This is a genomic window from Microbacterium sp. (assembly GCF_052102115.1).
In the GTDB taxonomy this organism is placed as follows: Bacteria; Actinomycetota; Actinomycetes; order Actinomycetales; family Microbacteriaceae; genus Microbacterium.
The window spans coordinates 1-42,169 of record NZ_JBQDVP010000026.1; the positions used below are offsets into that span (position 1 = coordinate 1).

The 42,169-nt window shown below is 68.8% G+C and carries 40 protein-coding genes and 1 pseudogene; 19 read left to right on the plus strand and 22 right to left on the minus strand.

Features of this window, described 5'->3' with window-relative positions; translation table 11 throughout:
- On the minus strand, window positions 1-1,141 hold a 1,141-nt coding region (locus tag ACTICP_RS09520), incomplete at its 3' end, for a glycosyltransferase (RefSeq protein WP_441891750.1).
- Window positions 1,142-1,304: 163 nt separating this feature from the next.
- Between ACTICP_RS09520 and ACTICP_RS09525 the strand changes: the two genes are divergently transcribed.
- From ACTICP_RS09525 to ACTICP_RS09550, 6 genes are all read left to right on the plus strand, one after another.
- Window positions 1,305-2,255 (plus strand): alpha/beta fold hydrolase, encoded by a 951-nt coding sequence (locus ACTICP_RS09525; RefSeq protein WP_441891752.1) that lies wholly within the window; start codon window positions 1,305-1,307, stop codon window positions 2,253-2,255.
- A gap of 100 nt (window positions 2,256-2,355) precedes the next feature.
- Window positions 2,356-3,870: an ABC transporter substrate-binding protein gene (locus ACTICP_RS09530; RefSeq protein WP_441891754.1), complete on the plus strand. Its 1,515-nt coding sequence runs from the start codon at window positions 2,356-2,358 to the stop codon at window positions 3,868-3,870.
- Between the two features lie 6 nt (window positions 3,871-3,876).
- The gene (locus tag ACTICP_RS09535) at window positions 3,877-4,824 is read left to right on the plus strand and encodes an ABC transporter permease (RefSeq protein ID WP_441891756.1); all 948 of its coding nucleotides are present in this window, start codon (window positions 3,877-3,879) and stop codon (window positions 4,822-4,824) included.
- The gene (locus ACTICP_RS09540) at window positions 4,824-5,690 is read left to right on the plus strand and encodes an ABC transporter permease (protein ID WP_441891758.1); all 867 of its coding nucleotides are present in this window, start codon (window positions 4,824-4,826) and stop codon (window positions 5,688-5,690) included. The genes ACTICP_RS09535 and ACTICP_RS09540 overlap by 1 nt, the downstream gene beginning before the upstream one ends.
- Window positions 5,687-6,478: an ATP-binding cassette domain-containing protein gene (locus ACTICP_RS09545; protein WP_441891760.1), complete on the plus strand. Its 792-nt coding sequence runs from the start codon at window positions 5,687-5,689 to the stop codon at window positions 6,476-6,478. The genes ACTICP_RS09540 and ACTICP_RS09545 overlap by 4 nt, the downstream gene beginning before the upstream one ends.
- Complete coding sequence (locus ACTICP_RS09550; RefSeq protein WP_441891762.1) at window positions 6,475-7,278, plus strand: ABC transporter ATP-binding protein; 804 nt, start codon at window positions 6,475-6,477, stop codon at window positions 7,276-7,278. The genes ACTICP_RS09545 and ACTICP_RS09550 overlap by 4 nt, the downstream gene beginning before the upstream one ends.
- On the opposite strand, the gene ACTICP_RS09555 is transcribed toward ACTICP_RS09550, so the two are convergent.
- From ACTICP_RS09555 to ACTICP_RS09565, 3 genes are read right to left on the minus strand one after another with little or no spacing between them, the layout of a single operon-like run.
- Window positions 7,247-7,849 carry a GNAT family N-acetyltransferase gene (locus ACTICP_RS09555; protein WP_441891764.1) on the minus strand — a complete coding sequence of 201 codons (603 nt, stop codon included), beginning with the start codon at window positions 7,847-7,849 and terminating at the stop codon, window positions 7,247-7,249. The genes ACTICP_RS09550 and ACTICP_RS09555 overlap by 32 nt on opposite strands.
- Before the next feature lie 47 nt (window positions 7,850-7,896).
- Window positions 7,897-8,556: a uracil-DNA glycosylase gene (locus tag ACTICP_RS09560; protein ID WP_441891825.1), complete on the minus strand. Its 660-nt coding sequence runs from the start codon at window positions 8,554-8,556 to the stop codon at window positions 7,897-7,899.
- Between the two features lie 47 nt (window positions 8,557-8,603).
- A complete protein-coding gene (locus ACTICP_RS09565; protein ID WP_441891766.1) occupies window positions 8,604-9,389 on the minus strand; it encodes an SDR family oxidoreductase in 786 nt (261 codons plus the stop codon).
- A gap of 146 nt (window positions 9,390-9,535) precedes the next feature.
- Between ACTICP_RS09565 and ACTICP_RS09570 the strand changes: the two genes are divergently transcribed.
- Window positions 9,536-10,858: a bifunctional o-acetylhomoserine/o-acetylserine sulfhydrylase gene (locus ACTICP_RS09570; protein ID WP_441891768.1), complete on the plus strand. Its 1,323-nt coding sequence runs from the start codon at window positions 9,536-9,538 to the stop codon at window positions 10,856-10,858.
- Window positions 10,859-10,951: 93 nt separating this feature from the next.
- Here the strand turns inward: ACTICP_RS09570 and ACTICP_RS09575 are convergent, their stop codons facing one another.
- On the minus strand, window positions 10,952-11,614 hold the full coding sequence (locus tag ACTICP_RS09575) for an endonuclease domain-containing protein (RefSeq protein WP_441891770.1): 663 nt from the start codon (window positions 11,612-11,614) through the stop codon (window positions 10,952-10,954).
- A 581-nt stretch (window positions 11,615-12,195) separates the two neighbouring features.
- Here ACTICP_RS09575 and metX point away from each other — a divergent pair.
- Window positions 12,196-13,404, plus strand: coding sequence for a homoserine O-acetyltransferase MetX (gene metX / locus ACTICP_RS09580; RefSeq protein ID WP_441891772.1), 1,209 nt, complete (start codon window positions 12,196-12,198; stop codon window positions 13,402-13,404).
- Window positions 13,405-13,426: 22 nt separating this feature from the next.
- Here the strand turns inward: metX and ACTICP_RS09585 are convergent, their stop codons facing one another.
- Window positions 13,427-14,053 (minus strand): NUDIX hydrolase, encoded by a 627-nt coding sequence (locus tag ACTICP_RS09585; protein ID WP_441891774.1) that lies wholly within the window; start codon window positions 14,051-14,053, stop codon window positions 13,427-13,429.
- A gap of 9 nt (window positions 14,054-14,062) precedes the next feature.
- Window positions 14,063-15,238: an MFS transporter gene (locus ACTICP_RS09590; protein ID WP_441891827.1), complete on the minus strand. Its 1,176-nt coding sequence runs from the start codon at window positions 15,236-15,238 to the stop codon at window positions 14,063-14,065.
- 81 nt (window positions 15,239-15,319) lie between these two features.
- Here ACTICP_RS09590 and ACTICP_RS09595 point away from each other — a divergent pair.
- Both ACTICP_RS09595 and ACTICP_RS09600 read left to right on the plus strand, forming a co-directional pair.
- A pseudogene (locus ACTICP_RS09595) lies at window positions 15,320-15,712 on the plus strand (MFS transporter); the annotation flags it as partial.
- Window positions 15,713-15,735: 23 nt separating this feature from the next.
- Window positions 15,736-16,605, plus strand: a complete 870-nt coding sequence (locus ACTICP_RS09600; RefSeq protein ID WP_441891776.1) for an MFS transporter — start codon at window positions 15,736-15,738, stop codon at window positions 16,603-16,605.
- Here ACTICP_RS09600 and ACTICP_RS09605 read toward each other — a convergent pair.
- Genes ACTICP_RS09605 through ACTICP_RS09615 form a run of 3 tightly spaced genes read right to left on the minus strand, consistent with a single transcriptional unit; the run spans window position 16,591 to window position 18,974 of the window.
- Entirely contained in the window at window positions 16,591-16,914 is a 324-nt protein-coding gene (locus ACTICP_RS09605; RefSeq protein WP_441891778.1) for a thiamine-binding protein, read from the minus strand. The genes ACTICP_RS09600 and ACTICP_RS09605 overlap by 15 nt on opposite strands.
- Before the next feature lie 21 nt (window positions 16,915-16,935).
- Entirely contained in the window at window positions 16,936-18,132 is a 1,197-nt protein-coding gene (locus ACTICP_RS09610; RefSeq protein WP_441891780.1) for a hypothetical protein, read from the minus strand.
- An 11-nt stretch (window positions 18,133-18,143) separates the two neighbouring features.
- Window positions 18,144-18,974 (minus strand): ADP-dependent NAD(P)H-hydrate dehydratase, encoded by an 831-nt coding sequence (locus tag ACTICP_RS09615; protein WP_441891782.1) that lies wholly within the window; start codon window positions 18,972-18,974, stop codon window positions 18,144-18,146.
- A gap of 51 nt (window positions 18,975-19,025) precedes the next feature.
- Between ACTICP_RS09615 and ACTICP_RS09620 the strand changes: the two genes are divergently transcribed.
- Window positions 19,026-20,093 (plus strand): NADH:flavin oxidoreductase/NADH oxidase, encoded by a 1,068-nt coding sequence (locus ACTICP_RS09620; protein WP_441891784.1) that lies wholly within the window; start codon window positions 19,026-19,028, stop codon window positions 20,091-20,093.
- A gap of 28 nt (window positions 20,094-20,121) precedes the next feature.
- On the opposite strand, the gene ACTICP_RS09625 is transcribed toward ACTICP_RS09620, so the two are convergent.
- The 3 genes from ACTICP_RS09625 to ACTICP_RS09635 all read right to left on the minus strand — a co-directional run bounded on the left by ACTICP_RS09625 (window position 20,122) and on the right by ACTICP_RS09635 (window position 24,104).
- Window positions 20,122-21,183, minus strand: coding sequence for a hemolysin family protein (locus ACTICP_RS09625; protein WP_441891786.1), 1,062 nt, complete (start codon window positions 21,181-21,183; stop codon window positions 20,122-20,124).
- Window positions 21,180-22,499, minus strand: a complete 1,320-nt coding sequence (locus ACTICP_RS09630; protein WP_441891788.1) for a hemolysin family protein — start codon at window positions 22,497-22,499, stop codon at window positions 21,180-21,182. The genes ACTICP_RS09625 and ACTICP_RS09630 overlap by 4 nt, the downstream gene beginning before the upstream one ends.
- 132 nt (window positions 22,500-22,631) lie before the next feature.
- Window positions 22,632-24,104 carry a GuaB1 family IMP dehydrogenase-related protein gene (locus tag ACTICP_RS09635; protein WP_441891790.1) on the minus strand — a complete coding sequence of 491 codons (1,473 nt, stop codon included), beginning with the start codon at window positions 24,102-24,104 and terminating at the stop codon, window positions 22,632-22,634.
- Window positions 24,105-24,259: 155 nt separating this feature from the next.
- Between ACTICP_RS09635 and ACTICP_RS09640 the strand changes: the two genes are divergently transcribed.
- Window positions 24,260-27,937, plus strand: coding sequence for a multifunctional oxoglutarate decarboxylase/oxoglutarate dehydrogenase thiamine pyrophosphate-binding subunit/dihydrolipoyllysine-residue succinyltransferase subunit (locus tag ACTICP_RS09640; protein WP_441891792.1), 3,678 nt, complete (start codon window positions 24,260-24,262; stop codon window positions 27,935-27,937).
- A gap of 27 nt (window positions 27,938-27,964) precedes the next feature.
- On the opposite strand, the gene ACTICP_RS09645 is transcribed toward ACTICP_RS09640, so the two are convergent.
- Genes ACTICP_RS09645 through ACTICP_RS09655 form a run of 3 tightly spaced genes read right to left on the minus strand, consistent with a single transcriptional unit; the run spans window position 27,965 to window position 30,200 of the window.
- Window positions 27,965-29,257 (minus strand): GNAT family N-acetyltransferase, encoded by a 1,293-nt coding sequence (locus tag ACTICP_RS09645; protein WP_441891794.1) that lies wholly within the window; start codon window positions 29,255-29,257, stop codon window positions 27,965-27,967.
- Between the two features lie 38 nt (window positions 29,258-29,295).
- Window positions 29,296-29,541 (minus strand): zf-HC2 domain-containing protein, encoded by a 246-nt coding sequence (locus ACTICP_RS09650; protein WP_441891795.1) that lies wholly within the window; start codon window positions 29,539-29,541, stop codon window positions 29,296-29,298.
- Window positions 29,538-30,200, minus strand: coding sequence for a sigma-70 family RNA polymerase sigma factor (locus ACTICP_RS09655; protein ID WP_441891797.1), 663 nt, complete (start codon window positions 30,198-30,200; stop codon window positions 29,538-29,540). The genes ACTICP_RS09650 and ACTICP_RS09655 overlap by 4 nt, the downstream gene beginning before the upstream one ends.
- Before the next feature lie 80 nt (window positions 30,201-30,280).
- On the opposite strand from ACTICP_RS09655, the gene aroA reads away from it, so the two are divergent.
- The 3 genes from aroA to bcp are packed head-to-tail and all read left to right on the plus strand — an operon-like array spanning window position 30,281 to window position 33,171.
- Window positions 30,281-31,618 (plus strand): 3-phosphoshikimate 1-carboxyvinyltransferase, encoded by a 1,338-nt coding sequence (aroA, locus tag ACTICP_RS09660; RefSeq protein WP_441891799.1) that lies wholly within the window; start codon window positions 30,281-30,283, stop codon window positions 31,616-31,618.
- Complete coding sequence (gene rsgA / locus ACTICP_RS09665; RefSeq protein ID WP_441891801.1) at window positions 31,615-32,685, plus strand: ribosome small subunit-dependent GTPase A; 1,071 nt, start codon at window positions 31,615-31,617, stop codon at window positions 32,683-32,685. Before aroA ends, rsgA begins: the two co-directional genes overlap by 4 nt.
- A 9-nt stretch (window positions 32,686-32,694) precedes the next feature.
- Entirely contained in the window at window positions 32,695-33,171 is a 477-nt protein-coding gene (bcp, locus tag ACTICP_RS09670) for a thioredoxin-dependent thiol peroxidase (RefSeq protein ID WP_441891803.1), read from the plus strand.
- Here bcp and ACTICP_RS09675 read toward each other — a convergent pair whose 3' ends face one another.
- Entirely contained in the window at window positions 33,172-33,576 is a 405-nt protein-coding gene (locus tag ACTICP_RS09675; protein WP_441891805.1) for a hypothetical protein, read from the minus strand.
- Between the two features lie 208 nt (window positions 33,577-33,784).
- Here ACTICP_RS09675 and ACTICP_RS09680 point away from each other — a divergent pair, with 208 nt between their 5' ends.
- The gene (locus tag ACTICP_RS09680) at window positions 33,785-34,033 is read left to right on the plus strand and encodes a WhiB family transcriptional regulator (RefSeq protein ID WP_441891807.1); all 249 of its coding nucleotides are present in this window, start codon (window positions 33,785-33,787) and stop codon (window positions 34,031-34,033) included.
- Window positions 34,034-34,051: 18 nt separating this feature from the next.
- On the opposite strand, the gene ACTICP_RS09685 is transcribed toward ACTICP_RS09680, so the two are convergent.
- Together ACTICP_RS09685 and ACTICP_RS09690 are read right to left on the minus strand one after the other, a co-directional pair.
- On the minus strand, window positions 34,052-35,530 hold the full coding sequence (locus tag ACTICP_RS09685) for a sensor histidine kinase (RefSeq protein WP_441891809.1): 1,479 nt from the start codon (window positions 35,528-35,530) through the stop codon (window positions 34,052-34,054).
- A gap of 29 nt (window positions 35,531-35,559) precedes the next feature.
- Window positions 35,560-35,946, minus strand: a complete 387-nt coding sequence (locus ACTICP_RS09690; RefSeq protein ID WP_441891811.1) for an Rv3235 family protein — start codon at window positions 35,944-35,946, stop codon at window positions 35,560-35,562.
- 126 nt (window positions 35,947-36,072) lie between these two features.
- On the opposite strand from ACTICP_RS09690, the gene ACTICP_RS09695 reads away from it, so the two are divergent.
- Window positions 36,073-36,663 carry a hypothetical protein gene (locus ACTICP_RS09695; RefSeq protein ID WP_441891813.1) on the plus strand — a complete coding sequence of 197 codons (591 nt, stop codon included), beginning with the start codon at window positions 36,073-36,075 and terminating at the stop codon, window positions 36,661-36,663.
- Here the strand turns inward: ACTICP_RS09695 and ACTICP_RS09700 are convergent.
- Complete coding sequence (locus ACTICP_RS09700) at window positions 36,660-36,929, minus strand: helix-turn-helix domain-containing protein (protein WP_441891815.1); 270 nt, start codon at window positions 36,927-36,929, stop codon at window positions 36,660-36,662. The genes ACTICP_RS09695 and ACTICP_RS09700 overlap by 4 nt on opposite strands.
- Window positions 36,930-37,028: 99 nt before the next feature.
- Here ACTICP_RS09700 and ACTICP_RS09705 point away from each other — a divergent pair, with 99 nt between their 5' ends.
- Window positions 37,029-37,649, plus strand: a complete 621-nt coding sequence (locus ACTICP_RS09705) for an SAF domain-containing protein (protein ID WP_441891817.1) — start codon at window positions 37,029-37,031, stop codon at window positions 37,647-37,649.
- Window positions 37,646-38,929, plus strand: coding sequence for an AAA family ATPase (locus ACTICP_RS09710; protein WP_441891819.1), 1,284 nt, complete (start codon window positions 37,646-37,648; stop codon window positions 38,927-38,929). The genes ACTICP_RS09705 and ACTICP_RS09710 overlap by 4 nt, the downstream gene beginning before the upstream one ends.
- On the opposite strand, the gene ACTICP_RS09715 is transcribed toward ACTICP_RS09710, so the two are convergent.
- Entirely contained in the window at window positions 38,820-40,046 is a 1,227-nt protein-coding gene (locus ACTICP_RS09715; protein ID WP_441891821.1) for a pyridoxal phosphate-dependent aminotransferase, read from the minus strand. The genes ACTICP_RS09710 and ACTICP_RS09715 overlap by 110 nt on opposite strands.
- A 48-nt stretch (window positions 40,047-40,094) precedes the next feature.
- Window positions 40,095-42,169, minus strand: a 2,075-nt coding sequence (secA, locus tag ACTICP_RS09720) for a preprotein translocase subunit SecA (RefSeq protein ID WP_441891823.1), incomplete at its 5' end; no start/stop codon positions are given.

Consider the following 42,169-nt stretch of genomic DNA (forward strand, 5'->3'; position numbering starts at 1 on the left):
CGAGCGGAAGCCCCTCCGCCTTCGACGTCAGCAGCATGAAGTCCGCCGTGGCGAACGCGGCCCGTGCGCCGGTGTCGTGTCCGCGCAGGATGACGCGCTGTTCCATGCCCAGCGAGCGGATCGTCTTCTCCAGGAGCGGGCGGCGCTCCCCCTCACCGAAGACGTCCAGGGTCACGTCCTCCGTCTGACAGGCGCGCGCCACGGCCTTCGCCGCGTGCGAGACCCGCTTGCGCGCGATCAGGGATGCCAGCATGATCCCGCTCCCCCGCACGTGGCCGCCATCGGCATCCTGCGGCACTGGCACCTGGTTGAAGCCATTCGGGATCACGGCGAGGTTGTGCTGCGGCCCGAGATCGTGCACCAGGTCGTCGCGCTGCGCCTCGGTCAGCAGCACCACAGAGTCGAAATCGCCGAGATTGTCCAGCACGCTGCGGCGCGACGAGCTGAGCGCTGACCCGTCCGCCGACCGGTGCGAACCGTGCAGCACGTGCATCGTGACCACGTTCCGCCGGCGATACGTCCGGGCGAATCGCGCCGCCGTCTTCGAATCGACGATCAGGAAACTCTCCCTGCCGCCGATCATCGCATCGAGCCAGTGCCGGTAGATGCCCCACACGCTCCCCCAGCTGCGCACGGGGGTACCGCTCCGGTCGTACAGGACCACGCTGCGCTCCCCGGTGTCGGGGGCGCGGCGATCGGTCACGACGAGACTGCCATCGACGCGATGGCGATCAACCGCCACCACCTCGTGCCCGTCGTCCGCCCGCTGCTCGCGAAGGAGCACCACGCCGTCGCGACTGTGCTCGCGGACATCCGGGCCCGGCGCGATCGGCGTGTGCGCATGAGTCGGCCGCACATCAGCCGGCGCTTCGTGGTCGTGCGCCCGCAGCCAGTCCCAGATGTTCACGATCCGGATGCCGTCGATGATCTCCCCGGCGGCGCGCAGCCTCTCCTCGAGCTCCTCGCCGTCGAGTCGATCGTCGAGGGTGAGAACGTCGACCGGGCGCCCAGCCATCCGGACGAACGCTCTCGAGCGATGCAGAAGCGCACCGGTCATGCCTCCGAAGGAATCCGGGATACCCCAGCTCAGCGCGTACTGCGCTCCGGGGCGGAAGCGGGGAGAGAGAATAGATGACCGCATGGAGCATGACGGTAACAACATCTGCTGTGAGCGGGCTCGGCGCAACGAAATGCAGTCAGACAAGCCTTTTTAGCGTTTACTCAGCAAAACACTGAATCGCTGCCACGTTTTGCTTGTCGCTCTGCTTTCGAGTTTCACGCCCACCTCGGTTTGAGAGCAGAATATGGGCGTGACGACTGAAACCGGCGAGTTCAGCTACCTTCCCCACCAGGCCGAGACGCTCGGCGTGCCAGCGCCCTCCGTGAAGCGGCTGACCCTGACACTGCCCGATGGGCGCGAACTCAGTGCACTCCGATACGGCGACGGCGACCCGGCGGTCACGCTGCTGCACGGTGCCGGGCTGAACGCGCACACCTGGGACACGACGGTCCTGCTGCTGCAGCAGCCGGCGCTCGCGATCGACCTGGCCGGGCACGGAGATTCCAGCTGGCGGACGGATGCCGATTACTCCGGCCGCACGCTCGCACCAGATGTCGCCCTTGCGCTCCAGGAGTGGACGAACAGTCCCCAGATCCTCGTCGGGCAGTCGCTGGGAGGCCTGACGGCAGCAGCCCTGGCATCCACCCATCCCGACCTCGTCCGCGACGTCGTCGTGGTCGACATCACTCCGGGCATCGACGCCTCCGGCGGCCCCGCTGCGCTGCGCGCGTTCTACGAGGGCCCCACCGATTTCGCCACCCGAGACGAACTCGTCGACCGGGCGATGTCGCTGGGCTTCGGCGGCACCCGGCCGGAGACCGAGCGCGGCGTCTTCCTCAACACGCGCGTCCGCGCGGACGGACGCATCGAGTGGAAGCACCACTTCGCCCACCTCGCCGCAGCGGCCCTCGCGCAGCCCGCTCCGGACGCTGCCACGGATGCCGCAGCACCCGAGGCCTCAGCGAATCGCGCGATTCTCAGCGCGAGCGGCTGGGAGGACCTCACCGCCGCCTCGGTCCCAATAACGCTCGTCCGTGCAACGCGCGGCTTCGTCAGCGCGGCGGACGCGGACCAGTGGCAGCAGCACCTCCCCACCGGTCGCGTCGTCGCCCTCGACGCCACGCACAACGTGCAGGAGACTGCCCCGGGCGAACTCGCCCGGCTCGTGCGCGACGCACTCGACTCCCCCGCCTGACTCCCCATTGATTCTGACGCCCCGTCCCCAGACTGCGCACCGAACCACACCGCACCGACCGGCACACAGCACCTGCCGCCCGAGAGGATCCAGCACCGACATGTCCCGCATCAGACGCCTCGCCGTCATCTCCGCGCTCGCTGTGACCGCCGTCATCCTGAGTGCCTGCACCAGCTCAGCCCCTGGCCCGGCAGAGACCTCCAACGGTGAGCCCGACCCCGACGCCACGCTCACCGTCGGGCTCGTGCTCGAGCCGACGAACCTCGACATCCGCCGCACCAGCGGTGCTGCGCTCGAGCAGATCCTCGTCGACAACATCTACGAGGGCCTCGTCAGCCGCGCCCAGGACAATACGATCGAGCCGCGGCTGGCCTCGGAGTTCGAGATGTCCGATGACGGCCTCACGTACACGTTCGCCCTGAATGAGGGCGTCACGTTCCACGACGGCACGGAGATGACCTCCGCCGACGTGGTGGCGTCCTATGAGGCGGTGCGGACCGACGAGGCGCTGCAGGGCCACGCCTCCTTCGCCGGCGTCGAATCGATCACCGCCCCCGATGCCTCCTCGGTCGTCATCACGCTGACCGAACCGGATCAGAACTTCCTGTTCGCGCTCACCGGCCCCGCCGGCCTCGTCTTCCAGAGCGAGGATGACACGGACCTGCAGACGGCCGAGAACGGCACCGGACCCTTCGTGCTGCAGAACTGGAGCAAGGGCAGCACGATCACCTTCGATCGCTACGACGAGTACTGGGGCGACCCCGCCGGCGTCGCCGAAGTCGTCTTCGAGTACATCCCCGACTTCACCGCCGGAGTCAACGCGGCACTCGACGGCAGCCTCGACGTGCTCACCGCTGTCGATCCGAACCTCGCTCCTCAGCTCGAGGAATCCGGTGACTTCGTCCTGACGGAGGGGCGCACCACCGACAAGGCCACCCTCGCATTCAACAATGCCAAGGCTCCGCTCGATGACCCGCGTGTCCGCGAGGCGCTGCGCCTCGGCATCGACCACGAGGGCCTGATCGAAGCGGTCGGCGCCGGTGAACCGCTCTACGGCCCCATCCCGGAGCTCGACCCCGGCTACGAGGATCTCTCCGATGTCGCCCCCTACGACCCCGAGCGCGCCAAGGAGCTGCTCGCTGAGGCGGGCGAGGAGAACCTGGAGTTGACTCTCACGATCCCGGCGTTCTACGGAACCACCGTGCCGCAGGTGCTGGTGTCGGACTTCTCGAAGATCGGCGTCACCCTCTCGGTCGACGCCGTCGAATTCCCGACCTGGCTCGAAGACGCCTACACCAACAAGGACTACGAACTCAGCTACGTGCTGCACGTCGAGCCCCGCGACTTCGGGAACTTCGCAGACCCGGACTACTACTTCGGCTACGACAACCCCGACGTGCAGCGCCTGTACTCCGAGGCGCTGACCGAGATCGACCCCGACGCCTCTGCCGAGCTGCTCGCCGAAGCCGCACGGATCGTGTCAGAGGACCACGCCGCCGACTGGCTCTACACGGGACAGACGATCACCGCGGTCCGCCCGATCGTCTCCGGCTTCCCGCAGGACTCGATCAACTCGCGCATCGACCTCGCTGGCGTCACCGTCGCCGCCGACTGATCACCGGTGATCCGCTACACGCTCACACGAGGAGTCCTGCTGATCGCAGGGCTCCTCGTGTCGAGCGTGCTGATCTTCCTGACCCTGCGCGTCTTCCCCGGCGACGTCGCACAGCTCATCGCCGGCACTCAAGCCTCGCCCGCGACCGTCGCGGCGCTGCGTGAGGCGCTCGGCCTCGATCGCCCCCTGTACGTGCAGTACGGCGACTGGATCGGCGGGGTGCTCACCGGCGATCTGGGCACCTCGCAGCTCAGTGGGGCGTCGGTCGGCGCCGAGATCGCTGAGAAAGCCCAGGTCACGGTGCCGCTGGGCATCATGTCGCTGGTCATCGCACTCCTGATCGCGGTGCCCTTCGGCATCCTCTCCGCCCTGCTGCGCGGTCGCGCTGGCGGTACGGCGCTGAGCGTGACCGCGCAGGCGCTGGCCGCCGTACCGGTGATCTGGGCCGGCATGATGCTGATCGTGGTCTTCGCCGTATGGCTCGGGTGGCTCCCCGCCCAGGGCTTCCCCCGCGGCGGCTGGGATCAGCCGTGGCAGGCCTTCCGCGCCCTGCTGCTGCCAGCGCTGACCATCGGGGTCGTCGAGGGTGCCATGCTGCTGCGCTTCGTGCGCAGCGCCACGCTGCAGGCTCGCGGGCAGGACTTCGTCCGCACCGCCGCGGCGAAGGGGCTCACCCGCAACCGGGCGCTGATCCAGCACGGCATCCCGGCCGTGGGCCTCTCGATCGTCACCGTGCTGGGCCTGCAGGTCGCGGGCATCGTCGTCGGCGCCGTGATCATCGAGCAGCTGTTCACCCTGCCGGGGATCGGACGGATGCTGGTCGCCGATGTCGGCACGCGTGATCTGGTCAAGGTGCAGAGCGAACTGCTCGTCCTCACCGGTCTGGTGCTCGTGATCGGCTTCATCGTCGATCTCGTGCACCATTTCGTCGACCCCCGGCAGCGGGAGGCCTGATGCCTCGTTGGCTGCGCCGCCTCTGGGCGAGCTCCACCGGACGCTTCGGACTCATCGCCGTCGCCGTGATCGCCGCCGTCGCGCTCGTCGCCCTGTTCTGGACGCCGTTCAACCCCCTCGACGCCGACGTGCGCAATCGTTGGGCGCCCCCCAGTTGGCCGCATCTGCTGGGCACCGACGGCACCGGACGCGACATCCTCAGCCTCATCATGGCGGGCGCCCGCACCACGGTCTTCGTCAGCGTCGGCGCCGGCGTCGTCGCCACGATCGTCGGCATCGCACTCGCGGCACTCGGCGCGCTCACGTTCCGCTGGATGCGTGAGGTCGTGGCCGTGCTCGTCGACATCTTCATCGCGTTCCCGGTGCTCATCATCGCCATGATGATCTCCTCCGTCTGGGGCGGGTCGCTGTGGGTGGTCATCTGGGCGGTCGGCATCGGGTTCGGCGTGAACATCGCCCGCGTCACCCGACCGGAGCTGCGCCGCGTGCAGCAGAGCGATTTCGTGCTGGCCGGTCGCGCCGCCGGCCTCACCCCCGCGCAGAACCTGGTGCGCCATCTGCTCCCGAACGTGGCACCGGTGTTCATCGTGCAGCTGTCGTGGTCGATGGCCGTGGCCGTGCTCTCCGAGGCCGGCCTGTCGTACCTGGGCTTCGGCGCCTCGGTCACGGAGCCGTCCTGGGGCATCCTGCTCGCCGACCTGCAGCGCTACATCGGCATCCACCCGCTCTCGGTCATCTGGCCAGGGCTGGCGATCACCATCACCGTCCTGTCGCTAAACCTGCTCGGCGACGCACTGCGTGAGGCGACCGATCCGACGCTGCAGCACCGGTCGGCCGAGATGCCCACCCCGGCGGTGGTCGCATGAGTCTCATCGTGAACGACCTCGTCGTCGAGATCGACGGGCGCCGCGTCGTCGACGGCATCTCGTTCGAGGTGCCCGACGGCGCGCGGCTGGGCCTCATCGGCGAATCGGGTTCGGGCAAATCAATCACCGCGCTCGCGCTGCTCGGGCTCCTCCCCGACGGCGCGACGGCGCACGGCAGCATCCGCTGGAACGGCACCGAACTGATCGGAATGCCGGATCGCGAGCTCGCGCGGTTCCGCGGCGATGACATCGGCATCGTGTTCCAGGAGCCGCGCACCGCACTCAACCCCATCCGCACGGTCGGACGGCAGATCGCGGAGTCCGTGCGGATCCACACGGGTGTGAGCAGACGCGAGGCACGGGTTCGTGCGATCGAAGAGGCGGCGCAGGTGCACCTGCCCGACCCTGAGACGATCGTGGACAAGTACCCGCACCAGCTCTCCGGCGGGCAGCGTCAGCGCGTCGCGATCGCGATGGCACTCGCCTGCCGGCCGCAGCTGCTGATCGCCGACGAGCCGACAACCGCGCTCGACGTCACGATCCAGGCCGAGATTCTGAAGCTGCTGCTCTCGCTGACCTCGGAGCACGGCATGTCGCTGATGTTCATCACGCACGACCTCGCCGTGCTCGCGCAGGTCGCCACCCACGGCGTCGTACTCGAGGAGGGCAGGGTCGTGGAGGCAGCGCCCGTGCCGACGCTGCTCAGCGCGCCGGCCTCGCCGATCACCCAGGGCCTGCTGCGCGACGCCACCGCGACGCTGTGGCGGCCGGACGGGGGCGAGGAATGAGTCTCATCGAGGCACGAGGGCTGAGCCGCGAGTTCCCGCTCCCGAAGGGGACCATGTTCGAGCGCGCCCGTACGCATACCGCGCTGGCACCGATCGACATCGACATCGAGGCCGGCGAATCGATCGGCATCATCGGCGAGTCGGGCTCGGGCAAGTCAACACTCGTGCGCCTTCTGCTGGGTCTCGACCGTCCGACCTCGGGCACCGTGCGCATCGACGGGCAGAACGTGGATGCGGCGGCTTCGGCCCGTTCACTGCACTGGCTGCGGCGTACCACCGGGCTCGTATTCCAGGATCCGTATGCGTCGCTCGACCCCCGAATGAGCGCCGGGCAGATCATCGCCGAACCGCTGCGGGCGCTCGGAATCGCCGGCGACCGTCGCGCGCGCGTTCAGGAGGTGCTCGAGCAGGTCGGGCTCGATCCTGCGATGGCGGAGCGCTACCCCCACGAGTTCTCGGGAGGGCAGCGTCAGCGCGTCGCGATCGCGCGGGCGATCGTGCACCGCCCGCGCATCCTCGTCGGCGACGAGCCGCTGTCGGCCCTCGACGTGACCGTCCGCGCGCAGATCCTCGAGGTTCTCCAACAGCTGCTGGAGACCGAGGACCTCACCCTCCTGCTCGTCTCGCACGACATCGGCGTCGTGCAGAACCTGTGCGACACAGTCGCGGTCATGAAGGACGGGGCGATCGTCGAGCGGGGTACGACCCGCGACGTCCTGCTGCACCCGCAGCAGGACTACACCCGGCGACTGCTCGCGGCGATCCCCGTCATCCCCGACGGCGGCGCGGCTTCGGCTTGAGCGATCGCTGCAGATAGATCGTGCCGAGCGACCGGCCGAATTTGAAGCCGACGCGGCCCATCCGTCCGACCTCGACGAATCCATACCGCTGATGGAGCCGGATCGACGCTTCAGCGCCGCTGTCGCTGATCACCGCCACGATCTCGCGCAGGCCGATCTGTTCGCACGCCGCGATCAGCGTCTGCAGCAAGGTCGTGCCGAGTCCCTTGCCGCCGGCCCCGGGGCCGAGATAGATCGAGCTCTCGACCGTGTAGCGGAATGCCGACTTGCTCGCCCACGGCTGCACCAGCGCGTACCCGATCACCTGATTCGCGGGCGTCACCGCGACGAGGAACGGCAGTTTCAGCTTCGTGAGCATCGCGAACTTCTCACGCCAGTAGCGGTGCGTCGACGGCTTCTCGTCGAACGTCACGACGGAGTTGGCGACGTAGTGGTTGTAGATGCCGCGGACATCGGGCAGATCCCCGGGCCGAGCCGGTCGGATGTCGAACGAGAAGGTATCCGGCTCCGCAGCCGGGGCCTGCAGGTGGCGCGGCAACCGACGACGCTGGTCGCCGGGTTCGAACTGCACGGTCTCATCTTAACGACACGGTGTCAGCTTGACGGCACGGCACCAACCTAGAGTTCGCCGGGCACGCGCCAATCGACGGGAGCGGAGCCCTGCTGCTCGAGCAGCGCGTTCGCGCGGGAGAACGGGCGCGAGCCGAAGAAGCCGCGGTGCGCCGACAGGGGTGACGGGTGCGGCGAGGTGATCACCGGCGTATCGCCGAGGAGCGGCTGCAGGTTCGCGGCATCCCGCCCCCAGAGGATCGCGACGAGCGGTTGGCCCCGTGCGACGAGCGTGCGGATGGCGAGCTCGGTCACCTGCTCCCACCCCCACCCGCGGTGTGAGGCCGGGACACCGGGCCGCACGGTGAGGACGCGGTTCAGCAGCAGCACGCCCTGGTCGCTCCATGCCGTCAGGTCGCCGTGCGGTGCTGGTGGGATGCCGAGATCGTTCTGCAGTTCGGCATAGATGTTGTTCAGGCTCCGCGGCAACGGGCGCACCTGACGCTCGACCGCGAACGACAGTCCGATCGGATGCCCCGGGGTCGGATACGGGTCCTGACCGGTGATGAGCACCCGCACCTCGTCGAGCGGACGCTGGAAAGCCCGCAGCACATGTGCGCCGTCCGGCAGGTATCCCACGCCCTGCGCCTGTTCGGCGCGCAGACGATCGCCGAGTCCGCTGATGACGTCGGCGACGGGGGCGAGCGCATCCGCCCAGCCGCGGTCCATCAGCCCGTCATCGACCAACTGGGCGAGGGAGCGACCTGGCACCGAGTTCAGCCCTCGCGCTCGGGACGGACGCGCAGCCGCCCCCGGGCGAGAATGTGCTGCGCGGCCTGTGCGACCGGGCGCATCGTGATGAGGTCGAGGTTGACGTGCCCCGGCGCGCTCAGCGCATAGCCGATCACATCGGCGACGTCATGCGCGGTGAGCGGGTCGTCGACGCCCGCGTAGACAGCTTCGGCGGCCACCCGGTCGCCGCCGAGGCGGTTGAGAGTGAACTCCTCGGTGTGGACGAGGCCAGGAGCGACCTCCACGACCCGGATCGGCTCGCCGCTCAGCTCCTGCCGCAGCGCGCGCACCAGCATCGACTCGGCGGCCTTGGCGGCGTTGTACCCGCCGCCGCCCGCGTACGCCGTCTGCGCGGCGGTCGACGTCACGAAGACGAGGTCGGCATGCCCATCGGATGCTGCGGCGCGGCGCAGCAGCGGCAGGATGCCGGCGACGAGGCGCTGGGTGGCCAGCACGTTCACGTCGTACATCCACTGCCAGTCCGCCGTGCTGCCATCCTCGATCCGGTCGGTGCCGCGGGCACCGCCAGCGACCTGCACCAGCGCGTGCACGGGGCCTGCGGCGTCGATCTCCGTGAGGAGAGCGTCGACGGCATCCGGATCGGTGAGATCGCACGCGATCGCCGAGGCGCCGGTCTCCTCGGCGAGCTTCTGCAGACGCTCCGCGCGTCTGGCGACGCCGACGACCTCCCAGCCGCGGGCGCGCAGGTCGCGCACCGCCGCCTCGCCGATCCCGGAACTCGCACCTGTAACCACTGCACGACGTGTCATGCCTCCACCGTACGACGTTTCCGCGCGATATCCGCGCGCGCCATTGTTACGTCACATTTCCCGCGCGTTGTTGACAAGATGGGGATTCCGTAGTGTCGCAACGACGGCATTCGTCCCACGTTTTCGACCCGCCCGAGGAGGCACACATGTCCGCACCCGAGACCTGGCGTTTCGAGACCAAGCAGATCCACTCCGGCGCAGCCCCTGACCCGACGACCAAGTCGCGCGCCACGCCGATTTACCAGACCACGTCGTACGTGTTCGACAACGCGGACCACGCCGCGAGCCTGTTCGCGCTCGCCGAGTTCGGCAACATCTACACCCGCATCCAGAACCCCACGCAGGACGTGCTCGAGCAGCGGCTCGCCGCTCTCGAAGGCGGCACCGGTGCACTCGTTCTCGCCAGCGGCCAGGCCGCATCGACCTTCGCGGTACTGAACATCGCGCAGGCCGGCGACCACTTCGTCTCGTCGAGCTCGATCTACGGCGGCACCTACAACCTCTTCAAGTACACCCTCGCCAAGCTCGGCATCGAGGTCACGTTCATCGAGAACCAGGACGACATCGAGGAGTGGCGCGCCGCCGTCCGCCCGAACACGAAGCTGTTCTTCGCCGAGACCATCGGCAACCCGAAGATCAACGTGCTCGACATCCGCGGCATCGCCGACGCCGCGCACGAGAACGGCATCCCGCTGATCGTCGACAACACGATCGCCACCCCGTACCTGATCCGCCCGTTCGAGCACGGTGCCGACGTCGTCGTGCACTCGGTGACCAAGTTCCTCGGCGGCCACGGCACCACCATCGGCGGCGCGATCATCGACGGCGGCACGTTCGCGTGGTCCCAGAACGTCGAGAAGTTCCCGAGCCTCACCGAGCCCGACCCGTCCTATCACGGTGCGAGCTACACGACCGCGGTCGGAGACCCGCTCGCCTACATCATCAAGGCACGCGTGCAGCTGCTGCGCGACCTCGGCTCGTCCATCGCCCCGCAGAGCGCGTGGAACCTCATCCAGGGCATCGAGACGCTGTCGCTGCGCATCGAGCGCCACGTGCAGAACGCGCAGGAGATCGCGGAGTGGCTCGACGGTCACGCCGATGTGGCGTCCGTGAACTACTCGGGACTGCCGTCATCGCCCTGGTACGCCAAGGCGAACGAGTACGCACCCAAGGGCGTCGGCGCCGTGCTGTCGTTCGAGCTGAAGGGCGGCGTCGAGGCCGGCCGCGAGTTCGTGAACAGCCTGTCGCTGTTCAGCCACCTCGCCAACATCGGTGATGTGCGCTCACTGGTCATCCACCCGGCATCCACGACGCACTCGCAGCTGTCGCCCGAGGCGCAGCTCACCGCCGGCGTCACGCCGGGTCTGGTGCGTCTGTCGGTGGGCCTGGAGAACGTCGACGACCTCAAGGCCGACCTCGAGGGTGCCCTCGCCGCCGCGCGCCGCGTCTCCGAGGCCGCCCGCGCCTGATCGCGCACGCCGAGCGCCTATAGGCCGGCTTGCGAGCCGGTGAAAGGAGGAAAGTGCCGGTCCCGCATCGGGATCACCAGCACTTTCCTCCTTTCATGCATCCGTAGGGGCTCCCGTGCGGGCTGCGACCGCGCGACGGAGGTGTTTGAGGAGCGACGAACCGGCATCCTTGAGGTCCTTTTCGGTGAGGCGGATCACGATCCAGCCGACGCCCTCCAGTTCCCGCTGACGCTGGATGTCGTGGCGCCATTGCGCTTTGTCCGTGCGATGGCCGTCCCCCTCGTATTCGATGGCGATCCGCAGCTCGGGGTACGCGAGATCGACGCGGGCGATGAAGCGTCCGCCGTCCCGCACCTCGAATTGCACGATGGGCTCCGGGAGCCCGGCCGTCACGATCAGAAGCCTCGTCTGCGTCTCCTTCGGTGACTCCACCCGATCTCGCGCGAGGTGCAGCGCTTCGCGGACAGTCGCACAACCGGGAAACCGTGCCCACTGCGCCAGCCGATCGCCGATCTGCTCCCGTGTGCTCAACGGACGGCCGGGCCCCAGATCCGGGTAATCGAATGCCGTCGTGACAAGGGCATCGATCACTGCGACCGCCTGCGCGATTGTGAGCTCGGCCGCACAGGTGAAGAAAGCGCCGACCGGGTCGAGCACCGGAACGCCCCTCAGCGTCCGGGTCTCAGCGCGATCGTCGGCGAGGCGGCGTCCCTTCACGCCGGGTGTCGTGGGCGGGGCCGTGTCCGGCGGAACCATCACCTCCAGTGGTTCATTCGGCTTCCACCGGTTCGGATGCGGAAGCCCCCACAACCGCATTCCTGTCCGCCCGCCATAGCGGTGCCCGGGTTTCATCCGCGGACGATAGCAGGCGACGAAATCCGCGAACGTTCTCGGGCGATCCTTCGCGCGTACCCCGTGGAAAGGACGAGCGAGATCAGGAGCGTTTCGCCGGGAACGCCCTACTCCGGCAGTTTCGGCGTCACCGACAGTGAAGCGCTCACCCAGCCGTCGCGGCAGTCGAGTTCGTGGTCTCATCCGCACATCCTCCAGCGCGCCGCAGATCCCAGCACCACGCGAATCCACGATCGGTGGACAACTCGTGCCGACGATCTGCTTGTGGACGGCGCCCGCTCCGCGCCGGCGTTGCGCTCGATGCATAGTCAAAGGAGGAAAGTGACGATCATCCGCCGGAATCACCGGCACTTTCCTCCTTTCATCCCCGGGGACGGGACGGGGACGGGCGAGGCGGGGCGGGACGGGGGCGGGGACAGGGCGGCACCGCGCCGCGGGGACGTAACGTGGGCCGCGGAGCGCGCCGGGCAGGCGAGAATGGATGCATGGACTGGCAGAGCACCTCGGAGGACACCGTGCCCTCGGCACGCGTGACCGAGGACGACGCTCGCCTGCTGCGTGCCCGACCACCCGTCACGGGCGCCTGGCGCGACGGCGACCCAGCGGGTGACCGCCGCTTCGCGTCGTTCGGTGCCTTCCGCACCGAGAACGGACAGGAGCTGCCGGGCATCCGCATCGCGTACGAGTCGTGGGGCGAGCTCAACGCCGCCCGCGACAATGCGATCCTCGTGCTGCACGCGCTCACGGGCGACAGTCACGTGCGCGGCGACGCGGCCCCGGGGCACCCGACCGCCGGCTGGTGGAACGACGTCGTCGGCCCCGGCGCGGCGCTGGACACCGATCGCTGGTTCGTGATCGCCCCGAATATGCTCGGCGGATGCCAGGGCACCACCGGCCCGGCCAGCATCGCCCCCGACGGCTACGAGTGGTCGGTGCGCTTCCCGTACCTGACGATCCGCGATCAGGTCGCCGCCCAGGTGCGCCTCGCCGACGCACTCGGCATCGACCGCTGGGCGGGAGTCGTGGGCGGTTCCATGGGCGGGATGCACGGCCTGGAGTGGGCGGTGACGCACCCGGAGCGCGTCGAGCGGCTCGCTGTGCTGTCCTCTCCCCCGGTGAACACCGCCGACCAGATCGCCCTGAACTCCGTGCAGCTCGAGGCGATCCGCATCGATCCGCGGTTCCAGGGCGGCGAGTACTACGACCAGAGCGTCGGCGAGGGGCCGCACCGCGGGCTCGCACTGGCTCGGCGCATGGCACTGCTGAACTACCGCAGCCCGATCGAGCTCAACCAGCGCTTCCAGCGCTCCTGGCAGTCAGAGGTCTCCCCCCTCGGCCGCGGGGGACGCTTCGCCGTCGAGTCGTACCTCGACTTCCACGGCAACAAGTTCACCCGCCGTTTCGACGCGAACAGCTATCTCACGCTCGTCGAGGCGATGAACTCGCACGATGTCGGCCGCGGGCGCGGCGGGGTCGAGACGGCGCTGCAGGCGGTCACGGCCAAGACGCTCGTGCTCGGCATCGACACCGACCGGTTGTTCCCCGTCGACGGGCAGCACCGCATCGCGCGCAGCATCCCGGGCACGATCGACGGCAACGAGGCGGTCGTCCTCAACAGCGATTTCGGACACGACGGGTTCCTCATCGAAACGGATGCCGTCGGCATGCACCTGCGGCGGCTCCTCGCGGCTTGAACGCGCTGCCTGAACCGCCGGTTCAGTCGCGCACGTACTCCCAGGGCAGCGTCGACGTGTCGATGCGGTGTCGCCCCATACCGCCCTCCGGGTGCTCGGCATCGCCCTCCCAGGCGAAGATGCCGCCGCCGACCAGATGCGTCGAGAACAGGTCGGGGACGGATGCCGCGGCCACAGCATCCGCGAACGTCTCGTGCTCGGCGAGCGAGCGCAGCGTGACCCAGGTCGGTGGGAACAGCACCATCTCGCCGTCCGCGTGCCGGCGCAGCACGTCGGCCGGTGACATCCAGACGGCGTCGACGACCTCGTCCGGCGCCGCCCGCACCTCGCCCTCCGGCGCCTGCGCGAGGAAGAACCAGGTGCGCACGCGTTTGGGTGCCTCGATCGGTGGAACCCAGCACGACAGCGCGTGCAGATCGGTCGGCCGCAGGCCCACCTCCTCGTCGCACTCGCGGGCGGCGGCCCGGGCCGCGGTCTCATGTTCTGGCGCTCCGGCCACGGCATCCCCATCCTCGACGACCCCACCCGGAAAGACCCAGGCTCCGGCGAACGAACCGCGGTCGGGGCGGCGGATCAGCAGCGTCTCGAGACACGCAGACCCCGCGCGCAGCAGCACGGTGGTGCCGCCGACGAGGAGGGGCTGGTTCATCCGGTCAGCCTACGCGGGTGCGGCGACGCGCTCCGTCCGGAACGCGACCAGGGTGATGGCGAGTCCGATCACCGCGAGCACGGCGCCGGCCCACGCCGGTGCCGTGAACCCCCAGCCCAGCGAGATCACGATGCCGCCCAGGAAGGCCCCGAGGCTGTTGCCGATGTTGAGCGCCGAGTGATTCATGGCTGCGGCGATCGACTGATTGTCGCCGGCGACGTCCATCAGACGAGTTTGGATCGCCGGGCTCAGCACCGACGAGAGCAGCCCCACGCCGAACGCGAGCACCGCGAGCAGGATGATCTGGAACGACAGCAGCGCCAGCAGCACGAGCACGACGGCCAGGCCTGCCATGCCCGCCCACAGCGTGCGGCGCAGGTCGCGGTCTGCGAAGTGTCCGCCGAGCAGATTGCCGATCGTCATTCCGAGCCCGACGATGATGAGCACGATCGGCACCGCCCAGGCCGGGGAGCCGGCGACATCAGTCACCAGAGGAGCGACGTAGCTGTAGACGGCGAAGAACCCGCCGAACCCGATCGCGCCGATGCCGAGGGTCAGCCAGACCTGACCGACACGGAACACGCCGAGTTCAGAGCGCAGGGTGCGGCCCGGCTCTCCGGGGTGCTTCGGCACGAAGACCGCGATGCTCACCGCAGCGAGCGCGAACACGAGCGTCACGACGAGGAAGGCCGCTCGCCACCCCCACTGCTGACCGAGGAACGTGCCCAGCGGCACGCCGACGACGTTCGCGATCGTGAGCCCGGTGAGGATGAACGCGACGCCCTGCGCGCGTCTGCCCGGCCCGAGCACATCGGCGGCGACAAGGGCGCCGATCCCGAAGTACGCCCCGTGCGGCAGCCCCGCCAGGAACCGCGAGGCACCGACCAGTTCGAACGTGGGCATCAGCACCGTCAGCGCGTTGAACACGGTGAGGGCGACGGCGAGCCCGAGCATCACGTGATGCCGTGGGAAGCGCGCGACCATCCCGGCGATCGTCGGCGCACCGATGACCACGCCGAGGGCGTACAGCGAGATGAGGATGCCGGTCTGGCCGATCGCATCTTCGGGAGAAGCGGCCCACTGCGACGGCAGCAGGTCTGCCGCGATGTCGGGCAGCAGCCCCATGACGACGAACTCGGTCATGCCGATGCCGAAGGAGCCGATGGCGAGCGAGAGGAGCGCCATCTTCGCCGCACCCCTCGAAGAATTCGAGGAGTGAATCACCCGTCAATGCTAGCGTGAGAGGCTGAGATCGAGATCGTGAGTATGCAGTCAAGAAGCGTTGTGCCGACCGATCGCAAGCGACCCGATGCACTGCTGGTCGCCGCCACTGTTCTGCTGATCACCCTCACCCTCAGGACCCCCACCGCCGCCGTGGGCCCCGTCGTGCCGCTGATCGGCGAAGACACCGGGTTCGCACCGCCGGTCCTGGCTCTGCTGACCTCCGTGCCGCTGTTGTGCTTCCTCGTGACCGCACCGCTCGTCCCCGCCCTGCAGGCACGACTCGGCCTGCGATCCCTCGTCCTGTGGTCGCTGATCATCGCGTCCGTAGGAACTCTGATCCGCTCCCTTCCCGGCACCATCCCGCTGGCGGCGGGTACGGTCGTGCTCGGCCTCGCCGTCGCGGTCGCGAGCGTGATCGGTCCGGCCGTGATCAAGGGATTGGGCACCCCGCGGCGCGGTTGGGTGGTGTCGCTGTACACCGCCGGGCTGAGTCTCGGCCCCGCGATGGCGCCGGACTCACCATCCCGCTCGGCGAGCTGTTCGGACAGGGGTGGCGCGCCGCGCTCGGGGTATGGGCGATCCTCCCGTTCCTCGCAGCGGTCTGCTGGATCGTCCTCGCGAAGCGCACCTCGCCCGTCCCGCTCGCCGGGGAAGCGCCAACCGCTGAGACGCCCCCGAAGCCGAATACGGTGCGGCTGGGCCAGGTCATGCGCGAACTGTCGGCGTGGGGCGTCACCGCCTACCTCGCGCTCACATCGCTGCTGTTCTACTCGCTGGTCGCTTGGCTGCCGACGATCCTGGAGATCAAAGGTCAGTCACCCACGTCCGCCGGCACCACGGCGGCGCTGACGAGTCTCGTCGCCATCCCCGCCTCGCTGTTGGCGCCGTGGATGGTCCAGCGCCTCCGCGCGCGATGGGTCGCGCCGTTGATGGCCCCGCTCCCTTTCGCCCTCGGCGCGGCGTTGCTGGCTATCCTCCCGGGCGCCACGGCTTCGAACGCCGCCGACACCCCGAGCGCCATCACGATCGTCGCCGTGGTGATGATGGGGATCGGCCAGGGAGCATCGGTGGGCGTCGCCTACAGCCTCGTGCTGTCCACCTCCGATTCGGAGAGCCACGCCACGGCCCTCTCCGCGATGAGCCAAATGGTGGGCGTGACGCTGGCGGCCATCGGTCCGATCGGGCTCGCGGCGGTTCAGGTCGCCGCTGGCAGCTGGGTGCCGGCGCTGTGGCTGCTCGCCGCACTGGCGGCAGCTCAGGCGATCCTCGGAGCCGTCGTGCGCAGATCGCGCCCCGCACGACGACAGCCGACGTCACCCGGCGTCTGACTCCTCGATCGCCGCTTCCAGGCGCTCGAGCTTCGCGTCGAGCTCGCCCGAGTAGCCGGGGCGGATGTCAGCCTTGAGCACGAGCGACACCCGCGACCCGAACGGCGCGACGGCATCGACGGCGCGCTTCACGACCCCCATCACGGTGTCCCAGTCGGGGCCCTCGATCTCGGTGAACATGCTGGTCGTGCGGTGTGAGAGCCCCGATTCGCGGACGACCTTGACGGCGGCGGCGACCGCGTCGTGCACGGATCCGGCGGGGTTCTCGGCGGAGGAGCCGCTCGGGGCGACGGAGAAGGCGATGAGCATGGATGTTTCCTCAGTTTCTCTTCAGGGGCGGGATGCCGGCACGCGCAGGAGGGCGCGGACGGCGATGACGAGCAGAACGACCACCAGCAGGTTGCGGGCGGTGAGCAGGAGAACGGGTACGAGCTCGGCGCGCAGCAGCCCGTCGTAGGTGAGCGGGTAGACGAGACAGGTGAGCGCGCTCAGCCCGAGCACGATCGCGGCCGGGATGCCCGAACGGGTGCGGTCGAAGAGGATCCACAGGATCACGGGAGCGATCAGCCAGGTCTGGAACTGCGGTGAGCCGACCTTGTTCGTCACGATCAGTACGGCGACGATGGCGAGCGCCAGCGGCGGCAGCAGCCGGGGGAAGCTCGCCCCGCGCGCCGCTTTGACGGCGCCGAGGGCGAGGACGGCGATGCCTGCGACGGCCATCAGCGGGGTCAGCAGCACCGAGACCAGGTCAGCGCCGGGCGCGCCGATCTGGAAGGTCAGGATCTCGAAGCTGTAATCGATGGATGCCGCCCCCGCCGCCGCCATCCACAGGAACGGGGTCGCCGCGACCGACTCGATCTGCAGCCCCCGGCCAGTCTGCGCGGAGATGAACCCGAACAGGTGCCGGTCGGCCCCGAGAAGGAGCAGCACCACCACGATCACGGCACTGACCCCGAGGAAGGCGAACAGGATCCGCAGCCGCGCACGGGTCGCGGCGATCGCAGCGACGATGAGCGCGCCCGGCCAGATCTTGATCCATGCGGCGACGGTGAGCACGGCGGCAGCGACCGCGGGCCGCCGCACCAGCCAGCATCCGCCGATCACGGCCATCGGGACGGTCACGGCATCGATGCGGTACATCGCAATGGGGCCCAGCAGCACCAGCGCCACCGTCCAGAACCAGCCGGCCGAGCGGCGGGCAACCGATCCTCTCCTGCCGACGAGTACGCCGAAACCCACAGCATCCAGGGCGGTGACGAGTACCGCCCATCCGATCAGATAGGCGCCCGTCGTGCCGACCAGTGCGTTCAGCGGCCAGGCGATCAGCTGCGTGAGCAGCATCGGCAGCAGCGCCGGCTGCGGATAGACCCACGTTTCGGTGATGCCGACGACCGCACCGCCGCTGAGTGCAGACGCCGACCACGGCTGGTAGACGAGGACGACATCCCCCATCGGCTGCGTCGGATACACCCAGCCCAGCCAGGCGACGAGAATATGCGCGGCGAGGAATGCGACCCACAGGCCCACGACGCGCGCCTTCACGACAGCAGTTCTCCGATGGCGGCGGGGATCGCCTCGGCGACGTCGAGCGCGACGATGGGCTGCCCGGGGCGTCCGTCGCCGGCGCCGGATGCCAGCACGGCCGCGCGTCCGTGCAGCCAGGCCGCGGATGCCGCGATCTCGGCCGGTGGTGCCCCGGGAGTCGCCGCCATCAGGGCGCCCAGCATGCCGGCGAGAACATCGCCCGCACCCGCCGTCGCGAGCCAGGCCGGAGCTTCCTCGACAGACAGCACCGTGCCCTCGGGCGAGGCGACCAGCGTCGTCGCCCCCTTGAGAAGGACGGTGCATGCCAGCGCCCGAGCCGTTTCGACGACATCCGCCGCCCGGTCGCCGCCAGTGTCCAGCCCCAGTTGGTCGCGCAGCCGGGCGAACTCGCCGGCGTGCGGTGTAACGATCAGCGGCGCCGTCGCCGCGCGCACCAGATCCAGTGCGCCGGCGTCGACGATGACGGGCACCGTGCCGGCGAGGATCGCGTGCAGGGCACGTTCTTCGTCCCAGCCGCGGTTCGCGGCAGCGGTCCCGGAGCCGATCACCCAGGCATCCACTCGCGTGCTGCCGATGTCTGGACCGGCGACGGTCTCGGGGCGGCGGGCGATCACGGCATCCGCCGCTCGCCCCTCCCCCACGAACCGGACGAACCCGGCTCCGGCACGCCAGGCGGCCTCGACGCCGAGCACAGCGGCCCCGGGATAGGCGGCCGATCCGGTGCGCACGGCGACGACGCCGCGGGAGTACTTGTCGTCCGCCGCGGTGGGCACGCGCAGGCGCGCGGCGGTGTCCACGCGGGACCAGTTGCGGACGTCGACCATGGTTCCAACGCTAGCGCGCCCGCCTTCCCACGGCGGTAGTACGTTCAAAGGGTGAGTCTTCTCTTCTCCTCGCTCAGCATCCGCTCCGTCACCTTCCCGAACCGCCTCTGGGTGTCGCCGATGTGCATGTACAGCGCCGTCGACGGCGTCGTGCAGGAGTGGCACCACACGCACCTCGCCCAGTTCGCCTCGGGCGGGGCTGGTCTCGTCGTCGCCGAGGCCACCTCCGTCGTACCCGAGGGCCGTATCTCCCCGCGGGACACCGGCATCTGGAACGACGAGCAGCGCGATGCCTGGGCACCGATCGTGCACGCGATCCACGAGCGCGGCGGCATCGCCGGCATCCAGCTCGCGCACGCCGGGCGCAAGGCATCCACCTGGTGGCCGTGGGCGGATGAGCGCGGTTCGGTGCCGGAATCGGACGGCGGCTGGCAGACGGTGGCGCCGTCCGGCATCGCCTTCGAGGGGTTCGACACGCCTGCGGCTCTGGATGCTGACGGCATCGAGCGCGTCGTCGACGGCTTCGCCACGGCAGCCCGTCGCGCCCTGGACGCCGGATTCGACGTTCTCGAGGTGCACGGCGCGCACGGTTACCTGCTGCACCAGTTCCTCTCACCGCTGTCGAACCTGCGCTCCGATGATTACGGCGGCCCGCTGGAGAACCGTGCCCGCCTGCTGCTGCGCGTGGTAGACGCCGTGCGTGAGGTCGCCGGGCCTGCCGTGCCGGTGTTCGTGCGGATCTCCGCCACCGACCACGCCGAGGGCGGTTTCACTGCCGAGGAGGCCGCCGAGGTCGCCTCCTGGGCGATCGAGCACGGCGCCGACTTCATCGATGTCTCCAGCGGCGGTCTCGTCGCGCACCAGCAGATCGACGTGCATCCGGGGTACCAGGTGCCGCTGGCAGGGGTCGTGCGGCAGAACGGGCGCGTTCCGGTCAGCGCCGTCGGCCTCATCACGCGTGCAGCCCAGGCCGAGGAGGTGCTCGCGGCGGGCTCGGCCGATGCCGTCTTCGTGGGCCGGGAATGGCTGCGCGACCCGCACTTCGGGTTGCGGGCGGCCCACGAGCTGGGCGCGCAGACGACCTGGCCGCCGCAGTATCTTCGCGCCCGCTGGCGCTGAGACATCGGCGGCGGCCGTCGCATGAGCGCTAGCGGCCGTACACTCTCCGGGTGGCATCCTGAACCTCGCCGACGAGCTCTTCGAGGATGTCCTCGAGGAACAGCACGGCCGTGGTCTCGCCCCGAGCGTCGCGCACCCTGGCGAGGTGCCGGCCGGCGCGCCGCATGATGGCGAGCGCGTCCTCGAGGTCGGTGTCCTCCTGCACGGGCACCATGTGGTGGATGCGCTTGGCGGGGATCGGCGCGATCGTCCTGGCCGCGGCATCCTGACCCTCCGAGGCCCGCAGGATGTCCTTCAGGTGCACGTACCCGAGCGGGGCGCCCGCGGCATCCACGATCACGTAGCGCGAGAAACCGTAGCGGGCGACGGCACGCTCGATGTCGTCCGGGGTGGTCGACTCCGGCAGGGTCACCAGATCGCCGAGCGCCACCGCGACGTCGCGCGCCTTCTTGTCGGTGAACTCGACGGCCTTGGCGACCGCGCCCGAGGTGTCCATCAGAACGCCCTCGCGGCGCGACTGGTCGACGATCGTCGCGACCTCGTCGATGGTGAAGGTCGAGGCCGCCTCGTTCTTCGGCTCGACGCGGAACAGGCGCAGCACGCCGTTCGCGGCGGCGTTGAGCACCCAGATCACCGGGTGGAACACCTTCGAGACCCACACCAGCGGCGTCGCGAGGATGAGCACGGCGCGATCGGGCACCGAGAACGCGAGGTTCTTCGGAACCATCTCGCCGAACACGACGTGCAGGTACGAGACGAGCAGCAGAGCGATGATGAATCCGGTGACGTCGACGACGGGTGCGGCCCAGCCGAGCGCGTGCATCGGGATGCCGAGCAGGTGGTGGATCGCAGGTTCTGAGACGTTCAGGATCAGCAGCGAGCAGATCGTGATGCCCAGCTGCGAGGTGGCGAGCATGAGCGTCGCGTGCTCCATCGCATACAGGGCGGTCTTCGCCGCACGTGAGCCCTGCTCGGCGCGCGGCTCGATCTGCGAGCGGCGCGCGGAGATCACGGCGAATTCCGCACCGACGAAGAAGGCGTTCACGACCAGCAGGATTACGAGCCAGACGATTCCCATCCAGTCGCTCATCGTGCCACCTCCTCGCTCGCTACATCGACCGGCACCGGCGTATACCGGATGCGGTCGACGCGACGACCGTCCATGCGCACGACCTGCAGCGCACCGGAGTCGAGGGTGATCTCATCACCGGTGGTCGGCACGCGTTCGAGCACGCTCATGATGTATCCGCCCACGGTGTCGTACACGTCTCCTTCGGGCACGCGGACTCCGGTGCGGCCCAGCAGCTCGTCCGGGCGGAGCTCACCCGGGAAGGTGATCGATTCCCTGCCGCGCACGATGCCGGCGCGGCTGCGATCGTGCTCGTCGGAGACTTCGCCGACGATCTCCTCGACCAGGTCCTCGAGTGTGACGATGCCGGCGGTGCCGCCGTACTCGTCCACGACGATCGCAAGTTGGTAACCTCGGGCGCGCAGTTCGGAGATGAGCACGTCCAGGTGCACGGTCTCGGGTACGCGCAGCGGTTCGGTCGCGAGAGCGCCGACCGGGACTTCGTTGCGACGCTCGCGCGGGACGGAGACGGCGGCCTTGAGGTGCACGACACCGGTGATGTCGTCGAGGTCGTCGTCGTAGACCGGGAAGCGGCTGTGCCCCGTGCTGCGGGCGAGCTGGATGACATCCTCCGCCGAGTCCCCGGCGGCGATGGCGTGCATGCTCGGGCGCGGCGTCATGACGTCATCGGCCGAGAGGCGCGAGAACGTCAGGGTGCGGTCCAGCAGCGTCGCAGTGTCGGCCTCGAGCACGCCGGCGCTGGCCGAGCGGCGCACGAGCGAAGAGAGCTCCTCCGCGGTGCGGGCACCCGAGAGCTCTTCCTTGGGCTCGATGCCCACCGACCGCAGGATGCCGTTGGCGCTGCCGTTGAGCACGACGATGGCTGGTCTGAAAACCGTGGTGAATGCGACCTGGAACGGGATGACGAGCTTGGCAGTGGCGCGGGGAAGCGCGAGGGCGAAGTTCTTCGGGACCAGCTCGCCGAGGATCATCGACAGCACGGTCGCGACGAGCATGGCGACGACCGTGGCGATCGGGCGGACCGCGCCCTCGGCGAGGCCCCACCCGGTGAGCACGGGGCTCAGCAGGTTCGACAGCGCCGGTTCCATCGTGTAACCGGTCAGCAGCGTGGTGAGCGTGATGCCCAGCTGTGCAGACGACAGGTGCGTCGAGGTGTGCTTCAGAGCGCTGATCGTCAGCGAGAGCCGCGATTCGCCGCGCTCCCGACGTGCTTCGAGTTCAGCGCGGTCGAGATTGACGAGTGCGAACTCGCTGGCGACGAACAGGCCCGTGCCCACCGTGAGAAGGAGCCCCACGCCCAACATGACGTAATCCATCAGACGCTGACCTCCTCGAGGTGGCAGCGCGGGCAGTGGGGCGTGGTACTACAACTGGGAGGGTCGTCCATGGTTCATCGATTCTACCGAACCGGCCGACCCCGCTTCACGGGATTTGCTGTGAGTTCCGCGCTACCAGCTGACGGGCAGGGCCTTGCCCTCTTCGTAGCCGGCCGCGGACTGGCGCCCGACCAGCGCGCGGTCATGGAACTCCGGCACCGAAGCCGCACCGGCGTAGGTGAACGACGAGCGCACGCCCGAGGTGATCATGTCGAGCAGGTCCTCCACGCCGGGGCGCAGCGGGTCGAGATAGATCTTCGACGACGAAATGCCCTCGGCGAACAGCTCCTTGCGCGCCCGGTCGTAGGCATCGAGTCGCCCGAATCGCGCCTGGACGGCCTTGGTCGAGGCCATGCCCCACGACTCCTTGAAGATGCGTCCGTCGGCGTCGGCCTGCAGCTGACCGGGCGCCTCGATCGTGCCGGCGAACCACGAGCCGATCATGACGGATGCCGCCCCTGCCGCGAGCGCGAGCGCGACGTCGCGGGGGTACCGCACGCCGCCGTCGGCCCAGACGTGGGCGCCGAGAGACCGAGCGGCTTCGGCGGCCTCGAGCACCGCGGAGAACTGCGGGCGCCCCACGGCGGTCATCATGCGTGTCGTGCACATCGCCCCGGGGCCGACGCCGACCTTGAGGATCGAGGCACCGGCATCCACCAGGTCGTGCACGCCGTCGGCGGTGACGATGTTGCCGGCGACGAGCGGGATGCCGAGGTCGAGAGCCGACACGGTCGCCAGCGCGCGGAGCATGCCCTCCTGGTGCCCGTGTGCGGTGTCGAGGACGAGCACGTCGACGCCCGCGGCAGCCAGCGCCTGCGCCTTCGCGGCGACGTCGCCGTTGATGCCCACGGCTGCGCCGACCGCGAGCCGGCCGTCGGCGTCCAGCGCGGGGGCATACAACGTCGAGCGCAGTGCGCTTCTGGCGCTGAGCGTGCCCACGAGGTGCCCGTGATCGACGACGGTGACCAGGTCTGACCCAGTCTCGGTGATGACGTCGAACGCCGCGCGCGCATCAGCGGCGTCCTCGGCCTCGAGCGCCGGGCTTCCGGCGTGGACGAGATCGCCGAGCTGCGCATCGGGAAGCGCGGTCGCCAGCCGGGCGGCGGGCAGGATGCCGCGCACACTCGACACGGGGATGCGACCGGAAGCGTCGAGACGCCCCGCGCCGTCCGCCACGACGATGCCATGCCCCTTCACAGCCGGTATCAGCCGGAGCGCATCAGCGACGGTGGCCGCCGGCGACAGCACCAGCGGCGTGTCCCACGACACCGGCTGTGCCTTCACCTCACGGATCGCGGCATCCAGATCCTGCAGCGGCATGTCCTGCGGCAGGATGCCGAGACCTCCGCGCCGTGCGAGGACGGCGGCGAGCCGTGGGCCGGTGACCGAGTTCATGTTCGAGGCGACCAGCGGAACGGTCGCGGGCGTGCCGTCTTTCGGCGCGAGATCGACTTCGAGTCGGCTGGTGATGCCCGAACGCCGCGGCACCAGGAACACGTCGGAGTACGTGAGATCGACGTCGGGCTGCTCGCTGAGGAACTTCATGTGTCCACGGTATCTTTTCGGACCGCCGTCCGGGCGCGTCATCGCGCCTTCCGGTGTGATGGAACGCGTTAGGCTAGATGTCAGGATGCGCGGACCCGGGGCCTCCCGAACTCGCGTGCGTACACAGCTTCAGCGATGAAAGAGGGCGATAACGCGTGGCGAACCAGGTGACCGGCGTCGGAGGTTCGGACGACGGGGATTTCGGAGCCAATTCCTGGCTCGTCGATGAACTGTACGAACAGTTCAAGGCCGATCGCAACTCCGTCGACAAGGAGTGGTGGCCGATCCTCGAGAACTACACGCCGGACCCCGTCTCTGCTCCCGCCCCCGCGGCGAACACAGGCGACCAGCACCCCGTCACGGCTCCCGTCCCGGTGATCGGATCGCAGCCGGTCGCCAAGACGACGGCCAAGCCCGCCAAGCAGGCGCCGATCCCCGCTCAGGCCCCCAAACCCGAGCCCAAGGCGAAGCCCGCCGAGACGGATGCCGCCGATGAGGACAAGATCACCCCGCTTCGCGGCATGACGAAGACCCTCGCGGCGAACATGGATCAGTCGCTCACGGTCCCTACCGCGACCAGCGTGCGCACCATTCCGGCGAAGCTGCTCATCGACAACCGCATCGTGATCAACAACCACATGTCGCGCTCGCGCGGCGGCAAGGTGAGCTTCACGCATCTGATCGGCTGGGCGCTGATCCAGACGCTCAAGGAGTTCCCGAGCCAGAACGTCTTCTACGCCGAGATCGACGGCAAGCCCTCCGTCGTCGCCCCCGCGCACGTCGGCTTCGGCATCGCGATCGACCTGCCCAAGCCCGATGGCACGCGCGCACTCATGGTGCCGAGCATCAAGCACGCCGACACGCTGACGTTCACCGAGTACCTGGCCGCGTACGAAGACCTTGTCTCCCGCGCCCGCGCCAACAAGCTCACCGCCGCTGACTTCGCCGGGACCACGGTGTCACTGACGAACCCCGGCGGCATCGGCACCGTGCACTCGGTGCCGCGCCTGATGAAGGGCCAGGGCGCCATCATCGGCGCCGGCGCCCTCGAGTACCCGGCCGAGTTCCAGGGCGCCAGCCCGAAGACGCTCGCCGAACTCGGCATCGGCAAGACCATCACGCTGACGAGCACCTACGATCACCGCGTCATCCAGGGCGCCGGCTCCGGCGAGTTCCTCAAGAAGGTGCACGAGCTGCTGATCGGCGAGCGCTCCTTCTACGACGAGATCTTCGCCGCCCTGCGCATCCCGTACGCGCCGATCCGCTGGAATGCCGATATCGCGGTGGACCTCGCCGAGCGCGTCGACAAGCAGTCCCGGGTGCAGGAGCTCATCAACTCCTACCGTGTGCGCGGCCACCTCATGGCCGACATCGACCCGCTGGAGTATGTGCAGCGCTCGCACCCCGACCTCGAGATCGAGAGTCACGGGCTGACCTTCTGGGACCTCGACCGCGAGTTCGTGACCGGCGGCTTCGGCGGCAAGCGCGTCATGAAGCTGCGCGACATCCTCGGCGTGCTGCGCGACTCGTACTGCCGCACGCTCGGCATCGAGTACATGCACATCCAGGACCCCGAGCAGCGCCGCTGGTTCCAGGAGAAGCTCGAGATCAAGTACCAGAAGCCCGGGCACGACGAGCAGCTCCGCGTCCTGCGCAAGCTCAACGAGGCCGAGGCCTTCGAGACCTTCCTGCAGACGAAGTTCGTCGGCCAGAAGCGCTTCTCCCTCGAGGGCGGCGAGTCGCTGATCCCGTTGCTCGACGAGATCCTCCAGGGTGCTGCCACCGCCGGGCTCGAGGGGGCCGCGATCGGCATGGCCCACCGCGGCCGTCTGAACGTGCTCACCAACATTGCCGGCAAGACCTACGGCCAGGTGTTCCGCGAGTTCGAAGGCACGCAGATGCCGGGCAACCAGCGCGGATCGGGCGATGTGAAGTACCACCTCGGCACCGAGGGCACCTTTATCGCCGATGACCGCTCCGAGCTGCCGGTGTACCTCGCCGCGAACCCCTCGCATCTCGAGACCGTCGATGGTGTGCTCGAGGGCATCGTCCGCGCCAAGCAGGACCGCAAGCCCATCGGCACCTTCTCGTGGCTGCCGATCCTCGTCCACGGCGATGCGGCCTTCGCCGGGCAGGGCGTCGTCGTCGAGACCATGCAGATGTCGCAGCTGCGCGGCTACCGCACCGGCGGCACGATCCACGTCGTCGTCAACAACCAGGTCGGCTTCACCACGACCCCGACGGATGCGCGCACCTCGGTGTACGCCACGGATGTCGCCAAGACCATCCAGGCACCGATCTTCCACGTGAACGGCGACGACCCCGAGTCCGTCATCCATGTCGCCCAGCTCGCCTTCGAGTACCGCGAGCGCTTCCACCAGGACGTCGTCATCGACCTCGTGTGCTACCGCCGTCGCGGACACAACGAGGGCGATGACCCGTCGATGACGCAGCCGCAGATGACCGATCTCATCCAGGCCAAGCGCTCGGTGCGAAAGCTGTACACCGAAGCGCTCGTCGGCCGCGGCGACATCACCGAAGAGGAATACGAGCAGGCCAAGGACGACTTCCAGGGCCGCCTCGAGGTCGCCTTCGCCGAGACGCACGCGGCCGAGACCGGTGCGACGCCGATCGCCCCGGAACTCGCCCAGGTGGACGAGGTCGTCGGCGAGCCGGAGGTCACCGGCATCTCGCCCGAGGTCGTCTCCCTGATCGGCGAGGCGTTCGCCAACAAGCCGGAGGGCTTCACCGTCCACCCGAAGATCCAGCAGCTGCTGGACAAGCGCGTCGAGATGACCCGTTCCGGTGGGATCGACTGGGGCTTCGGCGAACTGCTCGCCTTCGGCTCGCTGCTGGCCGAGGGCACCACGGTGCGCCTGGCCGGGCAGGACTCGCGTCGCGGTACCTTCGTGCAGCGTCATGCCGTGATGCATGACCGCGCGAACGGTCAGGAATGGCTGCCGCTGTCGAATCTGTCCGAGAACCAGGGCCGCTTCTTCGTTTACGACTCGCTGCTGAGCGAGTACGCGGCGATGGGCTACGAGTACGGCTACTCGGTCGAGGCGCCGGAGGCGCTCGTGCTCTGGGAGGCCCAGTTCGGCGACTTCGCCAACACCTCGCAGGCCGTCATCGACGAGTACGTCTCCTCCGCCGAGCAGAAGTGGGGTCAGCATTCCGGCGTCACGCTGCTGCTCCCCCACGGTTATGAGGGCCAGGGGCCGGATCACTCCTCGGCGCGCATCGAGCGCTTCCTGCAGCTGTGCGCACAGGACAACATGATCGTCGCGCGTCCGTCGACGCCGGCGTCGTACTTCCACCTGCTGCGCCGTCAGGCATACGCCCGTCCCCGCAAGCCGCTCATCGTGTTCACTCCGAAGGCGATGCTGCGTCTGCGCGGCGCGACCAGCAGCGTCGAAGACTTCACCCAGGGCCGCTTCGAGCCCATCCTGGATGACACCCGCGAGCTGTCACGGGATGCCGTCAAGCGCGTTCTCCTGCACGCCGGCAAGGTCCACTGGGATCTGCGCAGCGAGCTCGACAAGAACCCGAACCCCGAGATCGCCCTGGTGCGTCTGGAGCAGCTCTATCCGACGCCGCTGGAAGCGCTGAAGAAGATCACCGACTCGTACCCGAACGCCGAGTTGGTGTGGGTGCAGGACGAGCCCGAGAACCAGGGCGCCTGGCCGTTCCTGGCGCTGGAGTTCGACAAGGTCCGTGAGCGGGGCTTCACCCTCGTCTCCCGTGCGGCGTCGGCATCGCCGGCGACCGGCTCGTCGAAGGTGCACGCGAGCGAGCAGGCCGACCTGCTCAAGCGCGCACTGACGCTGAACTGACCTCGCGGCGCCTGTCCTCGGTGCTGCTCAGTACCAGATGCCGAGGACGGGCGCCTGGGCCGGGCGGAAGGCATCGTCGATGGATGCCGCGACCTCGGCCGTGGCTTCCAGACGCCCGGCCGCGCGCAGCTGGACGGCGCTGACACCACCGACATACAGCGCTGAGAGTGCGCCGACGTCGAGAATCACGTCTGCCGCCCCCGATTCCGCCGGCACGGTCTTGGCCGCACCGCCGCTGATCGTCAGTCGCCACGAGCCTGCGGCGAATCCCAGAGGGTCGTCCACGCGCAGCACGAGGTCCAGCGGTGCGCGGTATGTGCGCGCCGACAATGCGGCAGGGAGATCGAGGATGCGCAGCCAGCCGTGGTCGTGCACGACCACCTCGACGCCGCGGGGGTCGTTCACCAGCCACGGCAGCGGGTCGTCGACGGGTCGCAGGTCTGCGATGACCCGGTCGACGAGGTCGTGCTGCAGCGCGAAGCCCCAGAGCGCGGTCAGCGCATCGGAGGTGACCGCTGCCAGGAGCGAGATCGACATCGCGAAGCGAAAGTCGCCAGGAACGTCTTCGAGCGTGTACACCATCACGCCGCGGGTGTGCCCGTGCTCGTCGGTGTAACGAACGCCGCGTACCTTCGCGGCGGAAGAATTGCCCGGTTCGACGGCGGCCATGCGCCCCCACCGCCTGTCCCACCCGGCGATCTGCCCGGACCGCTGGGTCCGCGCGACCTCGTGCACCGCGGCGAGCGTGGTCTTCAGCGCTTCCTTCTCGACGTACTCCACGCGGCCGATCGGCGCGGGCGCCGCCCACCCTGCCCGTCGCGTGTCGACAGTCATCCGGGCGACGGGGACGGCGGGGGCGAAGCCGTAACGGCCGTAGATCGTGGCCTCAGACGCTGTGAGCCCGGCGATCGGAACACCGGCGGATGCTGCGGCACGCAGTTCGCCCTCGAGCAGGGCGCGTGCGATACCGCGTCTGCGGTGCGTGCCGGATACCGTCACGGCGCTGATCGCCCACATGCCGATCTCGCCACCGGGAACCGTCAGCGGGGCGACCCAGGAATTCACGGTCGCGACGGGCCAGGTGCCGACGGGCGTCCCCGCCTCGAAGACTCCGATGTTGCGCCGCTCGGCGATCCCCGCGCGATCAGCCGCGACGAGGTCGGCGGACGGCTCCTCACCCAGAAATCCGCGAGCGTCCGCGCGCAGGAATGCCTCGGCGTCGGCATCCGATGCGGGATCGATGAGCCGGTAGGTCAGATCCTGGCCGGCGAGTCGCTGCTCGGATTCGGGGTCGACAGGGATGCGCGTGGCGTCGGTCATCGGTCCAGTTTATGGGAGGGTGCCGACGCCGATGCCGATCAGTGCGCTGCGATCTGCGCTGCGCGGAGGCGGGTGATCACCTGGTCGCGCAGCTCCTCGGGAGCCGTCTCCTTGCACGCGCGCGCCACGACCTCGGTCAGTGTGCTCGCCACGAGCGCCTCGCCCTGGCAGGACGGGCAGTTCTCGATGTGCTCACGGATCTGCGAGTGTTCGGTCTTGCACACCTCGTTGCGGAGGTACTCCTCGAGATCCTGTCGGGCTTTGTCGCAGCCGCAATCGGTCATTTCTTGCTCCTTGTACCGGCCGCGGCGATTCCTCGCTCCGCGGCATAATCTGCCAGCAGCTCCCGCAGCATCCGTCTGCCACGGTGCAGACGGCTCATCACGGTGCCGATGGGGGTCTTCATGATGTCGGCGATCTCCTGGTAGGCGAATCCCTCGACGTCGGCCAGGTACACCGCCAGTCGGAAGTCCTCAGGAACCTCCTGCAGCGCATCCTTGACGGCGGATGCCGGCATGCGATCGATCGCCTCGGCCTCCGCCGAGCGGCCGTGCGTCGCCGTGGTCGACTCCGCACCGCCCATCTGCCAGTCCTCGAGCTCGTCGAGCGTTCCCTGGAACGGTTCGCGCTGCTTCTTGCGATAGATGTTGATGTACGTGTTCGTCAGGATGCGGTACAGCCAGGCCTTCAGGTTGGTGCCCTGCGTGAACGATGACCACGAGGCGAACGCCTTGACGAAAGTCTCCTGCACGAGGTCGGCGGCATCGGCCGGATTGCGCGTCATGCGCATGGCCGCGGCATAGAGCTGATCCATGAACGGGATCGCCTGCTCTTCGAACTCGCGCTGTGCAGCGCCTGCCGCGTCTGCGGGGGTCGTGTCATCCATCACCGGCCAGTCTAGGCCGACGAGGTCATCGAGCCGATGTTCCAGCGTCGCGACCATCTGCACTCCTCCCTCAGCGTCATCTCGGTGTCGTCGTGGCCACTGAGCGTTCTCAGCGCCATTCACTATGGTTGAAACCGATGAGCGACACGACCTATTCCCCCTCCCCCGCTGCGGGCGCGTACGCCGCACCCGCAGCCTCCGGCGCCGTCCATTCGACCGTGACCATCCCCGGCTCGAAGTCGCTGACCAACCGCGAACTCATGATCGCCGCGATCGCTGACGGGCCGGGCCGACTGGTCTCGCCGCTGCACTCCGACGACTCCCGCCGCATGGTCGATGCCCTGCGCGCACTGGGTATCGGGATCGAGGAGGCCGGCGAAGGCGAGTTCGGGCCCGATCTCATCGTGACGCCTGCTCCGCTGCACGGCGACGCCACGATCGACTGCGGCCAGGCGGGCACCGTCATGCGCTTCATCACCCCTCTCGCCGGACTCGCCGCCGAAGACGTGCATCTGACCGCCGATCCGAGCGCGCTGCACCGCCCGATGGGCGCGATGATCACTGCGCTGCGCGATCTCGGCGTCGATATCGACGACGAAGGCACCTGGTCGCTGCCGTTCACGATCCGCGGCCACGGCCGCATCCGCGGCGGACGGGTCGAGATCGACGCCTCGGCATCCAGTCAGTTCGTTTCGGGACTCCTGCTGGCGGCTCCGCGCTTCGATGTCGGGCTGCACCTCGTGCACACCGGTGAGCACCTGCCGAGCCTGCCGCACATCGATATGACGATCGAGGCGCTGAGCCGTCGCGGCATCCGCATCGAACGGCCGGCGACGGGCGAATGGCTCGTGGAGGGCGGCGTCCCGCGCGCGAAGGAGATCGCGATCGAGCCGGACCTGTCCAACGCCGCGCCGTTCCTGGCCGCGGCGATGATCACCGGCGGCGAGGTGTCCGTGACCGGATGGCCGCTGCACTCGACGCAGCCCGGGGCGCTGCTCCCCGACATCCTCCAAGCGATGGGCGCTCACGTCGGTCGGCACAGCGGCACGATGACCGTGCGCGCGGGCGACGGCATCCGCGGGCTCGACCTGGATCTGTCCGCCGCCAGCGAGCTGACACCGACCATCGTGGGGCTGGCGGCCTTCGCCGACGCCCCGACGACGATCCGCGGCATCGGCCACATCCGCATGCACGAGACCGACCGCATCGCGGCGCTCATCGGCAACCTCGCGGCGCTCGGCGGCGAGGTCGAAGAACTCCCCGACGGGCTGCGCGTGATCCCTCGGCCGCTGAGCGGCGGCGACTGGTCTGCGCACCACGACCACCGCATCGCGACCACCGGCGCTCTGATCGGACTCGGTGTTCCCGGCGTCGTCATCGACGACATCGGGACCACGGCCAAGACGCTGCCCGAGTTCGCCGCGCTGTGGGAGCGGATGCTGGCGGGCACCGCCCCGGGAGGCGCGACCGCGTGAGCTGGCTCGACCCGGACGATGACCTCGACGACGACTTCGAGGACTTCGACGAGAGCAGCATCCGTGCCCGTCCGAACCCCAAGGCGAACCGCCCCCGCACCAAGCGCCGACCCGCGCACGATGATGCCGAGATCGGCCGCGTGCTCGGCGTCGACCGGGGCCGCTACACCGTCATGGTCGACGAGGGCGCAGACGACGAACGGATCATCACGACGACCCGCGCTCGCGAACTGCGCCGCACGCCGATCGTGACCGGCGACCTGGGACGCGTCGTCGGCGACACGTCCGGCACGGAGGGGACTCTGGCCCGCATCGTCGGCATCGTCGAGCGCACCTCGCTCCTGCGCCGCAGCGCCGACGACACCGATCAGGTCGAGCGGGTCATCGTCGCGAACGCCGACCAGATGCTCATCGTCGTCGCCGCTGCCGATCCCGAGCCCCGCCCCCGGCTGGTGGACCGTTATCTGGTGGCGGCCCTGGATGCCGGTATCCGCCCCCTTCTCGTCGTCACGAAGACCGACATCGCCGACCCCGCGCCGTTCCTGGCTCATTTCGAGGGGCTCGACCTGCGGGTGTTCACCAGTGCGCGCGACGAGATGCCGGTCGATGCCATCGGCGCTGAACTCGTCGGGCACTCCACGGTGTTCGTGGGTCACTCCGGAGTCGGCAAGTCCACCCTCGTCAACGCCCTGGTGCCCACGGCCGACCGCGCGACCGGCCATGTGAACCAGGTGACCGGCAGAGGCCGCCACACCTCATCGTCGACCGTCTCTCTGCGATACGAGAACGCCGAGGGCACCGGGTGGGTGATCGACACCCCCGGGGTGCGCTCGTTCGGGCTCGGGCACGTCGACCCCGCGAACATCCTCGCCGCGTTCACCGAGCTCGCCGCGATCGCAGCGGCGTGCCCGCGAGGTTGCACGCACCTGGCCGATGCTCCGGACTGCGCCCTGATAGAGGCCGCGGAGCGCGACGAGCTGAACCCTGCGGAGCTCGCGCGCTTGGACTCCCTGCAGCGCCTGCTGCAGACGTTCGCGGACAAGGCGGACGGCAGAGACGGCAAGTAGGCTGGGCGCGTGACGAATCTGCGCCTGGAACCCGGAACCCCCGCCCCCGACTTCTCCCTGTTGGATCAGGACGGCAACACCGTCAGCCTGTCCGACCCGCGCGGTCAGAAGACGATCCTGTACTTCTACCCCGCCGCTATGACGCCGGGATGCACCACGCAGGCCTGCGACTTCCGCGACAGCATCGCGTCGCTGCAGGGCGCCGGTTACCGCGTCATCGGCGTTTCCCGGGACGAACCGGCGAAGCTCGCCGAGTTCCGCGACCGCGACGGCCTCACCTTCACACTGCTGAGCGACCCCGATCACGCCGTGCACACCGCCTACGGCGTGTGGGGCGAGAAGATGAACTACGGCAAGGTGATCGAGGGCGTCATCCGTTCGACGTTCGTCCTCGACGAGCAGGGCGTCATCACGCTCGCTCAGTACAACGTCAAGGCCACCGGCCACGTCGCACGGCTGCGCAAGACGCTCGGCCTCGACGGCTGATCAGCTCTCGCTGTCGGGCTCGGTCTCGGTCTCGGGCGCGCGCTCCTGACGCGACGCGGCGATCAGCAGGACGAACCCCAGCACACCCGGCACACCGACGCCTAAGACGAAGGGCCACGGCACCGGTGGGACGGTGAGCGACGCGAGCGCGATGGCGATGGCGAGCACCTGCAGCACCACACCGCCCGATCGCGCCCAGGTGCGATCGCGCATCGTTCCGGCCGCGAAGGCGATGAGAGCTGCGGCTCCGATCAGGGTGAGGACGATCAACGCGATCGCTGTTGGCAGGGATGCTGCCTCTCCCGCACCGAGGCCGAACAGCTCGATGATGGCGAAGCCCAGCAGTGCTGCGCCTTCTATCGCGAGCACTGTCGCGGCGGTCCTGACGAGGGCAGGTGAACGCATGGTGTCTCCTGTGAATCGAATCCGGAGGCAGAAAACCCTTGATTTCACACCTTGGCTGTAACACAATGTTAACAGTCATGTGCTCCCACAGCGGCGTGGGGCGAGCATCGCTCGCACTACTGATGAGCGCCGATCTCCCGAAAATCGTCGCTCGTAAACGAGACTTCGCATCGCGAACGCTCACGATCATCCACACCGAGGAGCCCCCATGGATTGGCGCGACAAAGCCGCCTGCCTGACAGTCGACCCCGAGCTGTTCTTCCCCGTCGGAAACACCGGTCCTGCCGTCGACCAGATCGATAAGGCGAAGTCCGTCTGCGCCACCTGCACGGTGACCGAGGTCTGCCTGCAGTACGCCCTCGAGACCAATCAGGACTCGGGCGTCTGGGGCGGTCTCTCCGAGGACGAGCGTCGCGCTCTCAAGCGTCGCGCTGCACGCGCGCGCCGCGCCTCCTGATCCGTCGGGCTCGCCCGGTCACCGGGTGAGCCAGCGCATCGGGATGTCGATCGCGACTTCCGTGCCCGCACCATCGCTGCGCCACTCGATGCTGCCGCCCAGCTCTCCCTGGATGAGCGTGCGGATGATCTGCGTGCCCAGCCCCTGACCGACCCGACCCTCGGGCAATCCGTGGCCGGAGTCGCGCACCGAGACGTGCAGGTTGTCGTCGGTGCGCGCGGCGTCGATCGTCACGGTCCCCTCCTTGCCGGCCAGCCCGTGCTCGACGGCGTTGGTGACGACCTCGGTCAGAGCGAGAGCCAGCGGCGTCGCGTACTCGCTGGGGAGCACACCGAAATGCCCGCTCAACTGCGTGCGCGCACGAGTGTTGGGTGCGGCGGCGACCTCGGCGACGAGCTTGAGCACGCGGTGGAAGACCTCGTCGAAGTCGACCTTCTGGGTCAGGCCCTGCGCCAGGGTGTCGTGAACGACCGCGATCGCATCGACCCGTCGCATCGCCTGCGTCAGGGCGTCGCGCGCTTCGTCGGAGTGCGTGCGCCGTGCCTGGATCCGCAGCAGCGACGCCACCGTCTGCAGGTTGTTCTTGACCCGGTGGTGGATCTCGCGGATCGTCGCATCCTTGGTGATGAGCTCCTGCTCCTGGTGGCGCAGCTCGCTGACATCGCGGCAGAGGATGATCGCCCCGATGCGGGTGCCGTGATCCTTGAGCGGTATGGCGCGCAGCGAGACGGTAACGCCGCGCGCTTCGATGTCGGTGCGCCACGGTGCACGACCCGTGACCACGACGGGCAGCGACTCATCGACCTGGCGGGTGGCGGGGAGGATGCGCGTGGTCACCTCGGCGAGCGACTCTCCCTCGAGCTCATCCTCGAACCCCATCCTGTTGAACGCCGACAGCGCGTTCGGGCTCGCGAACGTGCTGATCCCGTCGACATCGATGCGGATCAGGCCGTCCGAGGCGCGCGGTGCGCCGCGGCGCGGCGAGGTGGGCGCGGCGAGGTCGGGGAACTCACCCGAAGAGATCATCCGGAACAGGTCGTTCGCGCACTCGTCGAACGTGATCTGCTGTCGCGACGGGATCCTCGCCTCGCCGAGGTTCGTGTGCCGAGTGACGACGCCGATGACGGGCGTCTGGCCGTCGGTGCTGCGGGCACGAACGATCGGCACCGCGCGCACCCGGGTCGGGGTCTCCTCGAACCAGTCTGGAGATGACGAGTCCACGATCTCGCCGGATTCGAATGCCCCCTGCACCTGCGTGCGCCACTGCGGCCGCACGCGTTCGCTCACGATGTCGCGATAGAAAAGGGTCGCCGCGCCGCTCGGGCGGGTGTGCGCGACGGCGATGAACGAGCCATCGCCCGTCGCCACCCAGAGCACGATGTCGGCTGAGGCGAGGTCTGCCAGAAGCTGGCCGTCGCCGGCGAGACGGTGGAGCCATTCGACGTCTTCGTCGTTCAGGCAGCCCTGGGCGTGGACGAGATCACTGAGGGTTGACACCCTTCCAGACTAGTCAGCGCGAGCGACGTTCAGAGCACGGCGAACGACGTCGCCCGCCACCGGCGGTCGAGTCCCTCCAGCCGGATCGCCACGGCTCGGGTGCGGCCGGGGCCCGCGACGACGACCACGGCTTCGACGACGCCGTCGGCGGGCGTCGACTCCCGCATCGAGAGCACCTCGAACACGGGGCGCACCGGCGGTGTCCCCCGTGCGCTGCGAGCGCGGGCGGACAGCCCGGCGCGAGCCCCGAGCTTGCGGAAGGCCTCTTCACTGAACCAACGGGCGAGCTGGTCGAGTTCGCGGACTCCGGCGAACACCTCGAGAACACCCTGTGTGAGACTTCGCAGCAGCGGTGTGGGATCGGGAAGATCCGACGCAGGTGTCGGCTGCGGGGCGAAATACTCTTGAAGCGTCATCATCATCACTCTCGGGTCTGCGATGGGAGCCAGTAGACCATGTGCGCGGGGTCGCTCGCGGGCCTGAACCCGGAAGATGTGGATAACTCGTACGCGCCGCCGCCGGCCTCACGTACGCTCTGTGCTGTGCATTGGGATCGTCTGTTCGAAGACCTCGAGGGTCAGCTCGCCGCCGAGTGGGAGGCCGAGCGCGCCGCGCTGGATGCTGAATCCGAACGGCTGCGCATCTCGAAGCTCACGCTGCTGGCGCGCCTGCGACTGATGCAGCGCGACGACGCGCCGATCACGGTGCGACTCGCGGACGGCGAGCGGCAGTCCGGCCGCCTGCGCGCTGTCGGCGCCGACTGGATAGCCGTGCAGACGGCCGAACCGCCGAGTGCGCTGATCGTGCCGATCTCCGCACTGACCGGCCTCGATACCCACCACGGCGCGATCCTCGACACCCTGGAGGACGTCGAGGCGCCTGCGGACGGCCTGCGGGGCCGGATGACGCTGGGATTCCTGCTGCGCGACTTCGCCCGCCGGCGCCTGGCGCTGCGCGTCGGACTCGGCGACGGCGAACGCCTGCATGGCACGATCGACCGAGCAGGCGACGATCACTTCGATCTGGCGATCCACGACGCCGGTCAGGCGCGTCTGGCCGGTGCCGTTCGGTCGTTCCGCATCGTTCCGTTCTCGGCGCTGGTCTGGGTGCGCACCGCGAGCGGCGTCCTCTAGGGCTGCTTCGGGCCCCACACCTCGGGAAAACTCGCCGCATCGGCCTGGCGCCACAGCGCCATCCGCCGTGCTTCCTCGGTCTGCTCATCGAGGTAGTCGCCGATGCTCGCCTCTTCCACCCGCCAGCGTGCGGGCGACCCCAACTGGGCACCGCGCAGCCGGCCGGCCGTTACTAGAGCGATGACCTCGTCGACCTCGATGCTGAGCAGCTCAGCGACCTGCGCGGGCGCGAGGAATCGAGGAGCAGATGCGGGCGAATCAGCCATGACTCCATTCTGGCCCGCCCGGCGCCCGCGACCCGGCTCCCTCTCCGCCCTGTGGATAACTTTCGACTCGCATTCGGCGATTCTGTGACGATTGCTTGCATGACGACCCAACCGCGTGCCAGGCGAGCGTTCTGGGGCGATATCCGCTTCCTCATCGGCGTCGCTCTGGTGATCCTCTCGATCGTCGGCGTCTGGCTCATCGTGTCGTCCGCGCGCGAGACCACACCGGTGCTCCAGGCCAATCGCACGATCGCCCAGGGCGAAGCACTGGCATCCGACGACTTTCGCGTCGTCGAGGTGAGCCTCGGCTCCGTCGTCGACGGGTATCTCGCCCCGCAGGATCTGCATTCGGGAATGATCGCCGCCCGCACCCTCGAGGGCGGCGAGCTGCTTCCCGCCGTCGCTGCGGCTGATTCGCAGAGCAGCCGCACCACGAACATCGTCGTGGAGAGCAGCGTGGGCATCCCCGAGAACGTCGCCGTCGGCACGCCGGTGGAGCTCTGGTACTCGCCGCCTCTCGAGGACGACGGAGAATTCGATGCGCCCCGCATCCTCTCCGCCGACGTCGTGGTGGCGTCGATCCCCGAGTCGGACGGAATGCTCGCCCAGCGCAGCGCGGCGGTCGAACTGGTCATCGACCGGGCCGACGTGGCCGACGTTCTCGCGGCGATCACCAGCGGCGCCGCGCTGTCGATCGTCCCCCTCGGGGGCGGCGCATGACATCGGCGCTGATTGCTCTGTCCGAGCCCCGCGGGACGGACTTCGCCGCGGAACTGGAGCGCACCGGCATCCGCATCGTCGCGGTGACCGAGCCCGGCACGGTCTCGGCGGCGCAGCTCGACGATGCCGATGCGATCATCCTTCCAGCGACGAGGGCGGCACTGAGCGCCGATCTCGTGGCGGCCTGCGACCGGGCCGGGGTGCGGATCGTGACCCTGGGTGCTGGCGAGTCCCGGCTGCTCAGCCGCTACGGCCTGCCCGAGGCGCTCAGTGAGGATGCCGACATCTGGCAGATCGCCGACGCCCTGTCTGACGAGGCACCGCGCACCGCTCCGCCCGCGGTGCCGCAGCACCGGCGCATCGTGGCCGTCTGGGGGCCGCATGGTGCTCCCGGCCGCTCGACGGTTGCGATCCAACTCGCGTTGGAGCTGTCGCGCAGCGGACGTCGGTGCGCCCTGATCGACGCCGACACCGTGGCGCCGTCGATGGCGCTGCTGCTCGGCCTCGACGACGACGCGCCGGGAATCGCCGCGGCCTGCCGTCGTGCAGAGCTGGGCGGACTCGACGGTGCAGAGCTCAGCCGCATCGCCACGCCGCTGGAGACCAGCGCAGGCACCATCGACGTGCTTGCCGGACTCAACCGGCCGACCCGCTGGCCGGAACTCACCGCCGGGCGCCTGAGCGCGGCGCTCAGCGTGTGCCGCGAGTGGGCGGAGGAGACCGTGATCGACGTCTCGGCCGCCTTCGACTCCTACGAAGAGGTCTCCGACGACCTCACCGGGCCGCGCCGGCACGCCGCGACCACGACGGTACTGCGCGATGCTGACGTCATCGTGGCCGTCACCGCGGCCGATCCGCTGTCGATCTCACGCTTCCTGCGCGACCACGCCGAACTGCGCGCACTGGTCGGGCCGACCGTGCGGATCGTCGTGGTCGCCAATCAGGTGCGGACGGGGCCGCTGGGGATCGACGCGCGCGGACAGATCCGACGCGCCCTGGAGCGCTTCGCGGGCGTCACCGACGTCGTCTTCCTGCCATTCGATCAGCGTGCCGCAGACGCTGCACTGCTGCACGCCCGGCCGATGGCGGACGTGACGCCGCGCTCGGCCCTCGTCTCGGCTGTGCGGAACCTGGCTGAGCGCCTGGCGCCCGAGCCGGTTCGCACCCGCGTCACTGCCGGTAGTCGGCGAGGAAGTTCCCGAGTCTCTCGATTGCTTCGCCGAGTACCCGCGGTTCCGGCAGGGTCACCACGCGGAAGTGATCCGGAGTGGGCCAGTTGAATCCGGTTCCCTGCACCAGCAGGATGCGCTCGGCGATCAGCAGATCGTAGACGAACTTCTCGTCGTCGTGGATCTCGTGCACCTCCGGGTCGAGCCGCGGGAAGGCGTACAGGGCGCCCTGTGGTTTGACGCAGGACACCCCCGGGATCGATTCGAGCCCCTGCCAGGCGATGTCGCGCTGCTCGTGCAGGCGCCCGCTGGGGCCGATGAGCGCGTCGATCGACTGGACGCCGCCGAGCGCGGCCTGCACGGCGTGCTGCGCTGGCACGTTCGGGCACAGTCGGGTCGAGGCGAGCAGCGTGATGCCTTCGAGAAAGCCCTTCGCGTGATGCTGGGGGCCGGTGATGACCAGCCATCCGGACCGGAAGCCGGCCACACGGTAGGTCTTGGAGAGACCATTGAACGTCAGGCACAGCAGATCAGGCGCGAGCGTCGCGGTCGGAATGTGCACGGCGTCATCGAACAGGATGCGGTCGTAGATCTCGTCGGAGAGCAGCAGCAGTTCGTTCTCTCGCGCGATCTGCACGAGACCCTCGAGCATCTCGCGTGAGTACACGGCGCCGGTCGGATTGTTGGGGTTGATGATGACGAGCGCCTTGGTGCGCGGGGTGACCTTGGACCGGATGTCCTCGAGATCGGGCTGCCAGCCGTTGTTCTCGTCGCAGAGATAGTGCACCGGGGTGCCATCGGCGAGGCTCGTCATGGCCGTCCACAGCGGGTAGTCCGGTGCGGGGATCAGCACTTCGTCGCCCTCGTCGAGCAGCGCCTGCATCGTCATGGTGATGAGTTCGGAGACGCCGTTGCCGAGATACACGTCATCGGGCGTGAAATGCGGGAAGTCCTCGATCTGCTCGTAGCGGCTGACGACGGCGCGGCGGGCGGAGATGATGCCTCTGCTGTCGCTGTAGCCGTGCGCGGTCGGGAGCGCGGCGAGCATGTCGTGCACGATCTGGTGCGGAGCCTCGAAGCCGAAGATCGCCGGATTGCCGGTGTTCAGCTTGAGGATGTTGTGACCATCCGCCTCCAGTCGCGCCGCCTCTGCCGGAACCTTGCCTCGGATCTCGTAGAGGACGTTCTTGAGCTTCGACGACTGGTCGAAATGGCGCGTGTGGGTCATTGAGAAAGCCTACCGGCTCGCGCCGGCAGGCTTTCTCGGCGCGGGCGCCTACTTCTTCTTCTTGCCTGCGGCTCTGCGCTGCTCGCGGTTCTGAGGGGCCGGCGCCGGAGCATCCGTGGGCTGACCGAACGCACCCCGCGCGCTCTGCTTCGGAGCTGCCGCTGCGGGTTCGGCCGCCGCGGCGGTCTCCGCCGCCTTGCGGACGCGATCGGTCTCGGACTGCTGCACCTGGCCGCGATCGTTGCGAACCTCGACCTCGCCGGCATCGTTCGGGGCGGAGTACTCCAGCTTCTGCTCGCCGCCGTCGGTGGCGAGCCCCTTCGCCTCGACCTCGGTCGCCTCGGAGTCTCCGGCACGTCGCACTTCGACTTCGAGGTTGTAGAGGTAGCCGACGGACTCCTCCTTGATCTGGCCCATCATCGACTGGAACATCGCGTATCCCTCGCGCTGGTACTCGATGAGCGGGTCGCGCTGGGCCATGGCACGCAGGCCGATGCCGTCCTTGAGGTAGTCCATCTCGTAGAGGTGGTCGCGCCAACGGCGGTCGAGCACCTGCAGCACGACGCGGCGCTCCAGCTCGCGCGTCGCCGCTTCACCGAGCGTCTCCTGGCGCTGCTCGTATGCGATCTTCGCATCCGAGAGCAGCTCTCGGGTGAGACCGTCCGTGGTGATGCCGCCCTTGCGTCCGCGGCCCTCGGCGACGACCTCATCGATCGTGACGCTGACCGGGTAGAGGGTCTTCAGCTCGGTCCACAGCGCGTCGAAGTCCCAGCTCTCGGTGTGCCCCTCGCCGGTGTGATCGGTGACGACGCCGGTGACGGCATCTTCGATGAAGTGCTGCACGCGGTCGGCGATGTCGTCGCCGTGCAGGATCTGCCGACGGTCGGCGTAGATCGCTTCGCGCTGACGGTTGAGGACGTCGTCGTACTTCAGCACGTTCTTGCGCACCTCGGCGTTGCGCGACTCGACCTGCGACTGCGCGCTGCGGATGGCGCGGGAGACGAGGCCGGATTCGATCGGCACGTCGTCAGGGAAGTTCGTCCGCGCGAGGATCGCCTCGGCAGCGCCTGACTGGAACAGTCGCATGAGGTCGTCGGTGAGGCTGAGGTAGAAGCGGCTCTCGCCGGGGTCGCCCTGGCGTCCCGAGCGACCGCGCAGCTGGTTGTCGATGCGGCGCGATTCGTGACGCTCGGTGCCGAGCACGTACAGGCCACCGGCCTCCGTGACCTTCGTGCTCTCCTCGGCGACGACGGCCTTCATCGATTCGTACGCCTCGTCCCACGCGGCCTCGTAGTCCTCAGGCGTCTCAGCCGGGTCCAGACCCTTGCCCTTGAGCTCCTGCACGGCGAGGAACTCGGCGTTTCCGCCGAGCATGATGTCGGTGCCTCGACCGGCCATGTTCGTGGCGACGGTGACCGCGCCCAGACGCCCAGCGCGGGCGACGATCTCGGCCTCACGCGCGTGGTTCTTCGCGTTCAGGACCTCGTGCTTGATGCCCTTCTTCGCCAGGAGCCGCGAGAGGTACTCGCTCTTCTCGACGCTGACGGTGCCGACGAGGACCGGCTGCCCGTTCTCGTGGCGCACGGCGATGTCCTCGACCACCTGCTCGAACTTCGCCGTCTCGTTCTTGTACACGAGGTCGGCGTTGTCCTTGCGGATCATCGGCCTGTTCGTCGGGATCTGCACGACGCCGAGCTTGTAGGTCGACATGAACTCCGCCGCCTCGGTCTCGGCGGTACCGGTCATGCCGGCGAGCTTGTCGTACAGGCGGAAGTAGTTCTGCAGCGTGACGGTCGCGAGGGTCTGGTTCTCGGCCTTGACCGGAACGCCCTCCTTCGCCTCGATCGCCTGGTGGATGCCCTCGTTGTACCGGCGGCCGACCAGGATGCGCCCGGTGTGCTCGTCGACGATCATGACCTCGTCGTTCATCACGACGTAGTCGGTGTTCTTCTTGAACAGCGCGAGGGCCTTGATCGAGTTGTTGAGGAACGAGATCAGTGGCGTGTTCGCGGACTCGTAGAGGTTCTCGATGCCGAGGTAGTCCTCGACCTTCTCGATACCGGGTTCCAGCACGCCGACGGTGCGCTTCTTCTCGTCGACCTCGTAGTCCTCGCCGGCCTCGA

Excerpts from the sequence above, each read along its gene's own strand:
- ACTICP_RS09525 (WP_441891752.1), top strand. The coding sequence starts at position 1,305 with ATGGGCGTGACGACTGAAACCGGCGAGTTCAGCTACCTTCCCCACCAG.
- ACTICP_RS09530 (WP_441891754.1), top strand. The coding sequence starts at position 2,356 with ATGTCCCGCATCAGACGCCTCGCCGTCATCTCCGCGCTCGCTGTGACC.
- ACTICP_RS09540 (WP_441891758.1), top strand. The coding sequence starts at position 4,824 with ATGCCTCGTTGGCTGCGCCGCCTCTGGGCGAGCTCCACCGGACGCTTC.
- ACTICP_RS09545 (WP_441891760.1), top strand. The coding sequence starts at position 5,687 with ATGAGTCTCATCGTGAACGACCTCGTCGTCGAGATCGACGGGCGCCGC.
- ACTICP_RS09550 (WP_441891762.1), top strand. The coding sequence starts at position 6,475 with ATGAGTCTCATCGAGGCACGAGGGCTGAGCCGCGAGTTCCCGCTCCCG.
- ACTICP_RS09560 (WP_441891825.1), bottom strand. The coding sequence starts at position 8,556 with ATGGACCGCGGCTGGGCGGATGCGCTCGCCCCCGTCGCCGACGTCATC.
- ACTICP_RS09565 (WP_441891766.1), bottom strand. The coding sequence starts at position 9,389 with ATGACACGTCGTGCAGTGGTTACAGGTGCGAGTTCCGGGATCGGCGAG.
- ACTICP_RS09570 (WP_441891768.1), top strand. The coding sequence starts at position 9,536 with ATGTCCGCACCCGAGACCTGGCGTTTCGAGACCAAGCAGATCCACTCC.
- ACTICP_RS09575 (WP_441891770.1), bottom strand. The coding sequence starts at position 11,614 with ATGGTTCCGCCGGACACGGCCCCGCCCACGACACCCGGCGTGAAGGGA.
- metX (WP_441891772.1), top strand. The coding sequence starts at position 12,196 with ATGGACTGGCAGAGCACCTCGGAGGACACCGTGCCCTCGGCACGCGTG.
- ACTICP_RS09585 (WP_441891774.1), bottom strand. The coding sequence starts at position 14,053 with ATGAACCAGCCCCTCCTCGTCGGCGGCACCACCGTGCTGCTGCGCGCG.
- ACTICP_RS09590 (WP_441891827.1), bottom strand. The coding sequence starts at position 15,238 with ATGGCGCTCCTCTCGCTCGCCATCGGCTCCTTCGGCATCGGCATGACC.
- ACTICP_RS09605 (WP_441891778.1), bottom strand. The coding sequence starts at position 16,914 with ATGCTCATCGCCTTCTCCGTCGCCCCGAGCGGCTCCTCCGCCGAGAAC.
- ACTICP_RS09615 (WP_441891782.1), bottom strand. The coding sequence starts at position 18,974 with ATGGTCGACGTCCGCAACTGGTCCCGCGTGGACACCGCCGCGCGCCTG.
- ACTICP_RS09625 (WP_441891786.1), bottom strand. The coding sequence starts at position 21,183 with ATGAGCGACTGGATGGGAATCGTCTGGCTCGTAATCCTGCTGGTCGTG.
- ACTICP_RS09630 (WP_441891788.1), bottom strand. The coding sequence starts at position 22,499 with ATGGATTACGTCATGTTGGGCGTGGGGCTCCTTCTCACGGTGGGCACG.
- ACTICP_RS09635 (WP_441891790.1), bottom strand. The coding sequence starts at position 24,104 with ATGAAGTTCCTCAGCGAGCAGCCCGACGTCGATCTCACGTACTCCGAC.
- ACTICP_RS09645 (WP_441891794.1), bottom strand. The coding sequence starts at position 29,257 with ATGACCGACGCCACGCGCATCCCTGTCGACCCCGAATCCGAGCAGCGA.
- ACTICP_RS09650 (WP_441891795.1), bottom strand. The coding sequence starts at position 29,541 with ATGACCGATTGCGGCTGCGACAAAGCCCGACAGGATCTCGAGGAGTAC.
- ACTICP_RS09655 (WP_441891797.1), bottom strand. The coding sequence starts at position 30,200 with ATGGTCGCGACGCTGGAACATCGGCTCGATGACCTCGTCGGCCTAGAC.
- aroA (WP_441891799.1), top strand. The coding sequence starts at position 30,281 with ATGAGCGACACGACCTATTCCCCCTCCCCCGCTGCGGGCGCGTACGCC.
- ACTICP_RS09675 (WP_441891805.1), bottom strand. The coding sequence starts at position 33,576 with ATGCGTTCACCTGCCCTCGTCAGGACCGCCGCGACAGTGCTCGCGATA.
- ACTICP_RS09680 (WP_441891807.1), top strand. The coding sequence starts at position 33,785 with ATGGATTGGCGCGACAAAGCCGCCTGCCTGACAGTCGACCCCGAGCTG.
- ACTICP_RS09690 (WP_441891811.1), bottom strand. The coding sequence starts at position 35,946 with ATGACGCTTCAAGAGTATTTCGCCCCGCAGCCGACACCTGCGTCGGAT.
- ACTICP_RS09700 (WP_441891815.1), bottom strand. The coding sequence starts at position 36,929 with ATGGCTGATTCGCCCGCATCTGCTCCTCGATTCCTCGCGCCCGCGCAG.
- ACTICP_RS09705 (WP_441891817.1), top strand. The coding sequence starts at position 37,029 with ATGACGACCCAACCGCGTGCCAGGCGAGCGTTCTGGGGCGATATCCGC.
- ACTICP_RS09710 (WP_441891819.1), top strand. The coding sequence starts at position 37,646 with ATGACATCGGCGCTGATTGCTCTGTCCGAGCCCCGCGGGACGGACTTC.
- ACTICP_RS09715 (WP_441891821.1), bottom strand. The coding sequence starts at position 40,046 with ATGACCCACACGCGCCATTTCGACCAGTCGTCGAAGCTCAAGAACGTC.